Here is a 57671-nt window from a genome sequence, read left to right as displayed (position 1 = left end):
GGCAGAACTAACTACCTTGCTTGGTGGCCGAGCGTGGCTGTACTACCGGGGGATTGAGAAAAGCGTGCCACTCAAAAAGCAGTGAAATTAATATCAATATGACACTATTGTTTTTCGTCAATACATATAAATTTATTTAAAATCAATAGCTTATAAAAATGGTTTCACTGTATTAAACAGCTGTTTGTGAAACAGTTGTTTTAGGTTTTTCCAAAAAAACACGAATTACTTTCGACAACGTTCACAAAATTTAGGGGTAGAGAAAGCAGTTTTAAAAAATTCATAAAATTTACACGCTTACCAAGCATGAAAGAGTTGACAAAATGTTGTTGGCCAAGCGTAACGGTTTGGGACCAGCAGTGACATTTTTTGTCACAAGGGTCGTGCCTCGAAGACAAATCAGCCCAAGCTGAAGGCGGTCTACCAGAGTCAACGCGTATTGAGACTACTCAGCTAACGGCGTGCAACAATGCCAAAAAAGGGTGACTCAACATCTGATACGGTTTTTTATTAAGAATCTGAATCTGTTTTGCGCAGGCCTAGAGCCCTACTGTAGGCGCATGGGTAATGCCGGTAGAGAGCTGCTCTAGCAAACACATTCATTCGCTACGATGCCTGTATCAATGCTTACCCTTTCCTGCTACGCAAGAGGTTTCAATCATGAGCGACGTATTCTTTATGTCACTGTTTGGCTTTCTGGCCTTCGTTCTACTGGGATGGGGGTTTTACGCTGGCGTACAGCTAAACAAGGATAGAAAGGACGTGCAGAAGAACGACCGCTAATGCATAGAAAGACCATCAGTGTCTCGACGCAACCGCTTTCAATCTTCTGTTTTAAGTCGTAAGCGCTCGTAGAGACACCAATACGGTATAGGTATCAACCACCAGCGCTGCAGCGAAAAGCATGAAACGTTACGAGCGACTTGCTGATGAAATTGCGAACCTGATTCGAACCGGTGTACTTAAGGCGGGTGAAAAAGTCCCATCGGTACGTCATGCCAGTCGTACCTACGCGGTCAGCCCTTCGACCGTATTCCAGGCCTATTACCTGCTGGAAGATAAAGGGCTGATCATTGCCCGCGCCCGCTCAGGCTATTACGTACGTGAGCACGCCAAGCGCCCGCTGCATGAGCCTGAAATTACTGGTCACAAGGCTGAAACCACTGAGGTGGATGTCAGCGAACTGGTCTTCTCCATCCTGAACTCTATCAAGGACCCTGCGACCACTCCATTTGGGTCTGCCTTTCCCAGTCCACAGTTGTTTCCGCTTCCTCGCCTTGCCCGCAGCATGACCCACGCATTAAGACACCTTTCAACCCAGGCCGCTATTGCAGACATGACGGCAGGCAGCAATGAGTTGCGCCGTCAAATAGCCCTTCGTTATAGGGTCAACGGTACCCGTCTCCCGCTTGAGGAGTTGGTTATTACCAACGGGGCGATGGAAGCCTTGAACCTATGCCTGCAAAGTACAACGAGCCCCGGCGACCTGGTTGCAATAGAGGCACCTGCTTTCTATGCGACGCTTCAGGTATTGGAGCGTTTAAAATTGAAGGCCGTCGAGATCCCCGTTCATCCACGGGAAGGTGTTGATCTTGATGTGCTGGAGCACAGTCTCTCTCATCTTCCTATCAAAGTTTGCTGGCTCATGAGCAGCCTGCAAAATCCTTTGGGTGCCAGCATGAGTTTCGAGAAGAAGCAGGCGCTGTACACACTCTTGAAGCAGCATCAGGTTCCATTGATTGAAGACGATGTCTATGCCGAGTTGAATTTCTCCAACCAACCGTTACGAGCCGTGAAAAGCTTTGATGATGATGGGCTGGTCATGCATTGCGGTTCGTTTTCAAAATGTCTGGCGCCGGGTTATCGAGTGGGCTGGGTTGCTGGCGGACGCTTCACCGAGGCCATCGATCGCCTCAAGCTCATGACGACCATTTCTCCTTCGGTTCCTGCTGTAGCGGCCATTGCAGACTATCTGCAACATGGTGGCTATGACCGACACCTACGAAAATTGCGCCATGCATTGGAAACCCAGCAGAGCGCCATGCTGGACTCAGCAGCACGGCACTTTCCGAGCGAAACCCGTGTAACCCGCCCAACTGGCGGCTATTTTCTATGGTTTGAATTTCCAGAGCGTGTCGATACGCTTCAGTTGCTCCGTATGGCCATCGCTCAGGGTATCAGCCTTGCTCCCGGCCCTATCTTCTCGGCCAGCCAACGCTTTGGAAACTGTGCAAGGCTGAATTATGGCCATCCCTGGACGCCTGAGAGCGAGAAGGCCATGGGAACGCTGGGCCGCATGATCGATACGTTCTGAACAGCCCAGCGTCCTTTATCCCACGCTTAGCCTCTGCCTGCTCATCTGAAAGTTCAACTGCAACAGGCCAACCAAGCTAGGCGTTAGCAATGTAACTGGCCGAGCATTAACTCCATTTCAGGACGGCTTTAACGGTGATTCCCTGCTTGGAATCTTCAAATCCCTGATTGATGTCCTTGAAATCATAAAACCTGACAAGCTTGTCGAACGGAAAGCGCCCTGCCTTGTAGTACTCGATCAGCTTGGGAATAAAGAGGCGTGGCACGGCATCACCTTCAATCACACCCATCATGGTCTTTCCTTCCGCCATGATCTCGTTATGAACATCAATGGTCATTTCGGGGGTTACGCCTACAATCGCCGCTTGCCCTAATGGCCGCAGCGCCTGCAGGCATTGGCGAACAACCGGCGGAACCCCTGTAGTTTCAACCGCGTGGTGCGTACCGCCCAAAGAGGCAGCCTTGATTTCCCTGACTACATCAACCTGACTACCGTTGAACACATGCGTAGCACCAAGCTCCTTGGCTAGCTGAAGACGGCTATCATGCACATCGACCGCAAAAATCTGAGCACACCCTGCAATCTTTGCTGCCATGATCGCGCTCAATCCCACAGCACCACAGCCGTAAACGGCAAGGCTGTCCCCAAACCCCGGGCGAAGGCGGTTAAATACCGTTCCGCTCCCCGTCTGAATACCGCAACCCAGCGGCCCTAATAACGCTAGGTCCACTTCCTTATCAACCTTGACGACATTACGTGCGCTGGCAATCACGTAGGTGCCAAAGGATGATTGACCAAAAAAGGAAGAGAGTTCGGTATCTCCCTGGCGAAGCCGACAGGTATGGTCCTCCATGCGGCCGCCAAAATTGAGATCGTTAAAGACCCTGCACACCGTAGGATGCCCGGTCAGGCAATTTTCGCATTTACCGCAGTGCGCAAACGACAGGACCACATGATCGCCTATCTCCAGATCACTAACATTACAGCCTACCTGCTCGACAATGCCTGCGCCCTCATGACCAAGCACTACGGGATAGGGCGAAAGCCCTAAGTCACGGGCAACGGCATCAGTATGGCAAACACCTGTCGCAACAATCCGAATCAACACTTCGTTAGCAGTCGGATCAGACAGGGTAACCTTCTCTAGGCTAAAGGGCTGTCCTTTGGAATGAGTAACTGCGGCCATTATTTCCATTGTAAGGCTCCTGATAAAGTCGCTGCGCAAGGATGCGCGTGAAGAACAAGAAACGTACTTGCCGGTGACAGCTTATGCCTCCTATCGATGAAACTTAATCAGCATAACTATCAGACTTTTCAGGGCCTGTCTTGCTTGGCTTAGATCCTTCCACAAGCGCAACACCAAGGCAGCTTAAGCCTTAACTAGAAACCTATAAGAACTGGTTCGTATTTTTAAACAACGCCTACCGTTCTCATACCTACTGCGCAAGATTCTGCCAGCGTCTTTCGTTTAGCCTGCCGGTAAATCCCCACCGCCTATACCGTGTATGGGGAGCCACTTACGCATCTCCAGAAAAGCGACACGCTGCCCGCCTGGACATGCCTTGTATACCGAGCAGGAAGCAGAGGAACGAGGATGTTCTCCCCAGCCAATGAAACCCAGTTCACACTTGAGATTCCGGGTGTTCCCCATGATTTTCAGGTGCTGGAATTTGCAGGGCGTGAAGGATTGAATAGCGGCTTTCGGTTCGATATTGAACTGATCAGCGAAAAGCCTGACTTTGACCTTGAATCGCTGCTTAATCAGCCTGCCTTCCTAGCCTTGGAGCAGACCGGTACGGGGTTCAATGGCCTGATTCACAGTGCCGAACAAGGCGAGTCCGGCAAGCGTATGACGCGCTACCGTGTCACGCTCGTGCCGCGTGTCCACTATCTTTGCCATCGGCATAACCAGCGTATCTTCCAGCACCTTAACGTGCCCGATATCATCGCCACCGTTCTGAAAGAACATGGCATTCTTTCTAATGCCTTTCGCTTTCAGCTGGGCTCAGCCTATCCCGAGCGTGAATACTGTGTTCAGTACGATGAGACTGATCTGCATTTCATCAATCGGCTTTGTGAAGAAGAAGGTATTCATTACCACTTTGAGCATACCCAGACTGAACACATTATGGTCTTTGGTGATGATCAGACTTGCTTCCCCAAGCTGAACCCTGCGCTCTTCCAGCAGGATACGGGACTGGTTGCGGACCATCAGGTCATACGAAAATTTGCAGTCCAGGTTGAAACCCGAACAACCAAAGTGAGCCGCCGGGACTACAACTTTGAAAAGCCCAAACTCACCATGGAAGCGTCTCACACCGGCGAGGCTGTGCCAGAGCTGGAAGATTATGACTACCCTGGCGCCTTCATGGACCGCGCCCGTGGCAAGCAGCTAAGCCAGCGCGCTTTGGAAAGGCATCGCTCGGATTACCAGATCGCCCGCGGTAAGAGTGACCTGCCAACACTTGTTTCCGGCCACTTCATGCCCTTGACCGAGCACCCACGCAGTGAATGGAATGACTTGTGGCTATTCACCGAGCTGACACACGAAGGCAAACAACCCCAAGTATTAGAAGAATCCATATCCTCGCATGTAGATGACAAGGATGGCTTCCAGCAGGGCTATCGCAACTTCTTTACGGCAGTGCCTTGGGACACGATCTTCAGACCAGCCCTGAAGCACCCTAAGTCAAAAATCCTGGGTAGCCAGACCGCAATTGTCACCGGCCCCGCTGGAGAAGAAATCTACTGCGATCAATACGGTCGCGTCCGCGTGGAATTCCATTGGGATCGATTGGACCAGATGAACGAGCACAGCAGTTGCTGGCTGCGTGTTGCCAGCAACTGGGCCCATGAAGGCTATGGTGCCGTCACGATTCCCCGAATCGGAATGGAAGTACTGGTCACCTTTCTGGAAGGCGATCCGGACCAGCCACTTATTACAGGCTGCCTGCATCACGCCGCAAACCTGGTGCCTTACAACCTGCCCGCCAACAAGACCCGGACAGTCTTCAAGACCAGAAGCACGCCTGGCGGCAATGGCTTCAATGAACTGCGAATCGAAGATAAAGCCGGTGCAGAGCAGATCTACGTACACGGTCAGCGCGACATGGACATTGAAGTGGGCAATTGTGAAACCCACTCCGTAGGGGTTGACCGAACCAAAACCATTGGTCAGGACGAAACGGTAGTCATTGGTCAGAACCGCATGCGTATCGTCAAGGTGGATGACCAGCTGCTGGTAGGCGGCTCGAAGGTGGATAGCGTCAGCTCAACATATCTCATTGAGGCAGGTGAAGGTATTCGCCTTGTTTGTGGCGAAAGCGTGTTCGAGATGTACGCCAACGGCCTCGTTAATATTTCCTGTGTTGAATTCAATATCAGCGCCAGCGGCGCAGGCCAGATAAACACTGGCGGCACTCTCGACATCAATGTGCCGGGTGGTAAGGCAGGAGCCTCACCGGAGGGGCAAGGAGTGAAGGCCTCAATCGATGCTCAGATCAATGCTGTATTCCATCCTTCATCAGGTACGAATGGATCAGGCTCTGCCTCCCAGTAATCCAAATTTCGAGAAATCTCATGAGCTACAAGATCAACGAAGGTACTTTAAAGCTGCCTGCTGGCTTTCAGGATCGCACCATCAATGTATTCGTTCCGGGAGACACGGCCCCCTTTCCGTTCAGCCTTACGGTTTCCCGAGATACCAAACCCTCGGACGAGGCCCTTGATGATTATGTTGACCGACAGGTTGAGCTGATCGCCGCAAAACTTGCCAAGTACAAACCTTTGGACAGAAAGCTGGCGCAGCTATCCATGAACGTCCCCATTCAGGGTATCCAAATTGATTCTCGGTACAAGGCAAGCGGCAAAGACGTATATCAGCGTCAGGCTGCTTTTCCAATGGCACCCGAGCGCGTTCTTGTTTTTACCGCGAGCGGACAAGCACCGTTTACATCAGAACAGGATGCATTGTGGGTAGAGCTTTTAAGTAATTTTATTCCGTCTCGTTAACTCGTGAAGCGGAATCAATAAGCATCATCAGGTTTGCTTGGCACGGCGAAAGACAATCCGTGTGACAGGGAGAAGTCAAATGTACGAAGCCGCTCGCATTGACGATGAGATCGTCCATACCAGCGCGTTAGGCGGTTTTCTTGCCGGAGCGGCGATAGGTATTGCCCTTGTAGTAGGAGTAGCAGTAGCAACCGCTACCTGCGGCTTTGGTGTTGCCCTGATGGCGGGCGTACTGGCTGGCTTTGGCGGAGCAGCACTGACTGCGCTCGGCGAAACGATCGGACGATCAAGGAGTACCCCCGCCGGAGGGATTGTTTCCGGCTCGCCCAATACCTTTATCAACGGTCTAGCGGCTGCGCGTGTTGAGGCGGACACCGGCGTCTGTGAGAAGCATAGCAAGCCCCCGCAAATTGCCCAAGGTTCAGCCAAAGTCTTCATTAACGGTTTTCCCGCTGCCCGTAAAGGAGATCAACTCACCTGTGGTGCAACGATCGACTCGGGTTCTCCTAATGTAAATGTTGGAGCCGAAACTCAGACCTATCTGCCTATAGATGACGAAGTACCGGCATGGTTACGTACCACGGTTGATGTTCTGATGGCACTCGGTGGCGGTATAGGCAGCCTTGTGAAAATGGCAGCCAAGAATGGCTTGAAAGCCGTTATGCCCTGCGCGCTCAAGTTTGCAGCCACCTTTGCCGCTTCCGAGGCGTTTACACGAGCAGTAGCGGCCCCAGTATTGACGCGTGCTTTCGGCGCACTGTTTGGCCATCCGGTTGACGCGGTAAATGGTCGTAAACTATTGCTGGAAGACAGTGAGATCGATTTTACGCTTCCCGGCCTGCTGCCTATCCATTGGGCACGCTTTTACGCCAGCGACATCGAGCGTGAGGGTATTCTCGGGCGCGGCTGGGTAATGCCCTGGGAGCAAAGCCTACGGCGCGAGAAGGATCGTCTAGTTTTAAGCGATAACCAGGGCCGGGAAATTCCGCTCGAACTACTAAATCCTAATGAGCGAGTCTTTTATCCAGCGGAGCAGTTTACGATCGTTTGTACTGAGGGCGGCCATTATCTATTGCAGACCCTCGACTGTACATTTCTCTATTTTGGCGATCTACCAGAGGATGGCACGCCCGCTCCGCTCAAACGCATCGAGGATGCTCACGGTAATTACCTGGCGCTTACGTATCGAGAAGGTCGGCTGACCGATATCCACTCAAAGAGTATGGTACGTATCCATCTCTGCTACAACGAAGCGGGTAATCGCTTGGTGCGGGTAGAGCGTATCGAGGATTGCAAGCCGGTAGAAACCCTTGTTCGCTATGCTTACGATGCGCAGGATCAACTCGTCGGCATCACTAATCGCAATGGCGCTACCAGTCGACGCTTTGGCTATGACCACGGCCTCATGGTCATGCATGAAAATGCCCTAGGTTTGGTGTGTCATTATCGGTGGGGCAAACTCCCAGACGGCAGCCTGCGAGTAGCAGAGCATTGGACCAGTGATGGTGAGCGCTACAGCTTCAGTTATGATCTGACAGCTCGTACGACATACATTATTGATACGTTAAATCGCAAAGCCATTATTCATTACGATGAAAACCGTCGTGTCACTTTTGCCCAAGACTTTAGCGGTGAGCAATACCACATTGGCTTAGATGAGTCAGGCAACATAACGGGTGTGACGCTCCCTGACAGCAATACATTAGCTTTCGAATATGATGGGTTTTCAAGACTAGTCAAAGACACTGATCCTATCGGTCGCTCGACGGTATATACCTATCATCTCAATACTGAATTCCTTACCTCACTGACGAGGCCCGATGGCAGCGCACTCGGCTGGGAATACGATGAGGCAGGTAGCTTGCTGGCTCAGACGGATGAGCTTGGCGCAATCACTCGCTATCTTAGTGCCGATAATGGCCTACCCCATACCGTAACGGATGCCTTAGGCAACAATACTTATTACTGGTGGAACGCCCTTGGCCAAGTTACCCGGTATCAGGACTGCTCAGGCAACCACACCCACTATGCCTACAGTGAACACTTACATCTTGCGGCAGTAACCGACGCACTCGGCCAAACCACCCGACTGCATCGCAAACCCGACGGCGAAGTCCTTCGGGTCGAGCATCCTGACGGCAGTATAGATTCCTATACCTATAATGCGCTTGGGCAGCTACTTACCCATACTGATGCTGATAAGCGTACAACAAACGTCACTCGTAATGCTCGCGGCCTACCCGTAGAGCGCAAGGACGCCAAAGCCCAGCGAGTCCGTTACCACTATGATCAGGCGCTGCGTCTGGCTGCCTTGGTAAACGAGAACGGGGCGGCCTATCGTTTTGCCTATGACTCAGCTGACCGCCTGATAGAAGAAATTCGTATAGACGGTCTGCGTCGTCGTTTCCACTACAACGTATCCGGCGCACTAATCCGCATGGATGAGCATACCGCTGACCAGGCGGGACTAGGCCAGACACGCTCCAGCGAATTTGAGCGCGACGCCATAGGTCGTTTACTCAGCAAAATGACCCAGGATGCTCGCCTGGATTACACCTATGACGAGCTGGATCGGGTCGTAGCCATTGAACGGCAGCCCAGCGAGCACGGTAAAACGCTGGGCATACGGCCGGACGTTCTTAGCTTCAGCTACGACAAGGCAGGCCGCTTGGTAGAAGAGCAGTCAGCCTTGGGCGCACTGGCTTACACTTACGATGCACTAGGTAATCTTACTCAGCTCAGCCTGCCGGATGGTCGTACGCTCAATCATCTGTATTACGGCAGCGGTCATCTGCACCAACTAAACCTCGACGGCTTGCTGATCAGCGATTTCGAGCGTGACGCCCTACACAGGGAGACCTTGCGTACCCAAGGCAGCCTAACCAGCCGCTTTGGATACGACAGCTTTGGCCGTAAACGCTGGCAAGCCACTATTGAGTTGCCGCATGAACAGCTCTCGCAACTCAACGCGCAAAAGAACAGCCTGCTCGGTCATCCTGAACATCCCGCCACGCTCATACATCGCCGCTATGAATACAGCAAGGCGGGCGAACTCCTACGGCAGATCGATAAGCACCGTGGCGCTACGGATTACAAATACGATGCCATTGGCCAACTGCGTAGCCGCGAACCACACCACCCCCAGCTCGGTAATGAGGACTTCGGCTACGACCCTGCCGGCAACCTGAGCGCCTCCCAAGCCTTGAGCCCAGACAACCGCCTCAAGGCCTGGAAAGACCTGCGCCTCACCTACGACGCTTGGGGTAACGTCAGCGAGCGGCACAATCCTAATGGTTATCAGCGTTTTACCTACGACTGCGAAAACCGCCTGGTTAAAGCCGAAACCTACCGAGGCCATGACTCGCTCAGCCAAGCCAGCTACGAATATGACTGCCTTGGCCGCCGTATTGCCAAGCATGTTCTAACAGAGGATAAAACCGAAACGACCCGCTTCCTCTGGCAAGGCCTGCGCATGCTGCAGGAGCAAAAAGCGTATCTACACAGCCTGTATATCTACGAAACCGGCAGCTACGCCCCGCTCGCTCGGTTAGATACTGATCCGAGCCAGCCTGATCAAAAGCCTAAGCGCTACTATTTCCATACCGACCAGATCGGCACTCCGCTTGAGGTCACGGACAGTACCGGCCGCATGGTATGGCGTGCCTATTACAAAACATGGGGCGTGCTGGAAGCCCTGGTCCCGAGAGAGATTGAGCAGAACTTGCGGTTTCAGGGGCAGTACTACGACGCTGAAACGGGCCTGCATTACAATACGTTTCGTTATTACGATCCGGTTGTGGGACGGTTTACAACGCAGGACCCAATCGGGTTGTTAGGGGGAAGTCATTTATATCAATATGCAGTCAATAGCCAGTCTTGGGTTGATCCAGAAGGCCTTACCACTTATAACACTATGAATAGTATAAGTGGTTTTCAAAAACATCACATCATCCCCCAAGAACTTAAAGCACATGAAGCCTTAAAGGCAGCAAATTTCAATATACATAATTTAAAAAACATAATTTACTTACCAAAATACGTTGAGAATCATGCAACTAGGACAGTCCATCGAGGATCACACCCCAAGTACACTGAAAACATTAGAGCAGACCTAGACGCATTACATAGCTATGGAAAGTCTAAGAATTGGAATTCAAGTCAGTATCGTGAAGCCTTAGAGAAGCTTATAATTGAGAATAGGCAAGGCTTAAGATCTGGAAGAATATTATTAAACAAAAATTCAATAAGGACAGGAGGATGCTGATGTACCTAATTGATATAGATGAAAAATATCCCAACAATTACTGGCTCGAATATGACACAAACATTTTTCCTGACTCACTAAGCTTGAAGATAGGAAATCCCGTAAATCCGAATGATTTTAAAGACATATATCTATCTGCAAAATCAAACGCATCAATCAAGAATTTAACTTCTTATGATTACCTGTTTAGTAATGGCCCTGACGTCATAAGCAAAAGGCTCGCCAAGCTACTTACAAATTTCTCCAAAGATTCTATACAGCTTTTAGAAACAAAAATAAGACATAAAGGCAAATTCCATGAAGGGTTTTACATAGTAAACTATTTATCTATACAAGAAGCTTTTGATATGGCCAACTGTATATGCAAACCAATAATTGATTTTCTCCCAGATGGACCTAAGAAGTTTACAAAAATTACTTTAATTGATCTACAGACTGAAAAATCAATATTTAGATGCAAAGAATGTCTCTCAGAAGTAGCAATTTCTAACGATGTCGCCAGAGAGATAAAAGAATCCAATATTAAAGGAATACAACTTCTCGAAAAGAAGCTCAGGCTTTAATTTTATCTATCGAAGATAAAGTGTCTGAATCGATTAAAAAGAATTGTGCCTATTCTGCCATTGCTGGAGGATAAAGCCAGTCGTTCTTTGTCCTTTCAATGAGCGCAAGAAGCGAGCGGTGTTATAGACCCAGAGATGATCTTTTATATGATTCTGCAATTGTTTAAGCGAGGCATGGTGAAAGTCCTTGCTAGTGGCCTATTTAATCGTGCGGCTCAAGCGTTCCACCTAATCATTGGCCCAGGGGCGGAGGAGCCTAGTTAGCCGGTACTCAATGCCGTCCCGATGGCTCACTCGTGTAGATACAAAGCCAAATCGCCAGATGAGCCCAAGCGCTATTACTTTCATACCGACCAGATCGGTACCCCGCTTGAGGTCACGGACGATACCGGCCATATGGTATGGCGTGCCTATTACAAAACATGGGGCGCGCTGGAAGCCCTGGTCCCGAGAGAGATTGAGCAGAACTCGCGGTTTCAGGGGCAGTACTACGGCGCTGAAACGGGCCTGCATTACAATACGTTTCGTTATTACGATCCGCTGATAGGACGGTTTACGACGCAGGACCCGATTGGTTTATTAGGTAGTATAAATCTCTACCAATATGCCTCTAATGCTATTAGCTGGGCTGACCCATGGGGCTGGATGCCTTTCTGGAAGCCATTGAAGTCTGACGGAATGGGCCACCATCCGTTTCCCAGAGCACATGCCAATTCTCACGGGTATCCTCAATTGGGTACTAAACTAAACTCACCCTCATGGTTCCCTAATGCCATAGCGGGCTCTGACAAACTTCACGAATAATTTCATAAATCTCTTAGTAAAATGGGTGTTCCATTTAACAGAAAGTTTGATGGTAGCACGGAGGAATTGATTAAAAAATTGATGTTGCTTACGAAAGCTTTACAGCTAAAGGAACATTAAAAACTCCTAAAACTGGAGAAGTCATAGGGGAAAATATTACAATACGGGAAGCCTTACATAAATCACTAAAATGGAAAAGCAAAATTACTGGAGGTTGTAATGGATAAATTTAAAAATAAATCTCATATAAATCTACATTCTCCGGGCATAGTGATCTTTGACCCATTGGTCTTGAACGCTTTTCTCATAGAAAAAAATTATATAGGAAACAATATATTTGAGCACTTCATAAACAACGAAGATATAGGCCAAGAGTCCATAAAAAAAGGCGTAATATTATCTCTATATCCAATAGTAGAGCATGACTATTACATTCATATTGATAGCGGAAAAAACCAACCTGACCTTATAGAAGATTTCTTTTATTCAGGATTTCCACTAACAGTAAAATCAGGCTTACTAATAACGGCAGACCTTAACGCTTTATTTGATTGGGAACCGAATTTCTTCTTACATTACAGAGCTAATTATCATTCTAAGCTAGAAAATAATGACTATCTTGATGTCAAGCCAGGCATCTATTCGGCAAATATTAGAGGGGTTCGCTCAGATTCAAAAAAAGAAAATACTTACATATACAAAATTGAACTCATAGAGTCTTATGAGTTACCACAATTATCTAGTGAGACAACTATTGAAAGCTTTAATTTTAACCTGATTCATGAAAACTGAAAACTGTGCATTTGATTAACTTTATTATGCAATTAATATTTTTTAAAATCGGCTACTAGTTGTTTGGTCCCAGGGAGAAAGGTTTTATGGTACAGACCTTTATCAGAGGAGTATCCCTGCCGGCAACCTGAGCGCCTCCCAAGCCTTGAGCCCAGACAACCGCCTCAAGGCCTGGAAAGACCTGCGCCTCACCTACGACGCTTGGGGTAACGTCAGCGAGCGGCACAATCCTAATGGTTATCAGCGTTTTACCTACGACTGCGAAAACCGCCTGGTTAAAGCCGAAACCTACCGCGGCCATGAATCACTGAGCCAAGCCAGCCTGATCAAAAGTCTAAGCACTACTGCTTTCACACCAACCAGATTGATACGCCGCTTGAGTTTACGGACGATGCCGGCCACATGGTATGGCGCGCTTACTACAAGGCATAGGGTGCGTTGGAAGCGCTGGCTCCCAGAGAGATCGAGCGGAACCTACGTTTTCAAGGACAGTACTACGACGCCGAAACGGGCCTGCATTACAATACGTTCGTTATTACGATCCACTGGCGGGACGATTTACGAGCTTTTTGAGGCTTATGATCGCTTAATGACATTAAAGTATATGTACGCTTATGCAACGGGACTCATATTCTTAGTAAAAATGTAACGCCTGTACAAGCAGTTAACCTTGTAGAAAATTGGCTAAGGAGGCAGGGTTGAGATGAATTTTTTAGACATTAAAGAAAAAATCGAAGCAGATAGCTTTTACGAATCGATTTTTGTAGATAGAGACTGGAATACTGCATTAGATGCCAGAGACCATGAAGACTTTGACTCCGCCTGGTCCTCGGCATTTAAAGAAATAAGAACAATAAATCTAGATGAAAATGTCGAAGTTTTATCACTTAGAGAAATAGCATTTAAAAATACTTTTAAATTAACTCAAAACTCAGAGCTAGCAGGGTATGCATCTGATGATATTGGTCTAATCTCTGAAGCAGCCCTTAATAAAATCGAAAATCATTTTATTGAAAGATTATGGGCTAGCTACATGGCAGGCATTTTTCCGACGCACCCTCTATTTGACTTATAGTCCAAAATGATAAATTTACAACTAGAAAATATATAATTAAATAGTTAAGCCTTCGTTTTTTATAAAATACTTATAGACTGCAAATGAGTAAAATCAAGACAGTAAAGAGAATTGTCCCAACCTCGGACTTAAATAAACATTGTGGTATCACGCTTGGTGGTAGCCAAGCGAAAGTAGAGGCTTGGCCAAAAAATCCTGACCACTTACCGCTTACATTGGTTATGAGTATAAACTGCTCTCTAGCTAAACTTTATTTCTTACCGGACACTATTCCAAACAATGGAATAATCTATATTTTCTCGACCTATCACCCGGGCGAATACTTTCTAGACTTGATAAGTACCTCTGGCAGCATTGAGGATTTACAATTTATTAGTAATGGATACACTCAAGTTATACATAGCGAAGACCTAGAAGCAGAACTTATAAAATCGGAGACATATACTATACCTGAGACATACGCCAAAATTGTTGACGAGCATTTTGAGGTGGATGATTTTGTAGTTTGCTCCATGATAACAAGCGAAACCCCAAAACAAATTTCCCTAGAAAAATACATTGCCAAAAATTACAATGTTGCGCTACAAATTTACTCCTCTGACTTTCCAATCCCTTATAAAGATATATTCTATCTTACCGACGCAAATGCTTACCTACTAATTCCTAAAAGACAGTCACCAACCACTCTCAAAGGGGTATTTTTTATATCTCCATCTTAATCTTTATTTATAAACTTCAGCATTAGAGATATGGGAAAAATAATATCTTTCAAAAATTGGTCAAACCAAATGACCGGTTTTAGAGAACCGGCCATTAAGTATTCATCAGTTTAACATTTGGAATCTTGCTATTCCCGAGCATCCAGCACAATTTTGCCCCGCGTATGGCCTGCTAGGCTTCTCTGTAGCGCATCAGCTGCCCTGGACAAGGGTATGGTTTCTACTTCCACGTTAAGTGCTCCCCGGTTAAATAAGTCGGCAATCTGTGCTAGTTGCTTCCCGTCTGAACGGGTAGCGAAGCGTTTGCCTGTTGCTCCTATGCTACGAGCAGCTTCTTCACTCGGCGCGCTGACGGGTGACACCAGCACACCGCCCTTTTTTAACACTGACCAGGAGCGGGCTTGAGTTTCGCCGCCTACAAGGTCGATTACGATATCTACATCCGAAACAACTTTCTCAAATGCTTCATGGCGGTAATCAATGAGTTGTGTAGCGCCTAGTGCATGTAGGTAATCATGATTATGGGCAGATGCCGTCGCGATGACTTCAGCGCCAGCTATACGAGCCAACTGTACGGCCATGCTGCCAACCCCGCCCGCCGCTCCCTGGATCAGGACACGTTGGCCTGTCTGAATGGCAGCATGCTCATGCAAGGCTTGCCAAGCCGTCAAGGCTGCCGCCGGCACACCGCTTGCCTCTAGCAATGAAAGGCTGTTGGGCTTTAAGACCAGCCTGTCGGCATCCGCTACTGCCTGGGTGGCGTACCCACCTGTAATACCGATGAAGCCAAAAACCTCGTCGCCCAGGCTGAATATGTCTACGCCCTCACCTAATGCGATAACTGTTCCTGCGACTTCAACCCCTGGCGTATAGGGTAACGGTAAGGGGATAAACCGCTTCATGGCCCCGGAGAGGACTTTCCAGTCGATTGGATTTATTCCACTACCAGCTACCTGAATCAACACTTGTCCTTTACCCGGCGTCAGATCAGCTACTTCTTCAAGGCGGAGTACCTCGGGGTTCCCGTATTGCTGTGCACGTATGGCTTTCATGATGATTTCTCTAGTGAAGGGTTTGCAAGTTATGCCAGGCCGCTAGCCTGGTATCTCTATCAGCTACGACGGGCGTCCAGGCTGTACTGGCCAGCCCCAAGAACCACTACTTGAAGAAGCCCACCGGCCATGGCGATATTCTTGAAGAAATGAATGAACTGATTTTGATCAGCCAGATTGCTATGAAAGGCCAGTGCGGTCACTACGCTAAACAAGGCCAGGAACGCAGCCACTGCTCGTGTTTGATAGCCGAGGACCAACGCAATACCACCTACCACTTCAACCAACACGGCAACCCCTAGGGCGGCGGCAGGAAACGGCAAACCGACCGACTCGATATAACCCATGATCATGGCGGGCGCAGTAATTTTGGAGATGCCTGAAAGAATGAAGATTGCACTGATCAGTATCCGGCCCAGCAATGCAGTTGTAGCTGCTGAAGCGTTGGAAACGGATGTATGGGAAGTAGTTTGAACAAGGTTGGCTGACTGTGACATGAGTAGATCCTCATTTAGGACGCATCACCATGATGTGTCTCGATGGGGAGAAGTCTGCCTGTGGTTTGCTATTCGCAATAGCCGATTAATTTAGACCATTAGATTCGATTTAATCGAACATAATCTATAGACTTAACTCTCCTGAGCTTCAAGGTGTGAAGCTCAGGAGATAGCGGCGGCTAGTAGTCTCTGGGTAGGCGCAGAAAAGACAATGCCCGCTCCGAATAGCATCCGGGCGGGCATCAGGATAACGCGATGATGTTTACACAGTAGCTTTTAAACGGATTCGTGTTTCCGGTAACGGGATGAACTCATGCTCTCCAGGTACGCCTGGAAAACGCTGTAAACGCCAGTCTTCGGCAGCCTGCTCGATGCGCTCACGGCGGCTCGATACAAAATTCCAGAAGATATGTCTCTTTTCAGGAAGCGGCTCTCCTCCCAGCAAGATTAACCGAGTCATTCCAGTTGCACTTAGTACAATCTCGGTTTCTGGTTTGAAGACAACCAGCTGGTCCCGGCCGAAGCGGCCATCCTGCCCACTCACTGTAACCTCACCGCTTACGACGTAGATGGCCCTTTCAACATGCTCTTTATGGATGCGATAGCGCGCTCCGGCTTCGAGTACCACGTCGGCATAGAACAGATCAGAAAACGTGCGTGTAGGTGCCTGCTTATCATGCAGGGTGCCAGCTAGTACCCTGACGGTAACGCCTTCGTCCTCTATTACAGGAATCTCTCCTGAGCTGACATGTTGAAAGCCTGGGTCAGCTTCTTCATGGGCAACCGGTAACGCTAGCCATGACTGAAAGCCAAATACCGTACCACCTGCTTGCCGGGCTGACTCGGTGCTGCGCTCGGAGTGAACAATTCCTTTACCCGCCGTCATCAGGTTGATTTCGCCCGGCCGTATGGTCTGGACATAGTGCTCGCTGTCGCGATGCAACATCTCACCCTCCAACAGATAAGTCATGGTCGACAAACCAATATGCGGATGGGGCCGTGTATCAAGCCCCTCGCCTGCCTTGAAAACGGTTGGCCCAAAGCTGTCCAGAAAAATGAAGGGGCCCACGGTACGTCGCTGTGCAGAAGGTAAAGCGCGGCGTACTTTAAAGCCATCACCCAAGTCTCTTACGGCTGGCAGGATGAGATGCTCAATAGCGGATGCGGAATTAGATAACGTCATGGTTGCAGGCCTCGCAGGGCATAGGTGCAATCGGCGGATTGCAGGCAAAAGACTTCACTCGGAAGTGACTACCAGGCCAGACTAAAACAGATGGGCGTTCAGCAAAATCCAGATAATATGCATTAAAACGTTCGAGGAATTCGAAATGATGTCTGATCCCGGTACGCCTACGCTGGACCAGTTGCGTGTCTTTCTTACCGTTGTCGAGGTGGGTAGTTTTGCCGGGGCTGCTCGTAAGCTACACCGGGCTACGTCTGTTATCAGCTATACCATTGCTAACCTTGAGATGCAGTTGGGCGTAACTCTTTTTGATCGCAAAACTACTCGTAAACCTCAGCTGACAGACGCTGGGCGAACGGTATTAGCCGAAGCGCGCATGGTATATAGCGGCATCAACGGACTGCGTGCCAAGGTAAAGGGGCTCCTGCAAGGACTTGAAGCCGAGATCCATCTGGTCTTGGATGTCATGCTGCCCAGTGCGCGGGTAGTGGATGCCTTGAGGGCATTTCGAGAAACCTTTCCCACTGTTTCCCTCCACCTTCATATAGAAGCATTAGGCGCTGTCACGCAACGGGTACTGAATCGAGGCGCTGCGTTGGGTGTCAGCGGTCCTTTGATTACTAACCTTGACGGTCTGGAGCGGATTGCAGTGGGCAGCGTTGACTTAGTGCCCGTTGCAGCACCCAGCCATCCATTGGCCTCAAGCGCCAACGCTCCTGGCGCTACCCGTGAGCATGTGCAACTGGTCCTGACGGACCGCTCCACACTGACCGAGGGGCAAGAATACGCTGTTATGAGCGCCCGCACCTGGCGTCTGGCTGACCTTGGTTCCAAACACATGCTACTCAAGGAAGGTATTGGCTGGGGAAACATGCCGCAGCCCATGGTAGAGAGTGATATTGCCGAAAGAAGGCTGGTATTACTGGATTTGCCAGATTGCCCTGGTGGCACGTACGACTTTACCGTGATTTATCGTACAGATTCACCGCCTGGCCCTGCTGCCACATGGTTGATAGATCGCTTCAAGGCACAGGCCGCACAAAACCTTTGATCGCTACTGTTCGATTTTATCGAACGAACCGGTCGATATTAGCTGGCTATTTTCGAATCTTGAGCCATGCGAAAGTTTCTCCACTGCGGCACTGGCCGCTTATTCCACTCAGGAGACGTCACATGGCTAAGGTTCTGGTTCTGTATTACTCCTCTTACGGTCATATCGAGACCATGGCTGAAGCTGTAGCAGAAGGCGCGCGGGCGGCAGGGGCTGACGTAGATATCAAACGTGTCCCTGAAACGGTACCGGAAGAGATCGCCAGGAGTGCCCATTTCAAGCTTGGCCAAACAGCACCGGTAGCGACCATTGCCGATCTTGAGCATTACGATGCGATCATTGTGGGCACAGGAACCCGCTTTGGCCGGATGAGCAGCCAGATGGCCGCGTTTCTGGATCAGGCAGGCGGCTTATGGGCACGCGGTGTATTAAATGGCAAAGTGGGCGGTGCCTTTACGGCCTCTGCTACACAGCATGGCGGCCAGGAAACGACCCTTTTCTCGATCATCACCAATTTACTGCACTTTGGCATGACGATTGTGGGGCTGCCTTACAGCCACCAAGGGCAGATGAGCGTAACGGAAGTGGTAGGCGGTGCGCCTTACGGGGCTACCACCATTACAGCGGGGGACGGCTCACGCCTGCCTAGCGCAACCGAACTTGAAGGCGCACGCCACCAGGGCGAGCTGACGGCAAAAACAGCTATCAAGTTGTTCGGCTAATAATTTCTCTTATTACCTGCACACCACAACTCAGGAGACCGCTATGCGCACTGCAACCGAACTGCTTCAACAGCACTTTGATACGTTTGTAGCCAATCAACCCCAATGGCAAACCTTGATTGCGGATGATCTTTTATGGGAGCTTCCCTTTGCCCCTTCCTTGGGTCACCCGGCACAACTGGCGGGGCGTGAGGCAGTCCTGCATCATGTAGGCTGGTTTGTGGGCGCCGTGGAAGAGTTTCGCTTTTATGATCTTAGAATCCATGCGTCTAATAACCCTGATGAGGCCAGCGCCGAAGTAAGGGCGGAAGGCATTATCACGGCAACGGGTAGGACGTATCGTCAGGACTATGTGCTGTTCGTTCGCGTGAAGAATGGAAAGATTGCGTTCATTCGTGAATATTTTGATCCGGTCAAAGCCGCACTTGCACTTGAGGCCCCTATACCGGGCTTTGAGGCGATCATTTCTGTTTGAAGGCGCTCGCGCTCATGCAGAATCGGCACGCTGCGCTTTTCAGACAGACGAGTACACAGGATGCTTACTATGCGCGGTCAAAACTATGCAGAACTGCAAGCGTTCGTGGCCATTGCTGAACGTGGCAGTTTCGTTCGGGCTGCTGAAGAGTTGCAGGTATCCCCTTCTGCACTTAGCCAGACAATACGTAGTTTGGAAGAGCGCATGGGGGTTCGTCTGTTCAACCGTACGACCCGTAGTCTGAGCCTGACCGTTGCTGGCGAGCACTTGCTTGAACGACTCAAGCCCGCTTTACAGGAGGTAGCAAACGCTGTAGAGAACGCCTGTTTATTTGGTGAGAAGCCTTCCGGTCGATTACGTGTGCATGCCCTTCGGCTAGCCTCACGTGTTTTTCTTGAGCCAATCTTCCAGCCTTTCTCCGAGGCCTATCCCGAGATAGAGCTGGATGTCGTATTAGATGATAGGCCCGTGGATATTGTTGCAGAAGGGTTCGATGCCACTCTGCGCCTGGGAGAGCTTATTGAGCAGGACATGGTTGGCATCAAGCTAGGGCCTGAACTCAGGCAGATTCCAGCCGCCTCGCCGCGTTATCTTGAGCGGTACGGGTATCCGGAAACGCCGTATGACTTGGAAAATCACCGCTGTATCAACTGGCGCTGGCCAGGCCAGATCCACCCGTATCGCTGGGAATTCAAGCGTGATACTGAGTGGTTTGCCATAGCCGTCAAAGGCCCGCTCATCGTCAACGATCAGCGTGTAGCCATTGAGGCTGCAGTCAACGGCGTGGGTATCGCCTTTTGGTTGGAAGACCAGATGGAGCCCTTTATCAACGCTGGAACATTGGTCCCGCTACTCCAGGAATGGTGCGCGCCGTTTGATGGTTTTTATCTGAGTTACCCTCGGCAGCGCCAACAGCTGGCCTCGCTACGGGCATTTATCGATTTTCTGAAAAAAGACTCCGCGCGCAGCCGTTGACGGACCAGCACATGACCATTCACGGCCAGTGAAGCCTTTGCCGGCATTTGGATTTAGTTAACCGACACTAATACCTGTTATGTCTACCGTAGAAGTGGCCGTGCTTTGCGGCCCTTTCATTCCTGCCCCATCTACCTCTGGATTATTTAGCCTTCCTTCATAAGGCATGAAGAAACGCGGCGATTATCACGCCGGGCAAACTCGATATCGTGATCTCGACTTCAACCACAGCCGCTTACGGCGTTTGATACTTGAGGAGAGACATGATGACTACAACTCCCGTACAAGAACTTGAAGGTAAAGTCGCCATCGTCACCGGTGCAGCGGGTGGAATCGGCGAAGCTGTAGCCACACTGTTTGCTGAGCGTGGCGCCTCTGTCGTTGCCGAGGACATCAAGCCATCCGTTGTCGAGCTTGAACAAAAATCAGAGTGCATCGCTGCGCTGGTCGGTGATGTAGCGGAAGAAGCAACTGCTCAACGCGCCGTTGCCCTTGCCATGGAGCGCTTTGGCAAGGTTGATATTCTGGTCAATAACGCTGCGATCATCCTCAACATAAACGTTACCGATATGTCCGTCGAGCAGTGGGACAAGGTCATGAACGTCAACGCACGCGGCATGTTCCTGCATGCTCGTGAGGCGATGCGCGTCATGATCGATAACAAGCGCGGCGCCATCGTCAATGTAGGCTCCTATGCCTGTCAGGTAGCGTTTCCTACCATTGGCGCCTATGCCGCGTCGAAAGGTGCGGTTGCTCAGCTCACCAAGGTTCTCGCGCTTGAAGGCGCGCCGCATAACATTCGGGCCAACGTCGTAGCCCCTGGCGATGTGGAGACTGGCATCCTCGATGACATCATGCCTGATGGCCGCGCTTTCCTGCGTGAACATGCCACTAACGCCCCGATTGGCCGTGTTGCCCAGCCGAGAGAAATCGCTGAAGTAATTGCCTTTGTGGCCTCCGATCGCGCCAGCTTCATGACGGGTTCGGTTGTCATGGCAGACGGTGGCTATACCACGGTTTGAATGCTTATGCTCCCTGCTGCTCTGCCTAGGCAGCAGGGAGCATTAAGGAGGCCTGATTGATGTGTGAACTCACCAACATAGTCTTATCCGGGTAAGACACAGATGCGAGGCAAGCACCTGGCTTCGCTAATTTTGCCTTCACGCCGTGGCAGGGTTGCTTGGCTTACATGCATCACCAACGCCGAGACGAGCCGAGTGAGTGGTTTATCCATGAGATCTGGTGTTCCCCAGACTGTCCTTGAGAGGGCTTACGTAAAACCTTCCTGACTCAGCTACCAGAGCTTATGAAGGATGAGATCGATCTACGGACTTTCAACACGCTGAGAACACATGGAGTGGAACCTCTTACGCATTGCTTGTAGGTTCGCTGACAAGTTGTCTCATCGATTTACCTTTGAACATCGTTCACCCGCCATCACAAACGCTGAAGTCCTGCTTCGAAAAAGCAGGACTTTCAAGGGCAGGAATAAAACCATTAAGTCATTGATATATAAGCTTTATTGGGGATTTGCATGATATTTTTACAAGAGGATATAGCTTCTTGGCTGAGGCTCTTAGCCCAAAAGTCCCTAGTCGGGATAGCATCAATTTGCTATCAAATAGCCATGCTCTCTTTCCAAGCTGCCCAATATGCTTAATCGGTGATGCGCCGAAAAAACGACTGTACTCCCGGCTGAACTGTGAGGGGCTTTCATAGCCAACCTTGTAGCATGCACGGGTCACATCCAATCCTTCAGATATCATCAATCGATGTGCCTCGTTTAGGCGCAGCTGCTTTTGATATTGCAACGGACTCATGGCCGTTACGGCCTTGAAACGATGATGGAGCGCTGATGTACTAAGATTCACATGGCTGGCCAGGGCGTCGATACTCAGCGGCTCACAAAAGTGGCTGTTCAACCAATCAATAGCACGGGCGACCCGTTGGGCTTGGCTATCTGCTAATGCCACTTCATACAGGCGGTGCCCCTGCCTGCCCCTGAGCAATCGGTAATAAATTTCCTTGATGGCCATAGGCGCCAGCATGGGAATGTCGTCAGGTGTATCTAACAGGCGCAGCAGACGGAGCATAGCGTCCAGAATGGGCGGATCGATCTGGTCCAGAAACAACCCCCGCTCTGCTGGGCGATCCGGTACGCCGATAGGGCTGGCGTCCGAGACGAGTTGAGCAATCTCACAGGGATCAAGATCAAGGCGAATGCACAGATAAGGCTTATCGCCTGTTGCCTCAATCACTTTTCCTGCTAGCGGCAACGTGACGGAAACCACGAGGTAGTTGAGCGGATCGTACCGGTAACATTCCTCAGCCAATCGGATCTCTTTGGCACCTTGCACAATGAGGCAAAGGCCAGGTTTGTGAACGGTATAGATGACTTCTGTCGGGTGATCGCTACGGATCAGGTGTAATGGACTGATCGCGGTAGCATGAACTCCATAGTCAGGAGCGAAACGCTCGATGATTTGGGCCAACTCGCTACGGCGCTGAGTAATGTGCTCCAAACGTTCAATGTGCTCAGTTGCACAGGTGGTCATACTCCAAGTCTCCTAGCCGATAGCCTGTGAGGGGTATAGCCAGATGCATGTAACAGCGATGTTTTAGCAGCCTGAGCAAAATGATGGAAGTATTGAACGTTCTGCATCTGTTTTCCGTTATAGCCAAAGGTATGCGTACTCTGTAAATCATTACGCTCAGGTTAACGATTCGACACTGAGGTTGATTGAAGGCATTCAGAAGGAGGACTAGCGTGAGACCACGACAGCGGACTTCGTGGAGTCATCATGACAATAACTTCTCCTCCACCTCAATGGTCGCGGCGGCGCACCGAAAAGCAGCGGCGTGTCGCTCAGGCAAGTGCCTATGCTGAAGGCGCGATCATTCGAACCGAGCGGATCGTTGAAGCTCTTGAAGCGCTGATTGCCCCCGGTGATCGCGTGGTGTTGGAAGGCAACAATCAGAAGCAGGCGGATTTTCTGTCTCGCTCATTGGTCAAGGCGGACCCTGGCAAGCTCCATGATCTGCACATGATCATGCCCAGCGTAGGGCGCGCCGAACATCTGGACCTGTTTGAACGCGGCATCGCTCGCAAATTGGACTTCTCCTTTGCCGGCACACAGAGCCTGCGTATCAGTCAGCTGCTCGAAGACGGACTCTTGGAAGTTGGCGCTATCCATACCTACATCGAACTTTACTCACGCCTGTTAGTGGACTTGATTCCCAACGTTGTCTTGTCCGCTGGCTTCAAGGCAGACCGGCACGGGAATATTTATACGGGCGCCAGCACCGAGGACACACCCGCCCTTATCGAAGCAGGTGCCTTTAGCGATGGCATCGTCATCGTTCAGGTCAACGAATTGGTGGACGACGTAAGCGATCTGCCGCGCGTGGATATCCCCGCTTCCTGGGTCGACTTTGTGGTGGTGGCGGACAAACCTTTTTACATCGAACCGTTGTTTACCCGAGACCCTCGCCATATCAAGCCCGTCCATGTGCTCATGGCAATGATGGCGATCCGAGGAATCTATGAAAAACACAACGTGCAGTCGCTCAACCACGGGATTGGGTTCAATACCGCTGCGATCGAACTGATCCTGCCCACCTATGGTGAACGACTGGGCCTCAAGGGCAAGATCTGTCGTAACTGGACGCTCAATCCGCATCCCACGCTTATTCCAGCGATTGAAAGCGGCTGGGTGGAAAGCGTTCATTGCTTTGGCACCGAACTGGGCATGGAAAACTATATCGCAGCCCGGCCGGACGTGTTTTTCACCGGGCGTGACGGCTCCATGCGCTCCAATCGGATGATGTGCCAACTGGCAGGACAATACGCTGTCGACCTGTTCATTGGCGCAACGCTACAAGTGGATGGCGATGGACATTCCTCTACCGTAACACGTGGACGCCTGGCCGGATTTGGAGGCGCACCCAACATGGGACATGACCCACATGGCCGTCGCCACGGCACACCCGCATGGCTCGATATGCGGGTGGAAGAAGGCCCGACCGCCATGCTTGAGCGTGGCCGTAAGCTGGTAGTGCAGATGGTCGAGACCTTCCAGGAGGGTGGCAAACCCACGTTCGTCGATACGCTCGATGCTGTCGATGTTGCTAAAAAAAGCGGCATGCCACTGGCGCCCGTGATGATCTATGGCGATGACGTCACGCATCTGCTTACAGAGGAAGGAATTGCCTATCTGTACAAGGCCCGCTCTCAAGAGGAGCGTCGGGCATTGATTGCAGCGGTTGCGGGTGTGACTGATATCGGTTTACGCCACGATCCCAAAAGAACCGAGCAGATGCGCCGCGACGGCCTATTGGCCCTGCCGGAAGACCTGGGTATCCGCCGTACCGATGCTACACGCGAACTCCTGGCAGCCAAGAGCATTGCCGACCTCGTGGAGTGGTCAGGCGGTCTTTACAACCCTCCAGCCAAATTCAGGAGTTGGTAATGCGTGCCTTGATCGCGGTACCCCTCACCTCTTCCTTTGCCGGGCAGCTGGCGGATCTGGCTGTGCAAGTCCTTATCGACGAGGCAGATCTTTCACCCAAACCTGGCTTGGTCGATCGCCGAAATAATGGCGCGCATACGGACCTGAACCTGGGGCTAATGCACAGCTCGGCCTATGCACTGCGGCAAACCTTTCAAGACATGGCGGAAGCCGCCAGTGTTGCGCAGGACTTAGACCAGTCCTTGCGCGAGATGCTGGGTCAGCTAGGCCGCAAGGGCGAAAGTGTCATGCTGGAAACCACTGGTGGAGTCAATACGCACCGGGGCGCGATCTGGGCGCTGGGCCTGCTGACTGCTGCCGCAGCGTTTGAACCGGAACACGGTTCTCCTGCGGACGTGGCTCACCGCGCTGCTGTGTTGGCACGCCTGCCTGATCGATTTGCGCCTGAGGTACAGAATAGTCATGGTCTCAGGGCCTGCGCCCGATACGGTCTTCCCGGCGCCCGTGAACAGGCGCAAGCGGGGTTCCCCGCTGTGGTAGGGCATGGTTTACCACAACTGTTGAAGAGCCGAGCGAAAGGCGCCGGAGAGCAAAATGCGCGGCTTGATGCGCTTATCGCCATCATGGCCGTTTTACCGGATACCTGCGTCCTGCATAGGGCGGGTCTTGAAGGTCTGGATACGCTTCAGCACGGCGCGCAGGCAGTCCTTGCGCAGGGTGGCAGCGCAACCCTGGCGGGCAGACGCGCGTTGCGCCAACTGGACGACGCGTTACTACGCCTGAATGCATCCCCCGGTGGTGCTGCCGATCTGCTGGCCTCTACCCTCTTTCTTGATCGCCTGGAATCCTGCATGCAGAGGAGCGCTATCTCATGGAAACCTTGAAGTTTGAATTTCCAGCCGGTCAGTCCCCTCGGGGTAGAGCCCTGGTGGGCGGTGTTGGCTCGGGAGACCTGGAGGTGCTGCTGGAGCCCGGCGAGGCAGGCATGCTCAGGTTGAATGTCGTGACATCGGTGAATGGCAGTGCGGCGCGCTGGCAGAACCTGTTCGAGCGGATGTTTCGTGAGCAGACGCCACCAGCGTTGAATATCGAGATCCACGATTTTGGTGCGACGCCCGGCGTTGTGCGTTTACGCCTGGAACAAGGGCTGGAAGAGTTACAGTTGGAAGGAGCATTCCATGACTGATACCGCACGCCTACTCCAATCTCGCAGTTTCATTGAATTGGGTGCCCGGCAGCGGGCTCGCGCCCTGCTTGATCAGGGCAGCTTCCGCGAATTGATCGGCCCGTTTGAACGCATGATGTCGCCTTGGCTACCCAAGCAGGGCATCGTGACGCAGGCTGATGACGGCGTGGTCATTGCCAAGGGCACGATTGAAGGTCAGCCCACGGTGATTGCCGCTATTGAGGGCTCTTTCCAGGGCGGAAGCATGGGTGAGGTGGGCGGGGCCAAGATTGCCGGAGCCCTGGAACTGGCTGCCGAAGACAACCGCAACGGTATTCCAACCCGCGCCGTGCTGCTATTGGAGACAGGCGGCGTACGTTTGCAGGAAGCCAATCTCGGTCTGGCCGCTATTGCTGAAATCCAGGCGGCTATCGTCGACCTCCGACAGTACCAGCCGGTCATAGCAGTTATCGCCGGCCCCGTTGGTTGTTTTGGTGGTATGTCCATCGCTGCCGGCCTGTGCAGCTATCTGATTGTGACGCAAGAGGCACGGCTGGGCCTGAATGGCCCTCAAGTCATTGAGCAGGAGGCGGGAATCGAGGAGTACGATTCTCGGGATCGTCCCTTCATCTGGAGCCTGACCGGTGGTGAGCAGCGCCATGTGACGGGCCTTGTTGACGCCTATGTACCTGATGATACCGAAACAATCCATGCCCAGATTCGTACCTGTTTCAGACAAGGTAAGCCTGCGCTCGAGCGTAGTCGGCGGTACGCCTGGTTTCTTGACCGCCTCGGCCGTCTTGAACCCGAACAACCCATCGATGCGGTAACCGTCCGCGACCTATACGCCGCTGGCGATGAAGGAGGTGTGAAATGACACTCTCTACACGTGGACTGATCTGGTTCAACGCACTTTCACCTAATGCGAAACCCTTTGAAGGTCTGCCCGCCTCGCTGAAGGTCTGCGATACAACACTGGGCAGCTTACCGGCTCGCGTGATTGCAGTGGTCCCCGATGAGCAAAATCCCTTTCCCCGCGCTCGCTGCGGTGAGGTGGGGCTGCTCGAAGGCTGGGGCCTCGGCCGAATCATTAATGAAGCCATAGAGGCCGACCGCGATCACGATACCAAACGCGCATTGGTTGCCATTATTGACGTACCAAGCCAGGCATATGGCCGACGTGAGGAAGCGCTGGGTATCCACCAGGCACTGGCAGGTGCGGTAGATGCCTATGCACGCGCTCGGCTCGCAGGTCACCCAGTGATTGGTTTGATTGTGGGCAAGGCGATGTCCGGTGCGTTTCTTGCCCATGGCTATCAGGCCAATCGCCTTATTGCGCTCCGCGATCCCGGTGTTGAGGTGCATGCAATGGGCAAAGCATCAGCAGCACGTATCACCCTGCGCAGCGTCGACGAGCTGGAAGCGTTGGCGGCAAACATTCCACCCATGGCATACGACCTCCATAACTATGCTTCGCTGGGTCTCCTATGGGAGACGCTGTCGGTCGAGCGCATCGAACGTCCTACCGAAGGCGATATCAATCGGGTAAGCGAATGCCTGCAACAGGCCGTGGCCGATATTGCGGCAGGATCGCATGATCTACGTGGCCGCCTGGATGCTTCCAATCGCAGCGCATCACGACAGGTGCGGGAAAAGTTGCTGGAGCAATGGTGACTCTAATTGATTACGGAGGCTTTATGAAACCAGTCCCTCGCCCACATGATCTGCTCTGGGGATTTATCCCAGAGCAACTGCCTACCACAGCACCGCAATGGGCCTTCGCAGCAGTCGCGAGTGGGGAGCCAGTCGTTGTTCGTCGAGCCGAGGGCAAACCCGGCGTTGTGGCCGTAGGTATACGTGGCCATGGACGCGAAGAGCGCTTCGGCACTTGGATGGCCTTGGACCGTATCGTTCGTAGCCTTTCACCCGAACAGCTGGTTTCGGCCATCAAAAGCTACCCCGCCGATTTGCCTGCCCTAAAAGCATTGATATGGGCCAAACCCTGCCTGGATGCTACCGGTCTCGTCTGGGGGGTGACCGGCAGTGCGGGTTTCCAGCTGGCGACGGGTATCCGCACGTTACACGCCGATAGCGATCTCGATCTGCTCATGCGTGCACCTGCACCTCTTTCTCGATCACAGGCATTGGCCCTGCTGAATAAGCTGGACAAGGCACCGTGCCGCCTGGACATTCAACTGGAAACCCCACAGGGAGGCATTGCCCTGCGCGAGTGGGCACAGTCAAGCCACCGCGTGCTGCTCAAGCGAGCCAGCGGAGCCTGTCTGGTCACTGATCCCTGGCACTTGGTGGAGATCGCTGCGTGAGCAGTCTTTTCCTGTTCCCCGGCCAGGGCGCACAGCAGCCAGGCATGCTGCACACGCTGCCTGACGCCTCGGTTATACGCGATACCTTGCGGGAAGCTGAAGCCATCCTCAATGTGTCGCTCGACATGCTGGATACCGCTGAGGCCTTGCAATCGACACATGCCGTTCAGCTCTGCCTGTTGATTGCAGGCGTTGCCAGTGCACGTCTGTTATTGGAGCAAGCCCCTGCCCCAGACTATGTCGCCGGTCTTTCCATTGGTGCCTATCCAGCCGCCGTGATCGCAAATGCACTCGACTATGCCGATGCGTTAAGGCTGGTGGATCTGCGCGGTAAGCTGATGCAAGAAGCGTTTCCCAAAGGATACGGCATGCTGGCGATGCTGGGGCTGCAGCGTCACGAGGCTGAATGCCTGGTAGAAGCTACCTCGACCGCAGATGCGCCTGTCTTTCTGGCTAACAGCAATGCCGAACAACAGTTCATCGCGTCCGGCTCGGACGTTGCGCTGGCAGCCCTGGCCGAAAAGGTTCGCTCAGGTGGTACCGGCGTTACACGCCGCCTGGCTGTCAGCGTACCCTCCCATTGCGCTTTATTGACCGAGCCGGCCAATCGACTCGCCGCCACGTTCCAATCGATAACCTTGCACCGCCCTCAGATACGCTACCTGAGCGGTAGCTCCGCCCGGCTCATCATAGACCCGGCGCGTCTTGCTGATGATTTGGCCTTCAATATGTGTCGCATCGTGGAGTGGCACGCGACCTTACGCAATGCTCAGGAACGCGGCGTGCAACTTGCCGTTGAGTTGGTGCCCGGTACGGTGCTGACCACGCTTGCCAAACGCGTCATCAACCCCGGAACTGCGGTGGCGTTTCAAGGTACACGGACCGACACCATTACTGCGCTGCTGCGCGAGGAGGCCAATCGCGACCGATAGAGAGATCGCCTAGCGTTTCGAAGCACAAGAACAAGAACTTCGACCCAGAGGACAATAACAATGATTATCTACGGTGTGGCTCTACTCTCCATCTGTACGCTGACCGGCATCTTCATCGGTGAAGTGCTCGGTAAACTGATCGGTGTGCCTGCCAACGTGGGCGGTGTTGGCATCGCCATGCTGATGCTCATTTTCCTGAGTAGCTGGATCGGCAAGCATGGCAAGTTTCATCCCAAGACCGAACAAGGTGTAGAGTTCTGGAGCGCGATCTACATTCCCATCGTCGTGGCCATGGCGGCCCAGCAAAATGTGGCTGGTGCGCTCAAGGGCGGTCCGGCGGCTATTCTTGCCGGTTTTCTGGCCATTGCCATCGCGTTTGCCCTGGTGCCAGTACTGAACAAGGTGGGCCGAAAAAAAGCGGTGGCTTCTGCCCCTAACCAGCTGGCCAGCGTACAACGGTGACCGACATGATTATCGAATCACTAAGCAAGGTCACCCAGGCTTACGGCATGATCAGCGCCTTTGCCCTGATCGGCGTTACCATGTGGGTCTCCTACTGGCTCAGCGCCAAGCTGACCAAGGGTCGCCTGCACGGCTCCGCCATCGCGATCTTTTTTGGACTGCTCTTGGCTTATATCGGCGGGGTCACGACGGGCGGCCAGAAGGGATTGGTAGATATTCCGCTGCTTTCCGGCCTGGGCATACTGGGCGGCGCTATGCTCAGGGATTTTGCCATTGCCGCCACTGCCTTTGGCGTTAACGTGGACGAGCTCAAGGAGGCAGGTCTTGCTGGCGTGCTGTCACTGTTTGTAGGAGTAGGCACGTCATTCATTGCAGGGGTTGCCGTGGCGCTTGCCTTTGGCTACACCGACGCCGTAAGCCTGACCACAATTGGCGCTGGTGCCGTCACTTATATCGTTGGCCCTGTCACCGGAGCCGCGATTGGTGCCAGCTCGGAAGTCATGGCGCTCTCCATTGCGGCAGGCCTGGTCAAGGCCATCGTGGCCATGGTCGCGACTCCTTTTGTGGCGCGCTATATTGGCCTGGACAACCCACGCACGGCTGTCATCTTTGGTGGGCTAGTCGGAACGTCTAGCGGCGTGGCTGGAGGACTGGCTGCAACCGACCCGAAACTGGTGCCTTATGGCTGTCTGACGGCCGCGTTTTATACAGCGATCGGTTGCCTGCTCGGACCTTCGCTACTCTTTCTCGTCACACGTGCAATCTTTGGCTGAACGTGATGCGGAGTCTTATGGCTCCGCATTCATCTTGCGTGAATACATCCTGCATTCGGCAAGAAACGCCAACAGGTTTGGGTCACGCTCCTTGCTACGCAAGAACACTACGCCGATCCGTTGCTGCAAGCGGTACTGAGGAGCGAGTGGTACCAGACGGATTCGGTTTTCATATACCGCCTCAACCCGCCCCGGCAGTAGTGCATAGCCTACGCCTGAACTGACCATGCTCATGAGCGAGAAAATATCGTTAACCTGCATGATGACGTCCGGCTCGAAACCGGCCTGATGAAACACCTGCCGTCCATCCCTGAAGGTGGCAAAACCTTCAGTCAACGTCACGAAGGGCACCCCGTGCAAGTCACGCAGATCGACCACATCCTGATGAGTGAATGGTGAGTCTGCAGGCGCGGCCAGGTAAATATCATCCCGAAAAAGCTCGACGCTCTCGCAATCGGGGTCAGCCATTCCGTCATCCAATGCGATGAGCATGGCATCCAGCTTCATGTTCTTGAGCTGGTAGGTCAGGTCGGCATTGGAGCCCAGAATCAGGTCGATATTGAGTTCGCTACGTCGAAGCTTGAGCCCCATGATCAGCTGAGGCACGGTCTTGACTGTAAGTGAATACAGCGCGCCCAGGCGGAAACGGTCGGATGAGAAACCGGCTGCCAGACGCGTCAGCCGTATGGTCTCGGTCAGATCCTGCATGAGCTGTTGTGCCCGTGCTTCCAGAACAAAGGCCCCATCCAGCGGTGTGAGGTTGCGCCCTTCATGCTTGAACAGCGGGCAGCGCAGCGCACTTTCCAGCGAGTGGATAGCCCGATGGACACTGACATTACTCGTTCCAAGCTCGGCTGCGGCCCGTCCCAGGTTGCCGCTGCGCATGAATGCCAGAAAGATCTCCAGCTTCTTCAGAGTCAGTTCTTCATCGATCGCCATGAAACGCCTTATCGTTCATTGACAGGGATGGCCCCATTGTTTCACGTCGCAGCCGGATCACGCTGACGATTGTTCTCCATCACGTTACTTCTCTGAATCCACCTCGATTTCCACGCATCGGGGTGCCATTGGATAACGCTCGCAATCAGCCGTTACGGCATTTTCCTTATGCGGTGTGCCTGACGGGGCCCAGTCGTAGCTTACTGGCTCTGCCCGATACACCCGGTTGGTCACATAGCGGTCCGTTGGGGCCGACTTGCCCCTGTACGGGCTGATATATTCCCAGACGATCTCTCCTGCGGGCGTGACCTGGAAGAGACGACCATTCTGACCTTCATTGATAAGGGTATTACCGTTAGGCAGACGGCGGGCATTGCTGATAAATGCACTGAAAAAGGTCCAGGGTGCGCGGCCAGACTGTACGGCTGTGTATTGCCATACGATTTTGCGGGTCACTGGGTCAATCTCGAGAATACGGGACGCTGAGAAGATGCCCTTGCGCGCAGGCGGAAAACCGGCACTGCCCTGGTTATCAAACAGCAAAAGGTTGCCAGCGCCCGGCAAATCTTCAGGAATGAAGTGGGTATCGTGCTGGCCTATGATCTGATCCACGGGGCGTGGCACCGGACCGGCCAGCTTCACCTCAGGATAATCCGGCCCAAGCCGCCATACGACCTTGCCGGTCTTACGCTCTACGATAAAAACCACATTGGCGTTGCGAGCGCTAACCATGATGTTGTCAGGCGCGAAGCGAGAATCGCCCTGCTGGTGCCAATGGTTGGCGCCAAGGGGTGCTGCCGTATTGAGATGCAGAAAATCCGGGTCTTTCGACTCACGAATCAGCGAGAGCTGCTCAGGTGTAAATCCCAGCTCATCCAGATGATCCGATACACGCCATTGCCAGACCTGTTTTCCATTTTGATCAATTTGTCGAATCAGGTTATCAATCACCTGCGGTGCCGAAAAGCCCGCTAACGGGGTCAGTTCACTGGTCAGCATCAGGGTATCGCCATTCGCCAGACGGCGTATGTCGTGGTGTTGATAGGCTGGTGCTTCACGGCTTCCCCACTGCCAACGCACTTGCCCATCCCAGTCCACTTCCCCTACTACCTGGTTGTAGAGCCCATTCCCTGATGATGCCAGGGAAACCGGTTTGTCCAGATTTCCCAACTGCACAAGTACGTGCCCTTTTTCTCCACCCGCCTGCTCCGGCGTCAGCGCAATCGACGGAAAGCCAGGATAATGCCACTGTTTTACCTCATGGCCATTCATGTCGATCAAATGGGTGCGCTGGTCGCTACCATCAAACAGCACAAAGCTCCCATATGCCTTTTGGGGATCATAGAACGTCGTGCCGGTTGGTACCGAGCTGGACATGGCAAATGCGGGACCAGCAGTGGCCAGCAGGCTTGCCAGAAACAGAAATGATATCTTCGAGCATATGGTCATGAACTCTAATCCTATTAACGTAGCCACTAAGTGGCCCATGTGTAGATGTATTAGAGAGCAAGGCCAGGGTAAGTGCGCAGGCATCGGAACGAATGTTTGGCATGGGAAGGTCAGGGCTTTGAAGGAGCACTGACGCAACGCGCCATCAATCACATGGGATAGCCACGCCCGGGCTATGGTATCGTTCACCTTTGAAAGACAGCGCTGTGGAGCTGCAATGAAATTCGTACACCAGCGCGAGCACCTTAACGAAGGTGATATGGTCATCATTGACTGCTCGCAGACCTGCAATATCCGCCTCATGAACGATGCAAACTTTCGCAGTTTCAAAAACGGTGGTCGACATACTTACCACGGCGGTGCCTTTGAGCGGTTTCCCGCCAAGATCAAGGTTCCGAGCACAGGCTTTTGGAACATCACAATCGATGTTGTGACACGGCGTCCGATCAGTGTGACACGCAAGCCGACGTTTACCCACTCCATCAAGATCGTCCGAAAGTCCCCTTCCGATTTTCGTTAGGCAATTACCCTTCGCCTGCTCTGTTGCACGAGCAGGCGACTCGTAGGTTTTCGGGCCCGCCAGCAGGTGACTGACACTGGCTGACGTGCCCCGGGTTCAACGGTCAAACAGACTTTGAAACCAATCCCATACACCAAAGGAAAAGTCCGGGAAGAAATCGATATTCAGGGCTGACTTGAGTATGTAAAGACTGAAGGTCAGCAGAATGGATGCGACAGTAAACCAGATCAGCATCAGCGAGCCTTTGACAAAGGCCTTGGCAAACAAGGACAGCTCCGATGTTCTTTTCTGGTCGTCTGCATGGCCCTTGCCAGCCACCATTACAAAATAGTAACGGCTACGAAAGAATTTGAACGTAGTCCGGACATCGACCGGGTGTTTGCTCCAGGGGCGAGTACCGAAGGCCAGTTTCAATGAGGCCAGTTGCTCGGCGGTAAAGGTATCCCGCGTCTCGGCGGGTAGCCGCGCTTTAAGCCCTCGGATAAAGGCGTCTTGATGAATGGTTTTCTGGGTATTGACGGCGTCTTCTTTGATGACGTAATCACTTAATCCCTGAACAAATGATTCAGGTTGTACAATTGTTTCCTGCATCGCCTTAATCCTTTTAAGTTGCGTATGCCTATCCCACGCTGCACTCCAGCGACTTCTCTAACTGCCAGATCATCTTCCTTTACCATGCAGGTACTACTGCTGGGCTTTACCTTGAGCCTCCTTGGTGGTTAAAACAATGATGAGTAAACCAGATGATGAAACACGCTTTAACAGCGATCTCCTTGCACTGATGAGTGTAATACCTCGTTACGAAGATGCACTTCACGAAATAGCATCAATGTGCCATGTAGACAAATCAATGTTATTTAGTTCATGCCAGAAACTTTATTTAGCCCCTGTGCAGGCAGTCACAGCCGCCATGTGCAGCACGTTCTGGAAGAAATGAGACGAAGTGCTTTTTTTCAAGGAGGTTCGCAGCCTGACGTCTTTCGTGGAGTTATAAGAGCTAGCCCTTCCAAGGCTTCAGGAACTCCAGCAATAACTCATTGACGCGCTCGGGTCTCTCCTCATGGGGTAGATGACCGCACTGGTCGATGGCGACGGTTTTAAGGTCCGTAGCCAGCTCCGCCCATACGGACGGCATATCGAACAACTTGCCCACTGCTTCGAAATTGGCGCCCCATAGTGATAACGTCGGACAGCTGATCTTCGCGTCCGCGTCTTCATTGTCCTGGGCTAGGTCTTCAGCATTGGCGCGGTAATCGGCCATGGCACCCCGGACGGCACCCGGCATTTGATAAGCCCGGACATAATGGTCAAAAGCTTCGCCCGTGATCGTCGTCGGGTCGTAGCACCAATCGGAAAAGAAATGTCGCAGCCATATGGCTTCCTTGCCTGAAATAAGACTTTCTGGAAGATCAGGCACCAGATGAAACATAAAGAACCAGTAGTGCTTTGCAATGGTTGCATTCATCTGAGTAGAAACGGTTCGCGTCGGAACATTGTCCATGACAACCAGACGCTCGAGCCGCTGCGGGTGATCCTTGGCAAAGCGCGTAGCGACACGTGCACCGCGATCATGGCCTACCAAGGCTATACGCTCTATCCCGAGACTATCCAACAGGGCACACAGGTCGTTGGCCATGGTGCGCTTGTCATAGCCCATCGCCGGCTTTTCGGTTTCACCATAGCCTCTCAGGTCAGGAGCAATAACGCGATAGTGCTGCGCCAAGACTGGAATCTGGTGACGCCAGGCATAGGAAGTTTCAGGAAAGCCGTGCAGCAGCACGACAGGCACCCCGCTACCGGCATCTAGATAATGCTGGAGAATGCCATTTGCACGCCTCTTGTGATGAGTGACTGCAACCTCTTGCATAGTGAACGCTCCAGCCGTGTTCAAAGGTATGACGTTAAGAGCCTTTTTGCCCTGGCATCGTTCCTACAGCCCCGTGTGATGGATCAAAGGGCGGCATGCAGTCTGAATAACTAATCCGTATTGATTGAAAGAGCGAGTTGGACCATTGCCTGCGATGCTTCCTGTAGGATGTTAGTCCGTTGTCCTAGAGCCTTTATCTCCTATATTGGCCTTCCAACCTATAAAACCCTTTGCTTTTGGATGACTTGCCAGTCAAAACAAGAATACTCCTTCACGCTCAAAGGTGCTTGAATACTGGTCTGTAGCAATATCGTCTGACCACTACTACTTTTGTAGTACAAATAAATTTTCACTACAAAAAAGCATTGACGCTCTGTTTTAGCTCATGCAATCTGAGCCTGCTTTCGCTAGAACAAGGCCAAAAAGGCCTTCTGGCTGCGCTCCGGGTAACCCTCGGGCCATCCTTTGTAGTAACTGCCCATGAAGCACTACATAGAGTTTTGACTGTACGGAAACGGTTAGATGACCCCTGCGGTTCGGTCAGTATCAGGTAGGTACCTGATCCAAGGTATTCGTCCTTAGTGATATCCAGCTATCGGGAGATCACTTAAGGCGTCTTGTCTGCTGTTTCGCTTCCTTCAGTCGTGCTCGACGTTGAGCCCAGTGCTGCGCCTATACGCTGCACGCAGGTCACGGTAGGAAAAACTGTTCGAAAGTCATTTCAGCCGAGAAGGATTGACCCCATGTCCGTTTATCAAGATGAAATCACTGCCATCGCAGCCTTGAGAGAAACAGCAGGCAAGAGCTGGAACGCTATTAATCCGGAATATGTCGCGCGGATGCGGATACAGAACCGCTTTAAAACAGGCCTGGATATCGCCCGATATACCGCTGCCATCATGCGTAAGGATATGGCTGAGTATGATGCCGATACCTCGGCCTATACCCAGTCCCTGGGCTGCTGGCATGGTTTTATTGGGCAGCAGAAGCTTATCTCCATCAAAAAGCATCTGAAGACGACCAACAAGCGCTACCTGTATTTGTCAGGCTGGATGATCGCGGCGCTGCGCTCGGAGTTCGGGCCGCTGCCGGATCAGTCCATGCACGAGAAAACAGCTGTTCCGGCCCTGATCGAGGAGTTGTATACCTTCCTGCGTCAGGCAGATGCACGAGAGCTGGGTGGACTGTTCCGCGAGCTGGACGCAGCGCGTGCAGCTGACGAAAACGCCAAGGCTGCAGCCATTCAGCAGCAGATCGATAATTACGAAACCCATATCGTACCGATTATTGCTGACATTGATGCAGGCTTTGGCAACGCGGAAGCAACTTATCTACTGGCCAAGAAAATGATCGAAGCAGGAGCCTGCTGCATTCAGCTTGAAAACCAAGTGTCGGATGAAAAGCAGTGCGGCCACCAAGACGGCAAGGTAACTGTGCCCCACGAAGACTTCCTGGCCAAGATCAATGCGGTTCGCTATGCCTTTCTCGAACTGGGCGTGGACGATGGGGTCATTGTTGCCCGTACAGACTCTCTCGGCGCAGGCCTGACCAAACAGATCGCGGTTAGCAAGCAGCCAGGCGACTTGGGTGACCAATACAACAGTTTTCTTGATTGTGAGGAAATCAGCCCTGCCGAATTGAAGAATGGTGATGTGATTCTTAACCGTAACGGTAAGCTGCTGCGCCCCAAGCGCCTGGCAAGTGGCCTATTTCAATTCCGCCAGGGCAGCGGGCAGGATCGCGTCGTACTCGATTGCATCACTTCCTTGCAAAATGGTGCGGACCTGCTCTGGATCGAGACGGAAAAGCCTCACGTGGGCCAAATCAAGAGCATGGTTGACCACATTCGCGAAGCCGTTCCAAATGCCAAGCTTGTCTACAACAACAGCCCGTCCTTCAACTGGACGCTGAACTTCAGACAACAGGTCTTTGACGATCTACTGGCGGAGGGCAAGGATGTATCGGCCTACGACCGCGCCAAGCTGATGAGCGCCGAGTATGACGAGACTGAACTTGCGCGCATCGCTGATGAAAAAATTCGGACTTTCCAACGCGACGGCTCGCGCGAAGCAGGGATATTCCATCATCTTATTACCCTGCCAACCTACCACACGGCAGCGCTTTCAACAGACAACCTGGCCAAAGGATATTTTGCTGAGGAAGGCATGCTGGCCTACGTGAAAAACGTTCAGCGGCAGGAGATCCGCCAAGGGATCGCCTGCGTGAAACATCAGAACATGGCCGGCTCTGATATTGGGGACGATCATAAGGAATACTTCGCAGGCGAAGCAGCCCTCAAGGCGGGCGGCAAGGACAACACCATGAACCAGTTTCATTAATAACTAGGGCTACTCTACCCACCTGGCTGGTTCTACCGTTAACGATGTGTTTGCCGTTTCGTCCCGAGCCTTCTCGGAACCTGTTTCAAGAGGAACGTGATCATGGATCTCAACAACCCAACCCTTGATGACCTGAAGCAACTCTACGCGTCCTGCAAGGACAAAAATGATCATCACATCCTGTGGATCTGCTCGTCGGGCAAGGTGCATATTGATCGGCTACCGGCAAATGTCGACCCGGAAGTGTTTGAAAAAGAAACCCCCAACATGAAGGTGCGCTTCAAGACTTATCACCGAGGCAAAGGCTATGTTGGCAAGACTGCGGCGGCTGACGAGACCTTCATGTCACGCATGTACAGGGTTCTGCTTGAGCAATGGTCAAAAGCCCAAAACAGCCAACGCGTTCGGTACATAGAAACATACTTTTAAAACAACTCGGGCAGTCGTTGCGACTGCCCTTCTGACTACCCGTCATATTAAACCAGGGCATCCCCCTGGTTTTTTATTATTTATGCTCTGTCTTGACTAAATAAAAGCCATCCCTGGCACAAGATAAACAGATCTAATCGTAGGTCTTAGCACCTCATGGAGGCGGAGCCAACGCCTCCATGCTCTGCTTTGGCCTGAGGATGAACGGTTTTTCTATAAAGAGAAACGTGATTGTCGAAACAGCGCACACCAGCAGCAGAATAAAGGGCAGGAATGCAAGATAACTAGTCGGATTACCACCGGTAACGGCAAAGCCATTACACAGTGTAAATACACTATACAAAACGATACCATGCAGCAGGTAAATGCTGTAGCTGATCTCGCCCAGCGTCTTGAGGCCACGTCGACTAAGCAGGCCAAACAGGTCATTCCCCAATGCCATGATCAAAAAGGCGACGCCCAGCATACTTATCTGTAGCAACGAAAAGTAGTCAACCAAGCCCATACTGAGAGTAATCAAGGCAAGGGCAAGCACAGCTGCATATTTGGTCTTGAGGAAAGGTATCCACTGGGGGCGATGATTTTTTACCAATACAGGCAGTAAGCCTGCCAAAAAAAGAACGCCCAGTGACGCATCGATAAAATGAAAGTAATGTGCAGGTATAACGGCGAACGCAACTAGCAAAGAGCCAGCCAGATATAAGCCATAACCTCTACGGTTCAAAATGGCGGCCAATACCGGCAACAAGAGATAAAAGAACCATTCATACTTTAACGTCCACTGGACGCCAGCTGTGATGAGCCAACTATCAGAAAAGCCATTGAAAGTGGATCCTTTGAACAGTGCCCACCTTGCAATCTCTGTAGCCAGTTTAGGCACGCTGACCAGCTGGAACCCGGTTTGATAAAAGCTCACAATGGCGACTACAAGAACTGCAAAGACGTATAAAGGCATTATTCTCTTAACCCTTGAGCTAAAGAGCCTTCTCCAGTCAATACTACTTTTGTTAAGGATTTTTCCGAAAAACAAAAAACCTGTAATCATGAAGAACATAGAAACCGGGACGGCTCCCATATTGTTCATGATGGCATTATCAGATCCCCCCCACTCGCCTGATACCTTCCAGTTGTAGGTGACAAAAAAGTGAGAGCAGACAACTGCCGTGGCAAGTAGTCCTCTAAGGGCATCCAATGGAGAAGAGCGTGAAAGCGCTTGACTTGACAGGATAGTGGTCTTGCTAAAGACACGGTCAAGTACAAATAGCGAAATTATATACAGCGATATAATTCCAAAGGTCATCGTCATTTGGGTGAACTCTCTTTCAATAATTCCATTTATGATCAGCCAGATAACCATCCGACAGCCACTACGGTCATCTGAGTTTGGCTACAGTCAGAGATAGGCTACGAAAGCACCGTAGTAGAGCTGCTTATCCTAAAGAGACTTACCCTGCTTAAACAATGATAGCCATTTGACTAAAACGTCTCGCAGTCCCGCGATAGAAACTTACGTACCGTTGCTCAGCACAGCGTTGTGCGTGTTTACGGTTTTGTCAAAATTTATTTTGAATTTCACAGTTCAGAGGATTTGAAAGCGCTCACTAATCAACCTTAAAGAGAATCATTGTGATATCACATCGCCGAAGCGATTAGGCGCTCATGATTTATGATTCATCTTTTAAATTAACCACAGAGTACACATCAGATAATTGATCTAATTCTCAAAAAAACCCCTGCTATTTTTTACATATCAACTAATTTAGCTGCCGTGAAAATTATCATCTCATCGGAGCATGTTTATTCATGGAAAGGGAATACAGAAGTGACATAGATGGTTTAAGAGCAATAGCAGTGCTCTTGGTTTTACTTAACCACGTAGGGCTAAAGGTTTTTGGAGGAGGTTTTATTGGCGTAGATGTTTTTTTCGTAATTTCAGGCTTTTTAATTACACAAAACATCGCTACCCAGGCAGACAAGGGCACTTTTAGTTTTACCCGTTTTTATTTGAACCGCATAAAGCGGTTGATGCCTGCATTGACAGTTGTAATCTTCTGCACCAGTCTCGCAGCTTTTTTTGTTTTATTACCAAATGATTTGATTGGATTTAGCCGAAGTGCTCTGTTTTCCTACTTCGGATTTTCGAATTTTTACTTCTGGAAAGACACAGATGGTTATTTCTCATCCAGCAGCCATGAAATTCCGTTATTGCATACGTGGTCACTGGCGGTTGAAGAGCAGTACTATTTCATCTGGCCGCTTCTGTTCCTGTTGGGTCATCGCCTGCTAGGCAAGAAGCTACTCAACTGGGCCATTCTTGCAATATTAGCCGCTGCCATCGTCGTATCTGAATTAGGTGCCCTCTATAAGCCGCTGTCTGCTTACTATCTTCTGCTGACGCGAGCCTTTGAGCTGTTGATAGGCAGTGCACTGGCCATGCACTGGAAAACGCTGGGCAACCCTGGCAAACCCCTGTCTACGCTAGTAGGACTAGCGGGCTTGGCACTGATTTTTATACCGGCGCTGACATTGGATAAGGCAAGCGCTTTTCCTGGCCTGAATGCATTATGGCCATGCCTGGGTGCAGCCTTTATCATCTGGTCCGGCGGCCACCACCGCACTGCAGTAACCCAACTGCTATCACTGCGCCCGCTGGTATTTATTGGTCTGATTTCTTATTCCCTGTATTTGTGGCATTGGCCGCTGATTGCCTTTCATAACTACATTCATGGAAAGATCACACCGGCAGATCAGGTGATGCTAATCAGCGTATCGCTGGCTCTGGCCTACCTGAGTTGGCGCTTTGTAGAGCAACCCTTCCGCACCCATATCACATTCAAACCGCAGAATACCTTCGCGTTTCTCTATCTATTGCCAGTACTGATGACTACTTCATTCCTGGTAGTGGCAGCCAAGCTAGAAGGTTTTGCTTCCCGGTATGACAGCACGCTGCTGGCCATGGATAGAAACGTCAAGGAAGTCTTTCCCAAGCTTCGAGCAGGCTGCTTCAACGGGGCTGACTTGCTGAACCCATTGTCGGCCGACCAATGCAAGCTGGGCGTTCAGGATAAAAAGGAGGTGGACGTTTTACTTGTAGGGGATTCGCACGCCGGCGCGATTACCGGAATGATAGATGTCATGCTCAAGGAGGCAAACCTGCGCGGATATGACATCACACGCTCTAATACGATCTACCTGCCGGGCGTTGCAGGTGTCCATGTGAATCCACGTCGCAATCATGTCGACAAGTCGATTGAGTTGACCTCCCCAGTCATCAGTAACCTGATCGAGAAAAGCCAGTTCAAGTACGTCATTCTTTCAGGGCGCTGGGCCATGTACCTTTATGGGTTGAATGAGCCAGGGATGACTGATTTTTATCGCATCCGCCCTGATACACCGAGCGACAACTTTATTGCGATAAACACGTTGCAAAGCGGCCTTGAGAATGCCATTGCCAAAATCGTCGCCTCAGGCGCTACGCCGGTCATCATCGAGGATGTTCCCGAAATGGGTGAGGACCTGCACCGTTGCGACATCAAGAAGCTGGCCTTTGAGCTAGATGGAGACTGTTCTATCCCGGTCGTTGCCGTAAATGAGCGACAAAAGGACTTTGATACGATCCTAGACAATTTGAGCAAGGCACATCCCAATATCATCGTTATCGATCCCAAAAGTGTTATCTGCGACACCGAGCGTTGCTACTCATCTCTTGAAAACGTACCGCTCTACATGGATGGGGATCATCTGAACTCTGTCGGGTCTTCGCTTATTGGCCGTAAATACATCACGGCCTATGGGAACCCGTTCAAGATGCCTCAGAGGTTACTTCAGAGCTCCACTACTTCAGGCTATCAAGCCCCTGCAGTCTTACACTAAGTAATGCCCCGGCCCGCCCTGGAGGCGGGCCATCCATACGTCGACACACGTTCTCAATACCTACGCTCACGTACTGTCTGTTATCTGGCTGCCATTTTTGCATGCGCCTGCCAGCGTCTACGTCGCTCCTGTTTGTCATGGCATGACTGTGCGCCACGAAATTCACTCAACTGTATCTATAGTTACCAGGTGTTACCTCATAAGGTGAAAACCAAGAAGCTGATCTAGGGTGTCTGATCAGCCGCTTTTCCGCGGCCTAAAGCTGCATTACTCTGAATAACGAGTCGCACATGTCCCCTAAGGATTTACTTCTGGCTCTGGTCGTCATTGTGGCGTGGGGTCTTAACTTTGTAGTAATCAAGATCGGATTGCAGGGTGTGCCTCCCATGCTGCTCGGCGCCCTGCGCTTTACCCTGGCCGCCCTTCCGGCAGTGTTTTTCATCAAGCGTCCGAATGTTCCCTGGCAATGGCTGCTAGCGTACGGGACTACCATTTCGCTGGGTCAATTTTCCTTTTTATTTTCAGCCATGTACGTAGGCATGCCGGCAGGCCTCGCTTCTCTAGTTCTTCAGGCTCAGGCGTTTTTTACCTTGCTGCTGGCAGTCATGTTCCTGGGGGAGCGCTTTCGTCCTCAAAACTTGATTGGTCTGATCATTGCCGCAGGCGGGTTGATTTTCATAGGGATGGAAAGTGGCGGCAATCTGAGCGTGCTCGGCTTTGTACTGACATTATGTGCAGCCGCTATGTGGGGAATGGGAAATATTGTCACTAAGCGCATCGGACAAGCTGACATGCTGGGACTGGTGGTATGGGGAAGCCTCATTCCGCCGGTTCCCTTCTACCTTCTTTCATACTGGCTCGAAGGCCCCGAGCGAATGATAAGTGCCCTGCAAGGTATTAGCCTGCCCTCAATCCTGACTGTTGTTTATTTGGCCTTTATCGCTACGCTGCTGGGGTACGGATTATGGAGCCGCCTACTCTCTCGCTATCCGGCAAGTCAGGTCGCACCCTTTTCACTGCTCGTACCCATTGTTGGTATCGCTTCGGCAGCTGTATTCCTTGATGAGCAGCTTACGCCCTTCCAATTAATCGGTGCCTTGCTAGTGATGGCAGGGTTAGCAGTCAATGTTTTTGGTGGCCGGTTATTTACGTCGCGGCAACGTGTACTGAGCTGAAACTTGCGGGTTTCTTCTAGCGAGCCGTCCTCCAGCGGTTCGCTCTTTTTTATAAAAAGCAGCAAATCGGCAAAAGTAAAATGGTTTTCCCGCCGATACCTTTTCATCAAACGGCCACAGACGGCATTGCTGGAAAGGTTTCATGTCTAAACGCTCAACCGCCATCAGCCCACGTACTCATCGAGTCGTATGGCCTTTTATCTTCATCGTCTGCTTACAGGCGTTGGTGGCCATCGCCAGTCTTAATTTACTGTCCACCGTCAGAGGCTATGTCACGGCTGAAAGCTTGTGGAGTAAAAGCCTGGGCAACGCCATGCTTGCCTTGAATACCTATATCGACACCGGTGAATCCAAGCACTACCAGTTGTATCTCGACTACTTTAAGGTCAATCAGCTCGATAAACAGGCCCGCGATCTGTTGGCAGCAGGAGGCAGTGCCGATAAAGCCTATGAATTGCTGATGACTGCGGGCAATCATCCTGCCGATTTGCCAGGCATGATTCGCCTCTTTCAATGGGCCCATCACATGGACCCGCTTCGACAAGTCATCAATCATTGGCATGTCACCGACCCTTATATGGATGAGCTTCATGCACTGGCTCAAACCGTGTACGCCCGGTCAGCCGATGCATCGCTACGCGACCGTGAACACTGGAAGAAGCAACTCCTTATGCTACACAACCGGATGCTACCGGAAACCATCGCGTTTTCGAGGGTTTTAGGAGAGGCCTCGCGCCACTTCATTCAGATTCTACTTATCATCAACCTTGGAACCGCCTTGTTGCTGATGGGCCTGACAACCTGGCGGATGCATACCCTGATTATGCAGCGGCGCTCCTTTGAGCAAGCGCTCGAAAAGGAAAAAGAGCGTGCGCAGATCATCCTTGCTTCCATTGTCGATGCCGTTATGGCCGTCAATGCCAACGGGCGTCTGGAATACCTCAACCCAGCGGCTGCCCGCTTGATTGGTCATACGCCGGAAACAGCCGTTGGCAAATCTGTCGATACGCTACTGAACCTAGTGGAAGACGACGGCAAACCAGCTACAACCTCTATTAGCACCCGATTATTTGCGGGTGAATGGCAGTCCACTCATGTCACTGCCCATTACACCTTACGCTGCAGTAGCGGTAAAACTCTACCCGTTGCGCTCGCTAGCGCGCCATTAACGCAGGCAACAGGCCAAAGCGGTGCCGTTCTAGTCTTACATGATCGAACCCGCGAACGAGAATACCTTGATCAGCTGGCATGGCAGGCTGCTCACGATCCTCTAACAGGCCTACTTAACCGACGCGAGTTCGAGCGCCGGCTAACGCTGCTGCTTGAGCGAGTTGAAGAGAAGCATGCATCTCTACTCTTCCTTGACCTAGACCAGTTCAAGATCGTTAACGACACAACTGGCCACTTCCAGGGTGACCGTTTACTGCTGCAGCTCTGCACATCCCTGCAAAGCGTGTTGAATCCGACCGATACGCTGGCTCGATTAGGGGGTGATGAGTTTGGCATGCTGCTGGAAAACCACACGCCCGAGGCAGCGGAAGCGTTTGCAGAGCGGTTGCGTCTATTGGCACGCAGCCAGGATTTTCAAGCCTCGGGTCAATCATTCAAGATCAGTCTTAGTATCGGGATTGTCCATCTAGGCGGGCGTAAGCTTAGTAGCGAGGATGCCCTGCGTATGGCGGATCTGGCTTGCTATGCCGCTAAGGATAAAGGCCGCAACCGAATTCAGGTCTATACCTACGATGATCAGGAAATGACACAGCGCCAGGGTGAAATGACCTGGGTGCAAAGAATCCACAAGGCGCTGGAGGAGAATCGCTTCTGTCTGTACGCCCAGCCTATCTATGGGGTTGGACCACAGACCGGCCAAGACCGCCATGTCGAGGTTTTGCTTCGACTGTACGATGAACAGGGGACGCTGATAGGCCCCTTTGCATTTATTCCAGCAGCCGAGCGCTATGGACTCATGGCACTTTTGGATCGCTGGGTGATCAACGAAGCCTTTGCTATTTGTGCATCTATGTCGCCAGAGCTTTTGAGCGTTTGCGCCATCAACTTGTCGGGCTCATCGTTGGGCGATACGTCGCTGATTGAATTCATTCAGGACCGCCTGGCCTTGCACGCTGTTGCGCCCAACCGGATCTGCTTTGAGATTACTGAAACCCACGCCATCGCCAACCTTACCGCGGCCCGAACGTTCATTGAGACGTTGCGCAAGCTGGGCTTTCGCTTCTCATTGGATGATTTTGGCGCAGGGATGTCTTCGTTCACCTACCTCAAGCACTTGCCAGTGGACTATCTCAAGATAGATGGCAGCTTTGTAAAAAATCTGCTGGAAGATCCTGTTGACCATGCCACGGTGGACGTCATCAATCGACTAGGACACCTGACTGGCAAACGCACTATTGCCGAGTTTGCAGAAACACCCACCATTATTGAGGCCTTGAAAGCACTAGGGGTGGATTATGTACAAGGCTATGCCATCTCACACCCGCAGCCATTCACACATGAGGTATGTACTAAATGGGCCGCTGAGTTGTGGAAGGCTGAAGAATCAACCGATGGCATGGCCCCTGCTCAATCCAGTTGACCTCTGGCATGGGCACTCTGCGAGTAGCGGAGTCGACACCCATACCAGAAGTTCTCAGTGCTACTCCTGCAAGGCACCGCTGTTACTGGGTAGGTTATAAGCTAAGGCAGAAAAACAGATAGTTCGTGGCTTAGTAAATCGACTAGTCCATAAAGCGCTTGATTCAGCTAGGGCAATTCTTTATTGTTATGTTATAACATATTGAGATATAGCGTTATGAATGAGCGTGAGTTATTGGCACAGCCTCCCGAATCCTACATGAGCGAGCCTCAGCGTGCCTTCTTCAAACAGCTTTTGGAAACCCAGCGGGAAGAATTGTCTTGCCAGATCGATAGTGAATTTCAGGCGCTACGAACGCTTGAGTATTCTGCAGACGCGGCAGACATCGCGACTCGGGAGGAGCAGCGTCAATGGCAGCTGCGCCAGCTGGAACGGCAGAAAAAGCTGATCGACAAGCTTGATGCTGCTTTGGACCGCCTGGCTCAGGGCACTTACGGCTGGTGTGAGGAAACCGGAGAGCCCATAGGAATTGCACGGCTCTTGCTGCGGCCCACGGCCACTCTGTGTATCGAAGCCAAACAACGACAGGAGCAGCGTGAACGCCATGTCCGCCAGGATTGATCACCTCTCCATGCTATCTCCATTACCTGTAACGGTATTGTCCGGCTTTTTAGGTGCTGGCAAGAGTACTCTGCTGAATCACATTCTCAAAAATCGTGAAAATCTTCGGGTCGCCGTTATTGTTAACGACATGAGCGAAGTGAATATAGATGGCAGCGAAGTACAGCGTGACGTCAACCTGAATCGCGGAGAAGAACGACTTGTTGAGATGAGCAACGGCTGCATCTGCTGTACCTTGCGCGAAGATCTTCTGGAAGAAGTCAGCCGCCTGGCCCGAGAGGGCCGCTTTGATTACCTGCTTATCGAGTCAACCGGCATTTCCGAGCCGCTTCCTGTAGCCGAGACCTTCACCTTTCGCGACGAGCAAGGAGCCAGCCTCGCTGATCTTGCAAGGCTCGACACGCTGGTTACGGTAGTAGATGGCGTCAACTTTCTAGTCGACTATCAAAATGCTGAGAGCTTGATCTCACGGGGTGAAACGTTAGACGAGGATGATGAGCGCTCTATTACTGACCTGCTGATTGAACAGGTCGAGTTTGCAAACGTAATACTGATCAGCAAGATCGATCTGATTAGCCAAGCTGACCGCGAAGAACTTATTGCCATCCTGACACGGCTGAATACCCATGCCCGTATCTATCCAATGATCATGGGCGCCATACCGCTGGATACCATCCTCAATACAGGTCTTTTCGACTTTGAGCGGGCGGCGCAAGCGCCAGGCTGGTTAAAGGAAATGCGTGGTGAACATGTACCTGAAACGCAGGAGTATGGGATTGCCTCCACAACCTATCAGGCACGCCGCCCTTTTCATCCGCAACGGTTCTTCGACTTTTTGAATAAGGACTGGTGCAATGGTCGTCTGCTACGTTCCAAGGGATACTTCTGGCTGGCCTGCAAACCTGAGGAAGCGGGTAGCTGGTCACAGGCCGGCGGGCTTATGCGCCATGGCCCGGCGGGCTCCTGGTGGCGCTTCGTTCCAAAAGCCTCCTGGCCACAGGATGATGAAAGCTTGGCCAATATCATGAAGTCATGGGATTCAGAGGTGGGCGATTGCCGTCAGGAGCTGGTATTTATCGGCCAGAACATTAACTTCAATCAGCTCAATGCTGAACTGGATCATTGCCTGTTGACTGATGAAGAGTTTGCGCTTGGAGCATCCGTCTGGCGCACATGGGACGATCCTCTTGGCGCCTGGAGAGAAGACCTGGCAACAGCCTGACTTCACAATGATAAATACAGCTGCTTCCATACCCCTAGAGGTGAGGAGACCTCTTGGACAACGCTGTCTCGCTAGCGGATAGAAGTATTCAGAGTAACCTTTGCCGTCAACCCTTAGACTAGCTTGGCAGGCAGAGCATTACCCTACTCGTGAAGCTGATCGATCACTCAGCCTTAGCCCGTGTCGATACGTACATCCATAAAGAGGTATTACGTTTTCCAGCAAGTAGCTCGGACATTGTGGCTACGCCTCATAACCAGCGAAGCACAGATCCCCTGTCGCAGCACTGGTTGGACCCTGAGGCGATCCATCTTTCAATAGAGACGCTGACCGACATGGCAGAGAGGACGCTGAAAATGCCTGCCTTGTTACAACAAGAGGCGCTCATAGGCTATTGCGTCAGGGTCGTTCGTGCTGAAAGCCCCTATGCCCATGACGCAATAGCGGAAAGTAGCTGGATCTGAAGCTGGAAATAAAAACATCACGCCTCTGCAGCGATCAGGTCCAAGCATGGAAACGGGCTTGAAGGTTATCATGGGCATTTAACGGGACGTGTCATCCCTACAAGGACTATCATGCGGTTTGTTTGTGTTAATTCGGCGATGCCTGCTCGTCGACTCATGCCTTTATTGGGGCTATTTCTATTATCGATCGTGCCGTTCAGCAGTGCCGCCGAAGCTGAAGAACACACGGCCTATCCGCTCACCCTCAAGAATTGTGGGCATACCCTGACGTTTACCTCTGCGCCCAAGCGAGCCGTCACCTTAGGGCAAGCGAGCACAGAACTGTTGTTGTCACTTGGCCTGGCCGACCGTATGGTAGGAACAGGCATCTGGTTCGGTCCGGTTCAACCCACACTTAAGGCCGACAACGACAAGATTCCCCGGCTTGCCGACAACGCCCCTAGCTTTGAAGCGGTTGCCAGCACCGTGCCTGATCTGGTTGCCGCGCAATACACCTATCATGTCGGCCCAAACGGCGAGGTAGCCACATTCGAGCAGCTGGCGTCCTTAGGCATTCCTGCCTATGTGGCGCCGAGCGACTGTGAAGGCAAGGAAGTAACGGCCACCTCCAATGCAGACGGTAGCCGAACAAAACCCTTTACGCTCGGCCTGATTACCCAGGAAATCCAAGAGCTGGCACGTATTTTTGATGTGCAGTCACGTGGTGAGGTTTTGGTGCATCAACTGGAGCGGCGGCTCGAGCGGGCTGTCGCCGGAGCAAGACAACACCGGCGTTCACCTCAATCAGTTGCTTATTGGTTTTCCAGCTCACGCCTTGAAGGCGATCCCTGGGTAGCAGGTCAACAAGGCGTACCGGCTTATATCTCCCAAGTACTCGGCCTGGATAACATTATTCAGAGCAATGATGAATGGCCTAGCGTAAGTTGGGAACATATTGCTGCGAAGGATCCAGACCTGATCGTCATTACGCGGATGGATCGGCGCCTCTATCCGGCAGACGATGTCGAGAAAAAACTCGCGTTTCTTCGCAGCGATCCTGTCACACGCCAGCTCAAAGCGGTGCGGAATAATCAGATCATCATTGTAGATGCTCAGTCGCTTAATCCATCGATGCGCGTACTAGATGGGATTGAGGCGATCTCCAAGGCTCTGGCTACGTCTCATACCGAGCCCTCCAGATGATCCAACCCTTGTCCGATGACCGTGGCAGACCCTGGCGTTTGCTACTTGCAGTGCTATCACTGGTTTCGCTTGGCATGTCCATCTTGTTGGCAGCGTCTCTGGGTGAGATGCGGATTCCCTTCGAGATTACCTTGAAGGCCATCCTCAACGGCCTGGGCTGGGGAGACTATGCACTCAACCCGATCCAGCAAGGCATCGTGTGGGAATATCGCCTAAGCCGCGCCTTGGTCGCAGCGTCCTGTGGCGCAGGCTTGGCATTATGTGGCGCGATTCTCCAAGCCCTCCTCCGCAATGCATTGGCTGAGCCCTATGTGCTGGGTATCTCAGCGGGGGCGTCTACCGGGGCTGTTGTGGTCATGCTGCTAGGGATTGGGGCAGGCGCCTTGAGCCTTTCACTTGGAGCATTCCTGGGGGCCGTACTGGCTTTTGTACTGGTACTGCTTCTGGCTGCAAAACTTAACAGTGGGCCTACTCGCATCTTGCTGGCAGGCGTAGCAGGCTCACAGCTCTTTAACGCCCTAACTGCATATATTGTATCAACGTCTGCCAATGCGGAGCAGGCTCGTAGCGTAATGTTCTGGCTGCTGGGCAGCCTGGGTGGCGTGCGCTGGCCGGATGTTATCTTGGCAGTGGGTGCTGTAGGCATCGGTCTTGTGGCCTGCCTCTTCTTCGCCCGCACGCTGGATGCGTTCTCGTTCGGTGAGGAAACAGCGGCCTCGCTAGGGGTCCCGGTTACAGCCGTGCGCCTGACTCTGTTTGCCCTAACGGCGCTGATTACCGCTACCATGGTCAGTCTTGTAGGAGCGGTGGGTTTTGTAGGGCTGGTGATCCCTCATGCGGCGCGCTTTTTGGTGGGGCCATCTCATACTCGCCTGCTACCCGCGTCCATTCTATTGGGTGCTAACTTTCTCGTGCTGGCCGATATCGTCTCCCGTACGCTGGTTCCTCATCAGGTTCTGCCTATAGGCGTCGTAACGGCGTTGGTAGGAGCGCCAGCATTTGCACTGATCCTGTATCGCACGAGAACTGCACCATGACGCTTAAGACACACCGCGTCTCCTGGTCCATAGGTCGTCGCCTCCTGGTCGATGGCGTAACACTTGAGATTCCCAAGGGAGGCATCATCGGCCTGATCGGCCCCAACGGCTCAGGAAAGTCTTCTCTACTTCGACTCCTTGCAGGATTACGCACACCTACCGAAGGCAGTGTCACACTGGATAACGACCCTATAAACCGACTGCCCCGCCGAACCGTGGCACGCCGGATTGCCATGGTCGAGCAGCATGCCTCTACCGAGGCTGACTTGTCGATTCTGGAAACAGTACGCCTGGGCAGGACGCCCCATCGCACCGTACTCTCACCGTGGACGTCCAGGGATGATCATGTGGTAGAGCAGGCGCTGCTACATGTAGGCTTGAGCGAGAGCAGGCACCAACGCTGGCATACGCTGTCCGGCGGTGAGCGCCAGCGCGTACAGATTGCACGTGCCCTGGCGCAGGAGCCAACTGAGCTGTTGTTAGACGAGCCCACTAATCATCTTGATATCCAACATCAGCTCGAATTGCTCTCATTGATTCGCCAGCTTCCATTAACCTGTGTTCTGGCCATTCACGACCTGAACCTTGCCGCCATGTTTTGTGACACGCTGGCCGTTCTACATAGAGGCCAGTGCATTACATCAGGACGGCCACAGGATGTGCTTTCTGCCGATCTTATTCATTCCGTCTACGGCGTAAGAGCAGAGGTTTCAACCTCTGCTCACCATGGAAAGCCGCATATTCAATATCTGATCTGAGCGTGTCCGAGCGGGTTAAGCCGATCTCTTAGCCAAGAAAAGAGCAGATCTACCACATGGTATCGTGTTACGCCTGCTGGCAAGAGAGCAGTAGTGAGACTGATCTATCACCTTGGTTATGCCTCCAAAACCGGCGCTTTGTAAAAATTATGTGAAAAGATCATTTAATAACCATTAATCAGACAAATCATGGCTTTTTTATGGTGAAAACAATCACACTCTTGCAAGTAAAGCGGCCTGCCAAGGAACTAATACAGTTTTCGCCCCCCAATGCAGTTCATGTTTGGGCAAGTTGTCTCGTTCTGTTGCAGTGCAGTACTTGTAATGTCCAGCCTTAACTCAGTTACCGTTATGCAGTAAGGACACCTAATGGAATGGTTCCACGTTTTAATCCTTTCACTCATTCAAGGGATTACCGAGTTTCTACCTGTCTCCTCCTCCGCCCACTTGATTCTGCCTTCCCAGTTATTCGGCTGGCCGGATCAGGGATTGGCATTCGATGTGGCTGTGCATGTAGGAACCCTTCTTGCGGTTGTTCTTGCATTTCGCCATGAGGTCCTGGCAACAGCAATGGGCTGGACCCGTCAAATCGTGACTCGCCAATCAAGCCCGGAAAGCAGACTTGGATGGGCAATCATTATCGGGACCATTCCAGCAGCGCTTGCGGGCTTATTATTAGAACACTATATCGAAAGCTACGCGCGTGCGGCGCTGGTGATCGCTACGTCTACCATCGTTTTTGGCTTGATCCTGTGGTGGGCCGATGCGAAAGGTAGCCGTACCCGGGAAATGGAAAGCCTTAGCTGGCAATCCGCATTGGTAATTGGTCTGGCACAAGCGCTGGCGCTGATTCCTGGGACATCGCGCTCTGGTATCACCATGACGGCAGCGCTATTACTGGGCTTTACGCGCCAGGCGGCCGCGCGTTTCTCTTTCCTGCTGTCAATTCCACTCATCCTGGCGGCTGGCGGGCTCAAGACAGTTGAATTGATTCAAACCGGAACCGATGCACAATGGGTCGACATCGCCTGGGGTGTTGGCTTGTCCTTTATTTCAGCGTTGCTGTGCATCAAACTGTTCCTGAAAGCCCTCGACAAGATCGGCATGCTGCCCTTTGTGATCTACCGGCTTGTGCTCGGCGCAGTGCTCTTTGCCCTGTTCCTGTAAGTCATTGCTATAGAGTGGCTTGCCATAGGCGGGCCGCTCACGGAAAAGACTCGTGACTCCCAAAGCACCAGTGCATTTAAAGCAAAACAAAAAACCCGCCGAAGCGGGTTTTTTTCTTCACTATCCCCTGCATCCTGCAAGGTCGCCGTCCTGGCTAGTCAATCATCCTTGATCTGATCGGGCACATCCTGTGCTCAAGTGATGCGCATAGAATACAGAGCAACCTGGACGCACCATAGCGCCGATCCTACCTAATGCGTGTAAGCCTTTTGCTATAGCGAGTAAATGAACCTTGCAGACAAGTAATATTGAGACTATCTGGTTGCATGAGCGACACTAAAGCCTGAGCATTGCAACCTTATAAGCCTCCTCTACCCGAGCCAAGGCTCTTGTCGAGTCAATAATTTATCCAGATCCAGTGTTCATGCTACACGTCAGTTACCGCTAGGCGTCTGACTTCCCTTTAACCAGCAGAACGATTCAGGACGCAGCATTAGTACCTGCCCCTGGGGGATCAGCAAGTGCGGTGCCTGTTCATAAGGAATGCATCCGTACAACGACATCAGTGTCCGAATAATGCCCGCATGAGCGACGAGAACAGTGTCTCGCTTGAGGTCCTCACGGAAATAAGCAAGCCGAAGCATAGCTTGAGCGTAACTTTCACCCTTTTCGAACTGAAAGTTGAAAGCGTCCTCTTTCCAGCGCGTAAATGTCGCAGGGTAGCGACTCTCGATTTCATCCCAACGTAGCCCTTCCCAGGTGCCGAATGAAATCTCAGCAAGACGTTCATCAGCCCTATATTGTTCACCTGGAAGATTGAGCTGTGCCCGGACGATTTCCATTGTCTCACGGGCCCGAATAAGCGGGCTGGATGCAAAATCAAGCGCAAGGGGAGAAGGCAGCAGCCAATTGAGCAAGACGCCTACAGCCTGCGCCTGATCTCGTCCCTTGGTATTAAGTGGTATATCACGACGACCCTGCATGCGGCTCTCAATGTTCCAATCGGTTTCTCCATGCCGAATCACATAGAGCGTTGGGGCCTGAGTAGTCATCATGTCCTTCCTTATCGGATTAATGATCGAAGGAGCGCAAGCCTACAACTTCGCTTCTGCACCTAGACACCTTTAACCCCAGCCATGTAGAGCCCAGCACAACATTAATCGGGCTAAACCTTCTTGATTCAGCCGTACATTGCGCGCCCGCTCAATCAACGGTGAATCGATTCGATCTGTTCCAACAGAATAAAGCCACTGAACTCCACGTGACCAGACGTACACAACACGGGCCATTGTCTGTGGCTAATCAGAACTCTACTTCCATGCCGGTTGCCGCGTTGCGCCAATAGCGACTCTGTTGTAGATCCATCGCTACTTCCTTGGTGCGATCACTGCACCCTATCCATTTGCGGTGTGATGCCTGTATTGGTAACTCACTTGAACAAGGGATAGAGTTGAACCACTACGTTCCGCTTCGGGATTTTTTAACGTCAGAGAAAAGCCAATAATACAAATGGCAGTGATTTCATGGCTGTCCGGTGGTCAGTAGCGAATAGAGAATTCTGCATTACACAGTCGCCTCGGCGATCATTATCTTGATGTCACACGCGTAGCGTGGTGGTATTGGTCATAAGGAATCAAGCATGGCTCCAAGACACGTTATCAATGCATCCGTCAGCCCCAAGGGGAGCCTGGAAACATTATCTCAACGAGAAGTACAGCAGTTAAGTACCGCCGGTTCAGGAAGCGTCTATACGCTGTTTCGTCAGTGTGCCCTGGCCATTCTCAATACGGGCGCCCATAGCGATAATGCCAAGACAATCCTTGAGGCCTATCAAGACTTCGAAGTTCGCATCCATCAGCAGGATCGAGGCGTGCGGCTAGAGCTGATCAACGCGCCGGCCGATGCCTTCGTCGATGGTGAAATGATCGCCAGCACCCGTGAAATGCTATTTAGTGCGCTGCGCGATATCGTCTATACCGAAAGCGAGCTGGAAAGTGTTCGGATCGACCTGAACACGTCGCAAGGTATTACTGATTATGTGTTTCATCTGCTGCGTAATGCACGTACTCTGCGACCGGGCATAGAACCCAAGATGGTCGTTTGTTGGGGCGGTCACTCGATCAGCACCGAAGAATATAAGTACACCAAGCGAGTCGGGCACGAATTAGGCCTGCGCAGCCTCGATATCTGTACCGGTTGCGGTCCGGGCGTCATGAAGGGTCCTATGAAGGGGGCCACGATTGCCCATGCCAAACAACGTATTTCCGGCGGGCGATACCTGGGGTTAACTGAGCCAGGCATTATTGCTGCCGAAGCGCCCAATCCGATTGTGAACGAACTGGTAATCCTGCCTGATATTGAAAAGCGCCTAGAGGCTTTCGTACGGCTGGGCCACGGCATCATCATTTTCCCAGGTGGCGCAGGCACGGCAGAAGAATTTCTCTACCTGCTGGGGATTCTCATGCACCCTGAAAACGCAGGGCTGCCCTTTCCGGTTATCCTGACCGGCCCCAAGAGCGCTGCGCCGTATATGGAACAGCTGCACGCATTCATTGGCGCTACGCTGGGCAAAGCAGCTCAGAATCATTACAAAATCATTATGGATGATCCGGCTGAAGTCGCACGTGAAATGGCAAAAGGGCTCAAGGCGGTTAAACAATTCCGTCGCGAGCGTAACGACGCGTTCCACTTCAACTGGATGCTCAAGATCGAAGAAGGCTTTCAGCGCCCCTTCGATCCGACTCACGAAAACATGGCAAGCCTTGCATTGAGCCGCGAGGTGCCGCCTCATGAACTGGCTGCCAATCTACGTCGTGCCTTTTCAGGCATCGTGGCAGGTAACGTCAAGGACAAGGGAATTCGACTGATCGAGCAACATGGTCCCTACGAGATTCATGGTGATCCGGCCATCATGAAACCGCTGGATTATCTGTTACAAGCCTTTGTTGAGCAGCACCGGATGAAGCTACCAGGCGGTGCGCCCTATATTCCTTGTTATCGCGTAGTTACCTAACAATAGATGCAGGGGGAGCGCATATTCAGTCATGCTCTCCCTCTTTTCAAGTGGATAGAACTGCATAAATCGCCTTGCCGTCATCTCTTTGTCATACCCTTGAGCTTTACTTCGCGATTTATCACTATCCGTTTGGGCTGGCATGGATCAATCGCTGCTTTCAGGCGTTCAATATTCCGACCTTTCTGGAATTCTCTACGGCTTCATCTTTCGTCCCGATGAGCCTGGCGAGCAGATCGATACACTTCGAGTCACTAAGTATCTTGAAGGACTAGAAGAACGGGACGAATTTCTCTGGTTACACCTGAATCTTGGTCATGCAGCCTGTAAGCGCTGGATAATGACTCACTTGGATCTGCCTAACTACTTTTTCGAAATCATGAACGAAGGATCACGCTCGACCCGGCTGGAGCATGTCGACTCTTCCCTGCTTGCCGTCGTCAATGATGTGGTACTTAATTTTGGTCAGGCCTCGTATGACGTGGCTACGCTCTATGTTTGTGCAAATCAGCGCATACTAATCAGCGTGCGTCAGCAACCGCTTCGCTCGGTAGACCGCTTACGCGCTGCAGTCAAAAATGGTGAAGGCTTTCGTTCCCCACTGGAACTACTGATCCATCTGCTACGTGACCAAGAAGAAGTACTCACTCAGATCGTTCGAGAAACTACCTTGAGTGTTGACCGTATCGAAGACCGCCTGCTCTCCACGCCGCTTTCCGACAACCGTGCCGAACTCGGCAATATGCGTCGTACATTAGTACGTATTCAACGCCTGCTGGCGCTTGAACCTAACTCGCTGATGCGACTACTCAATCGTCCGCCTCGCTTTCTTATGGAGGAAGATGTAAGAGCGCTTCGTGCAGCCACTGACGAGTTCTCATTAGTCATCAGCGATCTGGCAGTACTGATCGAGCGGATCAAACTTATCCAGGAAGAAATCGCCGCCCAGATCAACGAACAAACCAGCCGAACCTTGTTTACCCTGACCTTAGTCACGGTACTAGCCCTGCCTATCAATATGGTGGCAGGCTTCTTCGGGATGAACGTAGGTGGTATTCCGCTAGCCGATGCACCTCACGGTTTTTGGATACTGGTTATCCTAGTGGCAAGCTTTACTCTATTGGCAGGCCGCTGGGCATTCAGGAAAAGAAACGATTACTAGGTCTCCATTAGCCTGTAACCAATGGTATTCCATTAATCAGGTCTTTCAGGAAGACACATCGAACACCTAGCCAGCTTAGCGGTAACTGATATCGATCGGAGCATATTCAATAACAATGCGACTGGACAGCATAGCGGCTAAATTATGGCGTAGCCACAGGCCTGAGAAGGATCTTGCACGATTATAATCAGCATTCGTCCAACATGCGGACCACCTGAATACTTCTAACTGGCTCCCTAGGTCCAACGCTGATTTAGCTCATCATTCATAAAGATTTACGAACAAGCTGAAGCGATAAAATTTACAACATAAGTAAGATAGCAGTAACCACATCCACCGGAACTTCGATAAGAGCAAAGATAGAGCACCTATCAAAAGTTCGGCCAAAAGCTGGGAAAGCGCATTTCTTGCATCAGGAAGAGACACATGGGATTACCGCTTCCTACAACTGCATTTAAGGCCAACCAGGGATTTAGAAAATTTTATTCCTACAAAAAAGCCCGCTTTAGCGGGCTTTTTTTAGCGCTCTGATAGAGCAAACTCTGTAAGACTAAATGTTGGAATACCAGCTTCCTGCAAGCGTTTAGAGCCTTGCAACTCTGGTAAATCCACAATAGCCGCCGCTTCAAATACATCAGCGCCCATCCGGCGAATCAGGTTTGCTGCAGCAACAAGAGTCCCCCCTGTCGCAATAAGATCATCTACAAGTAAAACCGAGTCTCCTTGAGACAGGCAATCTTTATGAACCTCGATAACAGAGTCGCCGTATTCAGTGGTATACGTCTCAGTAAGCAACTCGGCTGGAAGCTTTCCTTTTTTACGAAAAAGAATCAAAGGCTTATTTAATGCATAAGCCAGTATAGGTCCGATTAAAAAGCCTCTGGCGTCCAACGCTCCTACATGCGTGAACTCAGCCTCGACATAGCGCTGAATCAAACTATCCACAGTCATTCTTAAAGCACGTGGAGATTGAAACAGCGGGGTGATATCCCGAAAGATCACACCCGGCTTGGGGAAATCAGGTACAGCACGGATGTAAGACTTCAGGTTGGAGGCATCACAGCTCATAACGACACTCAGGTACAAAATTGGCGAAAGCACAGTATAACTGGACTAAACTGGTTTGCCGAATAGAGATGTATTGTCTGATCTTTAGCAGACTTTCATGCGCGCAAAACAAAACCCCCGGGCCGTTGGGCCTGGGGGTTTTGGGTATAGGTGCTTGACGATGAATGCATCGTT

The 57671-nt window shown here is 51.8% G+C and carries 51 protein-coding genes and 1 pseudogene; 40 read left to right on the top strand and 12 right to left on the bottom strand.

All coding sequences use genetic code 11. The features are described 5' to 3' along the window. Positions 1-660 precede the first annotated feature (660 nt). Both IEX86_RS25400 and mapR read left to right on the top strand, forming a co-directional pair. Complete coding sequence (locus IEX86_RS25400; protein ID WP_010799001.1) at positions 661-783, top strand: hypothetical protein; 123 nt, start codon at positions 661-663, stop codon at positions 781-783. Between the two features lie 121 nt (positions 784-904). After that, entirely contained in the window at positions 905-2314 is a 1410-nt protein-coding gene (gene mapR, locus IEX86_RS14255; protein ID WP_188866803.1) for a GntR family transcriptional regulator MpaR, read from the top strand. Between the two features lie 106 nt (positions 2315-2420). On the opposite strand, the gene IEX86_RS14250 is transcribed toward mapR, so the two are convergent. Continuing rightward, positions 2421-3509 carry an NAD(P)-dependent alcohol dehydrogenase gene (locus IEX86_RS14250; protein ID WP_188866802.1) on the bottom strand — a complete coding sequence of 363 codons (1089 nt, stop codon included), beginning with the start codon at positions 3507-3509 and terminating at the stop codon, positions 2421-2423. A 399-nt stretch (positions 3510-3908) separates the two neighbouring features. Here IEX86_RS14250 and IEX86_RS14245 point away from each other — a divergent pair, with 399 nt between their 5' ends. The 9 genes and pseudogenes from IEX86_RS14245 to IEX86_RS14205 all read left to right on the top strand — a co-directional run bounded on the left by IEX86_RS14245 (position 3909) and on the right by IEX86_RS14205 (position 14542). Next, on the top strand, positions 3909-5873 hold the full coding sequence (locus IEX86_RS14245; RefSeq protein WP_188866801.1) for a type VI secretion system Vgr family protein: 1965 nt from the start codon (positions 3909-3911) through the stop codon (positions 5871-5873). Positions 5874-5893: 20 nt separating this feature from the next. Next, a complete protein-coding gene (locus IEX86_RS14240; protein ID WP_188866800.1) occupies positions 5894-6325 on the top strand; it encodes a DcrB-related protein in 432 nt (143 codons plus the stop codon). Positions 6326-6404: 79 nt separating this feature from the next. Continuing rightward, on the top strand, positions 6405-10589 hold the full coding sequence (locus IEX86_RS14235; RefSeq protein ID WP_188866799.1) for an RHS repeat-associated core domain-containing protein: 4185 nt from the start codon (positions 6405-6407) through the stop codon (positions 10587-10589). Beyond that, positions 10589-11152, top strand: a complete 564-nt coding sequence (locus IEX86_RS14230) for a hypothetical protein (RefSeq protein ID WP_188866798.1) — start codon at positions 10589-10591, stop codon at positions 11150-11152. The genes IEX86_RS14235 and IEX86_RS14230 overlap by 1 nt, the downstream gene beginning before the upstream one ends. Before the next feature lie 324 nt (positions 11153-11476). Then, positions 11477-11797 (top strand): annotated as a pseudogene (locus IEX86_RS25010) (RHS repeat-associated core domain-containing protein); the annotation flags it as partial. A 378-nt stretch (positions 11798-12175) separates the two neighbouring features. Beyond that, positions 12176-12748, top strand: a complete 573-nt coding sequence (locus tag IEX86_RS14220; protein ID WP_188866796.1) for a hypothetical protein — start codon at positions 12176-12178, stop codon at positions 12746-12748. Positions 12749-13342: 594 nt separating this feature from the next. Then, a complete protein-coding gene (locus IEX86_RS25970) occupies positions 13343-13450 on the top strand; it encodes a hypothetical protein (protein WP_491568822.1) in 108 nt (35 codons plus the stop codon). A gap of 1 nt (position 13451) precedes the next feature. Then, positions 13452-13823: an immunity protein PIM1 family protein gene (locus IEX86_RS14210; protein ID WP_188866795.1), complete on the top strand. Its 372-nt coding sequence runs from the start codon at positions 13452-13454 to the stop codon at positions 13821-13823. 83 nt (positions 13824-13906) lie between these two features. Continuing rightward, on the top strand, positions 13907-14542 hold the full coding sequence (locus IEX86_RS14205) for a DUF1963 domain-containing protein (protein ID WP_188866794.1): 636 nt from the start codon (positions 13907-13909) through the stop codon (positions 14540-14542). A 128-nt stretch (positions 14543-14670) separates the two neighbouring features. On the opposite strand, the gene IEX86_RS14200 is transcribed toward IEX86_RS14205, so the two are convergent. The 3 genes from IEX86_RS14200 to IEX86_RS14190 form a co-directional block, all read right to left on the bottom strand. Further along, positions 14671-15594, bottom strand: coding sequence for an NADP-dependent oxidoreductase (locus IEX86_RS14200; protein ID WP_188866793.1), 924 nt, complete (start codon positions 15592-15594; stop codon positions 14671-14673). Positions 15595-15653: 59 nt separating this feature from the next. Beyond that, complete coding sequence (locus IEX86_RS14195; RefSeq protein WP_188866792.1) at positions 15654-16091, bottom strand: DoxX family protein; 438 nt, start codon at positions 16089-16091, stop codon at positions 15654-15656. A 262-nt stretch (positions 16092-16353) separates the two neighbouring features. Next, positions 16354-17274: a pirin family protein gene (locus IEX86_RS14190; protein ID WP_188866791.1), complete on the bottom strand. Its 921-nt coding sequence runs from the start codon at positions 17272-17274 to the stop codon at positions 16354-16356. Between the two features lie 145 nt (positions 17275-17419). On the opposite strand from IEX86_RS14190, the gene IEX86_RS14185 reads away from it, so the two are divergent. The 5 genes from IEX86_RS14185 to IEX86_RS14165 all read left to right on the top strand — a co-directional run bounded on the left by IEX86_RS14185 (position 17420) and on the right by IEX86_RS14165 (position 21519). Next, on the top strand, positions 17420-18325 hold the full coding sequence (locus IEX86_RS14185) for a LysR family transcriptional regulator (RefSeq protein WP_188866790.1): 906 nt from the start codon (positions 17420-17422) through the stop codon (positions 18323-18325). A 122-nt stretch (positions 18326-18447) separates the two neighbouring features. Next, positions 18448-19047, top strand: coding sequence for an NAD(P)H:quinone oxidoreductase (wrbA, locus tag IEX86_RS14180; RefSeq protein WP_188866789.1), 600 nt, complete (start codon positions 18448-18450; stop codon positions 19045-19047). Positions 19048-19090: 43 nt separating this feature from the next. Continuing rightward, positions 19091-19522, top strand: coding sequence for a nuclear transport factor 2 family protein (locus IEX86_RS14175; protein ID WP_188866788.1), 432 nt, complete (start codon positions 19091-19093; stop codon positions 19520-19522). Between the two features lie 69 nt (positions 19523-19591). Then, on the top strand, positions 19592-20497 hold the full coding sequence (locus IEX86_RS14170) for a LysR family transcriptional regulator (RefSeq protein WP_188866787.1): 906 nt from the start codon (positions 19592-19594) through the stop codon (positions 20495-20497). A gap of 263 nt (positions 20498-20760) precedes the next feature. After that, positions 20761-21519: an SDR family NAD(P)-dependent oxidoreductase gene (locus tag IEX86_RS14165; protein ID WP_373290441.1), complete on the top strand. Its 759-nt coding sequence runs from the start codon at positions 20761-20763 to the stop codon at positions 21517-21519. Between the two features lie 480 nt (positions 21520-21999). Here IEX86_RS14165 and IEX86_RS14160 read toward each other — a convergent pair whose 3' ends face one another. Continuing rightward, positions 22000-23052: an AraC family transcriptional regulator gene (locus IEX86_RS14160; RefSeq protein WP_188866786.1), complete on the bottom strand. Its 1053-nt coding sequence runs from the start codon at positions 23050-23052 to the stop codon at positions 22000-22002. 243 nt (positions 23053-23295) lie between these two features. Between IEX86_RS14160 and mdcA the strand changes: the two genes are divergently transcribed. Genes mdcA through madM form a run of 9 tightly spaced genes read left to right on the top strand, consistent with a single transcriptional unit; the run spans position 23296 to position 30622 of the window. Next, complete coding sequence (gene mdcA, locus IEX86_RS14155) at positions 23296-24966, top strand: malonate decarboxylase subunit alpha (RefSeq protein ID WP_188867022.1); 1671 nt, start codon at positions 23296-23298, stop codon at positions 24964-24966. Continuing rightward, positions 24966-25850 (top strand): triphosphoribosyl-dephospho-CoA synthase, encoded by an 885-nt coding sequence (locus IEX86_RS14150; RefSeq protein WP_188866785.1) that lies wholly within the window; start codon positions 24966-24968, stop codon positions 25848-25850. Before mdcA ends, IEX86_RS14150 begins: the two co-directional genes overlap by 1 nt. Next, positions 25838-26152, top strand: a complete 315-nt coding sequence (locus tag IEX86_RS14145; RefSeq protein ID WP_188866784.1) for a malonate decarboxylase subunit delta — start codon at positions 25838-25840, stop codon at positions 26150-26152. Before IEX86_RS14150 ends, IEX86_RS14145 begins: the two co-directional genes overlap by 13 nt. Next, positions 26145-27008, top strand: coding sequence for a biotin-independent malonate decarboxylase subunit beta (locus IEX86_RS14140; RefSeq protein ID WP_188866783.1), 864 nt, complete (start codon positions 26145-26147; stop codon positions 27006-27008). The genes IEX86_RS14145 and IEX86_RS14140 overlap by 8 nt, the downstream gene beginning before the upstream one ends. Next, entirely contained in the window at positions 27005-27805 is an 801-nt protein-coding gene (mdcE, locus tag IEX86_RS14135; RefSeq protein WP_188866782.1) for a biotin-independent malonate decarboxylase subunit gamma, read from the top strand. Before IEX86_RS14140 ends, mdcE begins: the two co-directional genes overlap by 4 nt. Before the next feature lie 23 nt (positions 27806-27828). Beyond that, the gene (locus IEX86_RS14130) at positions 27829-28455 is read left to right on the top strand and encodes a malonate decarboxylase holo-ACP synthase (RefSeq protein ID WP_188866781.1); all 627 of its coding nucleotides are present in this window, start codon (positions 27829-27831) and stop codon (positions 28453-28455) included. Next, on the top strand, positions 28452-29387 hold the full coding sequence (mdcH, locus tag IEX86_RS14125; RefSeq protein ID WP_188866780.1) for a malonate decarboxylase subunit epsilon: 936 nt from the start codon (positions 28452-28454) through the stop codon (positions 29385-29387). The genes IEX86_RS14130 and mdcH overlap by 4 nt, the downstream gene beginning before the upstream one ends. 60 nt (positions 29388-29447) lie before the next feature. Next, on the top strand, positions 29448-29849 hold the full coding sequence (gene madL / locus IEX86_RS14120) for a malonate transporter subunit MadL (protein WP_188866779.1): 402 nt from the start codon (positions 29448-29450) through the stop codon (positions 29847-29849). Between the two features lie 8 nt (positions 29850-29857). After that, complete coding sequence (gene madM / locus IEX86_RS14115) at positions 29858-30622, top strand: malonate transporter subunit MadM (protein WP_188867021.1); 765 nt, start codon at positions 29858-29860, stop codon at positions 30620-30622. A 15-nt stretch (positions 30623-30637) separates the two neighbouring features. On the opposite strand, the gene IEX86_RS14110 is transcribed toward madM, so the two are convergent. Then, the gene (locus IEX86_RS14110; protein WP_188866778.1) at positions 30638-31561 is read right to left on the bottom strand and encodes a LysR family transcriptional regulator; all 924 of its coding nucleotides are present in this window, start codon (positions 31559-31561) and stop codon (positions 30638-30640) included. 84 nt (positions 31562-31645) lie between these two features. Next, the gene (locus IEX86_RS14105) at positions 31646-33010 is read right to left on the bottom strand and encodes an aryl-sulfate sulfotransferase (protein ID WP_188866777.1); all 1365 of its coding nucleotides are present in this window, start codon (positions 33008-33010) and stop codon (positions 31646-31648) included. 217 nt (positions 33011-33227) lie between these two features. On the opposite strand from IEX86_RS14105, the gene IEX86_RS14100 reads away from it, so the two are divergent. Continuing rightward, positions 33228-33530: a DUF1883 domain-containing protein gene (locus IEX86_RS14100; protein ID WP_505909230.1), complete on the top strand. Its 303-nt coding sequence runs from the start codon at positions 33228-33230 to the stop codon at positions 33528-33530. A gap of 96 nt (positions 33531-33626) precedes the next feature. Here IEX86_RS14100 and IEX86_RS14095 read toward each other — a convergent pair whose 3' ends face one another. Together IEX86_RS14095 and IEX86_RS14090 are read right to left on the bottom strand one after the other, a co-directional pair. Continuing rightward, entirely contained in the window at positions 33627-34121 is a 495-nt protein-coding gene (locus tag IEX86_RS14095) for a 3-phosphoshikimate 1-carboxyvinyltransferase (protein WP_188866775.1), read from the bottom strand. 406 nt (positions 34122-34527) lie between these two features. After that, positions 34528-35397 (bottom strand): alpha/beta fold hydrolase, encoded by an 870-nt coding sequence (locus tag IEX86_RS14090; RefSeq protein ID WP_188866774.1) that lies wholly within the window; start codon positions 35395-35397, stop codon positions 34528-34530. A 743-nt stretch (positions 35398-36140) separates the two neighbouring features. Between IEX86_RS14090 and IEX86_RS14085 the strand changes: the two genes are divergently transcribed. Together IEX86_RS14085 and IEX86_RS14080 are read left to right on the top strand one after the other, a co-directional pair. After that, a complete protein-coding gene (locus IEX86_RS14085; RefSeq protein WP_188866773.1) occupies positions 36141-37736 on the top strand; it encodes an isocitrate lyase in 1596 nt (531 codons plus the stop codon). 102 nt (positions 37737-37838) lie between these two features. Next, positions 37839-38165: a hypothetical protein gene (locus IEX86_RS14080; protein ID WP_188866772.1), complete on the top strand. Its 327-nt coding sequence runs from the start codon at positions 37839-37841 to the stop codon at positions 38163-38165. Between the two features lie 154 nt (positions 38166-38319). Here the strand turns inward: IEX86_RS14080 and IEX86_RS14075 are convergent, their stop codons facing one another. Then, on the bottom strand, positions 38320-39522 hold the full coding sequence (locus tag IEX86_RS14075; protein WP_229685346.1) for an acyltransferase family protein: 1203 nt from the start codon (positions 39520-39522) through the stop codon (positions 38320-38322). Between the two features lie 446 nt (positions 39523-39968). Between IEX86_RS14075 and IEX86_RS14070 the strand changes: the two genes are divergently transcribed. The 10 genes from IEX86_RS14070 (at position 39969) to IEX86_RS14025 (ending at position 52254) form a co-directional block, all read left to right on the top strand. Then, entirely contained in the window at positions 39969-42038 is a 2070-nt protein-coding gene (locus IEX86_RS14070) for an acyltransferase family protein (protein ID WP_229685345.1), read from the top strand. A 290-nt stretch (positions 42039-42328) separates the two neighbouring features. Further along, the gene (locus IEX86_RS14065; protein WP_188866770.1) at positions 42329-43213 is read left to right on the top strand and encodes an EamA family transporter; all 885 of its coding nucleotides are present in this window, start codon (positions 42329-42331) and stop codon (positions 43211-43213) included. 142 nt (positions 43214-43355) lie between these two features. Continuing rightward, positions 43356-45803 carry an EAL domain-containing protein gene (locus tag IEX86_RS14060; RefSeq protein WP_188866769.1) on the top strand — a complete coding sequence of 816 codons (2448 nt, stop codon included), beginning with the start codon at positions 43356-43358 and terminating at the stop codon, positions 45801-45803. 216 nt (positions 45804-46019) lie between these two features. Then, a complete protein-coding gene (gene dksA, locus IEX86_RS14055; protein ID WP_188866768.1) occupies positions 46020-46424 on the top strand; it encodes an RNA polymerase-binding protein DksA in 405 nt (134 codons plus the stop codon). A gap of 10 nt (positions 46425-46434) precedes the next feature. Further along, the gene (zigA, locus tag IEX86_RS14050; protein ID WP_188867019.1) at positions 46435-47646 is read left to right on the top strand and encodes a zinc metallochaperone GTPase ZigA; all 1212 of its coding nucleotides are present in this window, start codon (positions 46435-46437) and stop codon (positions 47644-47646) included. Between the two features lie 149 nt (positions 47647-47795). Further along, complete coding sequence (locus IEX86_RS14045; protein WP_188866767.1) at positions 47796-48110, top strand: hypothetical protein; 315 nt, start codon at positions 47796-47798, stop codon at positions 48108-48110. 138 nt (positions 48111-48248) lie between these two features. Next, positions 48249-49292, top strand: a complete 1044-nt coding sequence (locus IEX86_RS14040) for an ABC transporter substrate-binding protein (RefSeq protein WP_188867018.1) — start codon at positions 48249-48251, stop codon at positions 49290-49292. Then, positions 49289-50329, top strand: a complete 1041-nt coding sequence (locus IEX86_RS14035; protein WP_188866766.1) for a FecCD family ABC transporter permease — start codon at positions 49289-49291, stop codon at positions 50327-50329. Before IEX86_RS14040 ends, IEX86_RS14035 begins: the two co-directional genes overlap by 4 nt. Next, positions 50326-51087: an ABC transporter ATP-binding protein gene (locus tag IEX86_RS14030; RefSeq protein WP_188866765.1), complete on the top strand. Its 762-nt coding sequence runs from the start codon at positions 50326-50328 to the stop codon at positions 51085-51087. Before IEX86_RS14035 ends, IEX86_RS14030 begins: the two co-directional genes overlap by 4 nt. Positions 51088-51456: 369 nt before the next feature. Then, positions 51457-52254: an undecaprenyl-diphosphate phosphatase gene (locus IEX86_RS14025; protein WP_188866764.1), complete on the top strand. Its 798-nt coding sequence runs from the start codon at positions 51457-51459 to the stop codon at positions 52252-52254. Positions 52255-52688: 434 nt separating this feature from the next. On the opposite strand, the gene IEX86_RS14020 is transcribed toward IEX86_RS14025, so the two are convergent. After that, complete coding sequence (locus IEX86_RS14020) at positions 52689-53309, bottom strand: histidine phosphatase family protein (protein WP_188866763.1); 621 nt, start codon at positions 53307-53309, stop codon at positions 52689-52691. 584 nt (positions 53310-53893) lie between these two features. Between IEX86_RS14020 and ppnN the strand changes: the two genes are divergently transcribed. Beyond that, a complete protein-coding gene (gene ppnN, locus IEX86_RS14015) occupies positions 53894-55267 on the top strand; it encodes a nucleotide 5'-monophosphate nucleosidase PpnN (protein ID WP_188866762.1) in 1374 nt (457 codons plus the stop codon). Positions 55268-55409: 142 nt separating this feature from the next. Continuing rightward, positions 55410-56429, top strand: coding sequence for a transporter (locus tag IEX86_RS14010; RefSeq protein WP_188866761.1), 1020 nt, complete (start codon positions 55410-55412; stop codon positions 56427-56429). 519 nt (positions 56430-56948) lie between these two features. Here IEX86_RS14010 and IEX86_RS14005 read toward each other — a convergent pair. Then, the gene (locus IEX86_RS14005; RefSeq protein WP_188866760.1) at positions 56949-57497 is read right to left on the bottom strand and encodes an adenine phosphoribosyltransferase; all 549 of its coding nucleotides are present in this window, start codon (positions 57495-57497) and stop codon (positions 56949-56951) included. Between the last annotated feature and the right edge of the window lie 174 nt (positions 57498-57671).

Source organism: Pseudomonas asuensis (assembly GCF_014646755.1).
GTDB lineage: Bacteria > Pseudomonadota > Gammaproteobacteria > Pseudomonadales > Pseudomonadaceae > Chryseomonas > Chryseomonas asuensis.
The sequence above is the reverse complement of the archived record's forward strand: the minus strand, read 5'-3'. Positions and strand labels throughout refer to the sequence as shown.

What these genes read in the sequence shown, in the direction of transcription:
- IEX86_RS25400 (WP_010799001.1), top strand. Translation starts at nt 661, where the DNA reads ATGAGCGACGTATTCTTTATGTCACTGTTTGGCTTTCTGGCCTTCGTT.
- mapR (WP_188866803.1), top strand. Translation starts at nt 905, where the DNA reads ATGAAACGTTACGAGCGACTTGCTGATGAAATTGCGAACCTGATTCGA.
- IEX86_RS14250 (WP_188866802.1), bottom strand. Translation starts at nt 3,509, where the DNA reads ATGGAAATAATGGCCGCAGTTACTCATTCCAAAGGACAGCCCTTTAGC.
- IEX86_RS14245 (WP_188866801.1), top strand. Translation starts at nt 3,909, where the DNA reads ATGTTCTCCCCAGCCAATGAAACCCAGTTCACACTTGAGATTCCGGGT.
- IEX86_RS14240 (WP_188866800.1), top strand. Translation starts at nt 5,894, where the DNA reads ATGAGCTACAAGATCAACGAAGGTACTTTAAAGCTGCCTGCTGGCTTT.
- IEX86_RS14235 (WP_188866799.1), top strand. Translation starts at nt 6,405, where the DNA reads ATGTACGAAGCCGCTCGCATTGACGATGAGATCGTCCATACCAGCGCG.
- IEX86_RS14230 (WP_188866798.1), top strand. Translation starts at nt 10,589, where the DNA reads ATGTACCTAATTGATATAGATGAAAAATATCCCAACAATTACTGGCTC.
- IEX86_RS14220 (WP_188866796.1), top strand. Translation starts at nt 12,176, where the DNA reads ATGGATAAATTTAAAAATAAATCTCATATAAATCTACATTCTCCGGGC.
- IEX86_RS14210 (WP_188866795.1), top strand. Translation starts at nt 13,452, where the DNA reads ATGAATTTTTTAGACATTAAAGAAAAAATCGAAGCAGATAGCTTTTAC.
- IEX86_RS14205 (WP_188866794.1), top strand. Translation starts at nt 13,907, where the DNA reads ATGAGTAAAATCAAGACAGTAAAGAGAATTGTCCCAACCTCGGACTTA.
- IEX86_RS14200 (WP_188866793.1), bottom strand. Translation starts at nt 15,594, where the DNA reads ATGAAAGCCATACGTGCACAGCAATACGGGAACCCCGAGGTACTCCGC.
- IEX86_RS14195 (WP_188866792.1), bottom strand. Translation starts at nt 16,091, where the DNA reads ATGTCACAGTCAGCCAACCTTGTTCAAACTACTTCCCATACATCCGTT.
- IEX86_RS14190 (WP_188866791.1), bottom strand. Translation starts at nt 17,274, where the DNA reads ATGACGTTATCTAATTCCGCATCCGCTATTGAGCATCTCATCCTGCCA.
- IEX86_RS14185 (WP_188866790.1), top strand. Translation starts at nt 17,420, where the DNA reads ATGATGTCTGATCCCGGTACGCCTACGCTGGACCAGTTGCGTGTCTTT.
- wrbA (WP_188866789.1), top strand. Translation starts at nt 18,448, where the DNA reads ATGGCTAAGGTTCTGGTTCTGTATTACTCCTCTTACGGTCATATCGAG.
- IEX86_RS14175 (WP_188866788.1), top strand. Translation starts at nt 19,091, where the DNA reads ATGCGCACTGCAACCGAACTGCTTCAACAGCACTTTGATACGTTTGTA.
- IEX86_RS14170 (WP_188866787.1), top strand. Translation starts at nt 19,592, where the DNA reads ATGCGCGGTCAAAACTATGCAGAACTGCAAGCGTTCGTGGCCATTGCT.
- IEX86_RS14165 (WP_373290441.1), top strand. Translation starts at nt 20,761, where the DNA reads ATGATGACTACAACTCCCGTACAAGAACTTGAAGGTAAAGTCGCCATC.
- IEX86_RS14160 (WP_188866786.1), bottom strand. Translation starts at nt 23,052, where the DNA reads ATGACCACCTGTGCAACTGAGCACATTGAACGTTTGGAGCACATTACT.
- IEX86_RS14150 (WP_188866785.1), top strand. Translation starts at nt 24,966, where the DNA reads ATGCGTGCCTTGATCGCGGTACCCCTCACCTCTTCCTTTGCCGGGCAG.
- IEX86_RS14145 (WP_188866784.1), top strand. Translation starts at nt 25,838, where the DNA reads ATGGAAACCTTGAAGTTTGAATTTCCAGCCGGTCAGTCCCCTCGGGGT.
- IEX86_RS14140 (WP_188866783.1), top strand. Translation starts at nt 26,145, where the DNA reads ATGACTGATACCGCACGCCTACTCCAATCTCGCAGTTTCATTGAATTG.
- mdcE (WP_188866782.1), top strand. Translation starts at nt 27,005, where the DNA reads ATGACACTCTCTACACGTGGACTGATCTGGTTCAACGCACTTTCACCT.
- IEX86_RS14130 (WP_188866781.1), top strand. Translation starts at nt 27,829, where the DNA reads ATGAAACCAGTCCCTCGCCCACATGATCTGCTCTGGGGATTTATCCCA.
- madL (WP_188866779.1), top strand. Translation starts at nt 29,448, where the DNA reads ATGATTATCTACGGTGTGGCTCTACTCTCCATCTGTACGCTGACCGGC.
- IEX86_RS14110 (WP_188866778.1), bottom strand. Translation starts at nt 31,561, where the DNA reads ATGGCGATCGATGAAGAACTGACTCTGAAGAAGCTGGAGATCTTTCTG.
- IEX86_RS14105 (WP_188866777.1), bottom strand. Translation starts at nt 33,010, where the DNA reads ATGACCATATGCTCGAAGATATCATTTCTGTTTCTGGCAAGCCTGCTG.
- IEX86_RS14100 (WP_505909230.1), top strand. Translation starts at nt 33,228, where the DNA reads ATGAAATTCGTACACCAGCGCGAGCACCTTAACGAAGGTGATATGGTC.
- IEX86_RS14095 (WP_188866775.1), bottom strand. Translation starts at nt 34,121, where the DNA reads ATGCAGGAAACAATTGTACAACCTGAATCATTTGTTCAGGGATTAAGT.
- IEX86_RS14090 (WP_188866774.1), bottom strand. Translation starts at nt 35,397, where the DNA reads ATGCAAGAGGTTGCAGTCACTCATCACAAGAGGCGTGCAAATGGCATT.
- IEX86_RS14085 (WP_188866773.1), top strand. Translation starts at nt 36,141, where the DNA reads ATGTCCGTTTATCAAGATGAAATCACTGCCATCGCAGCCTTGAGAGAA.
- IEX86_RS14080 (WP_188866772.1), top strand. Translation starts at nt 37,839, where the DNA reads ATGGATCTCAACAACCCAACCCTTGATGACCTGAAGCAACTCTACGCG.
- IEX86_RS14075 (WP_229685346.1), bottom strand. Translation starts at nt 39,522, where the DNA reads ATGGTTATCTGGCTGATCATAAATGGAATTATTGAAAGAGAGTTCACC.
- IEX86_RS14070 (WP_229685345.1), top strand. Translation starts at nt 39,969, where the DNA reads ATGGAAAGGGAATACAGAAGTGACATAGATGGTTTAAGAGCAATAGCA.
- IEX86_RS14065 (WP_188866770.1), top strand. Translation starts at nt 42,329, where the DNA reads ATGTCCCCTAAGGATTTACTTCTGGCTCTGGTCGTCATTGTGGCGTGG.
- IEX86_RS14060 (WP_188866769.1), top strand. Translation starts at nt 43,356, where the DNA reads ATGTCTAAACGCTCAACCGCCATCAGCCCACGTACTCATCGAGTCGTA.
- dksA (WP_188866768.1), top strand. Translation starts at nt 46,020, where the DNA reads ATGAATGAGCGTGAGTTATTGGCACAGCCTCCCGAATCCTACATGAGC.
- zigA (WP_188867019.1), top strand. Translation starts at nt 46,435, where the DNA reads ATGCTATCTCCATTACCTGTAACGGTATTGTCCGGCTTTTTAGGTGCT.
- IEX86_RS14040 (WP_188867018.1), top strand. Translation starts at nt 48,249, where the DNA reads ATGCCTGCTCGTCGACTCATGCCTTTATTGGGGCTATTTCTATTATCG.
- IEX86_RS14035 (WP_188866766.1), top strand. Translation starts at nt 49,289, where the DNA reads ATGATCCAACCCTTGTCCGATGACCGTGGCAGACCCTGGCGTTTGCTA.
- IEX86_RS14030 (WP_188866765.1), top strand. Translation starts at nt 50,326, where the DNA reads ATGACGCTTAAGACACACCGCGTCTCCTGGTCCATAGGTCGTCGCCTC.
- IEX86_RS14025 (WP_188866764.1), top strand. Translation starts at nt 51,457, where the DNA reads ATGGAATGGTTCCACGTTTTAATCCTTTCACTCATTCAAGGGATTACC.
- IEX86_RS14020 (WP_188866763.1), bottom strand. Translation starts at nt 53,309, where the DNA reads ATGATGACTACTCAGGCCCCAACGCTCTATGTGATTCGGCATGGAGAA.
- ppnN (WP_188866762.1), top strand. Translation starts at nt 53,894, where the DNA reads ATGGCTCCAAGACACGTTATCAATGCATCCGTCAGCCCCAAGGGGAGC.
- IEX86_RS14010 (WP_188866761.1), top strand. Translation starts at nt 55,410, where the DNA reads ATGGATCAATCGCTGCTTTCAGGCGTTCAATATTCCGACCTTTCTGGA.
- IEX86_RS14005 (WP_188866760.1), bottom strand. Translation starts at nt 57,497, where the DNA reads ATGAGCTGTGATGCCTCCAACCTGAAGTCTTACATCCGTGCTGTACCT.